This is a genomic window from Streptomyces pilosus (assembly GCF_014649835.1).
Taxonomy (GTDB): Bacteria; Actinomycetota; Actinomycetes; order Streptomycetales; family Streptomycetaceae; genus Streptomyces; species Streptomyces pilosus.
In genome coordinates this window covers 454601-510394 of sequence record NZ_BMTU01000005.1, presented here as the reverse complement: position 1 = coordinate 510394, position 55794 = coordinate 454601, and the positions used below count along the sequence as shown (strand labels likewise).

Sequence of the window (55794 nt, the reverse complement as noted above, 5' to 3'; positions counted from 1 at the left end):
GGCCAGAAGCTGTGGGAGGTCACCGGCTGCCAGACCGACTTCGAGTCCCCGGAGGCCGGGCCGTCCGTCCACGACGGCACCGTCTTCCTCTGGCAGGACGCCCGGCTGCGCGCCCTCGACGCCCGCACCGGCGGCGAGCGCTGGTCCTATCCCATCGGTGACGCGGCCTCCTGCGGCGGCGTCCCGCTCCGCCTCAGCCACGCCCCCGACGGCTACGTCTACGTCTCCGCCGGCACCCGCGTCCTCGCCCTGGAGGTCACCTCGGGGCACGTGCGCTGGCACTTCGAGGCCCCGGCGGTCTTCCTCTCCCCGCCCGCCTTCGTCCCGGGCCCCGCGGTGACCGGCGGCGGCGTGTACCTCGCCGACTACCTCGGCACGGTCTACGCCCTCGACGCCACCGACGGCCGCGACCGCTGGCGCATCGCCACCGAGTCCCGCGCCTCGACCGAACCGGTCCTGGTCGCCGCCGGCCACGTCCACGTGGGCAGCGGCAAGGGCCTCTACACCCTGGACGCGGTCACCGGCACGCCCAAGTGGCGCTTCCAGTCGGGCGGCGAGATCGTGGGCGCCCCCGCGGTCGCCGAGGGCCGCATCCACTTCGGCTCCAGCGACCACCTGCTGTACACCCTGAAGGCCGACGACGGACGCCTGCGGTGGAAGCTCGCGACCGGCGGCGAGATCACCGGCTCCCCGGTGGTCCGGGACGGCGTGGTGTACGCGTGCAGCAAGGACCGCTGCGTGTACGCGCTGGACGCGGAGAAGGGGACGGGCACGGCCCGCACGACGTGAGGTCCCGGGCCCGGGGCGGCCCGGTGCGCCGCTCCCGGGGCCGCCCGCACACCGGGTACACGAAGACCGCCAGGTGGTGACATGGCCGTGACACCCGGGTCGCTAGCCTGGCCCGCATGACTCCACGGGGGAACACACTCAGGCTCACCGCGGTCTCGGCGCTCGTCGTCCTGACCCTCACCGGCTTCTCGACCGGCCGCGGCAGCGGCGGCGGCGACGGGGGAGGGGGCGGCGGCTGCAGCAGCTCCTCCCAGGACCACGACTCCTCGTCGGGCTCCGGGAGCGGCTCGCACCGGGACGACGACGACACGGACGTCGACGCCGGCGCGGACGGCACGGGCGGGGGAGGCGGCGACGGCGGCGGCACGTTCTCGTCCCTGCGGGACGCCACGGTGGAACTGCTGACCTGCGTCTCGCGGAAGGCCCCCTACGCCACCGTCGAGGTCACCAACCCCAACACCGTCGACGGCACCTTCACGGTCGAGGTGACCTTCGACAGCAGCACCGGCGGCTCGGTCACCACCCACACCGCGACGGTCGACGTCCCGGCGGGCGGGACGGCGACGGCCCGTGTGGAGGTGGAGAACACCGAGGACGTCTCCCGCATACACGACTGCGTCCCGAACCCGTACGCGACGGCGGCCCGCTGACCCCGCCGGGCCGGACGCGGACACACGTCGGCCGCGACGGCTCCCCCTCCGCGCCGCCGCGGCCGATCCCCCGTGCGTGAAAGACGACTACCTGCCGCCGCGGTCCAGGTCCAGGGCGGGCGGGGCCGGGGCGTGCTGGTCGAGCGTGGTGACCTCGCCGATGCTCGGCGGCGCGGGCGCGTGCTGGTCGAGCGTCGTGACCTCGGGGTCCTTGCTCGGCGGCGCGGGCGCGTGCTGGTCGAGCGTCGTGATCTCCGGGTTCTTCTCGGCTTCCGTCATGATGTGTACCCCCAAGAGGTGGACAGGGCTGCGCGGTCCGAACCGCCCGCTCGGCGACTCCCCCGTGGGTCACCGAACGGGCGGTTCAGCGGATCCCGTACCAGAAGGACCCTGAGGACCCGCCTGCCCCCCGACGCGGCGGATCCGTTCCACGAAGAGTGGCAGCCCGCCATAAACGTTCGATGAACGCGACGCCTGGGTCAGGCCGCGGAGAGCGGCGCGAGCAGTCGGCGCACCTGGGCCGCTTCGGCGGAGCCCGCCTCGTCGTAGAGGACCAGGGCTTCGCGCCAGCACGCGCGGGCCCGGTCCGGCTGGTCGAGTGTGTCCAGCGCCTTGCCGAGCACGGTCAGGGCGTTGGCCCGCATCCAGTCGCCCCCGATGCAGCCCGCCGCCAGTGCCTGTTCGGCGTGCTGAGCGGCCCGCGCCGCGCGGCCGGCCCGCAGATGGACCTCCGCGATGCGGTAGTGGGTCGTACCCTCCCAGAGGAACTGCCGGTTCTCCGCGAAGATGCGCAGCGCCTCGTCGAGCTGGACGAGCGCCTCGGCCGGCCGGTCCGCCTGGGTGAGCACGATGCCGGAGGCGTACCGGGCGTTCGCCAGCCGTACGGACAGCCCCAGCTCGTCGTAGATGTCGATGCCCCGCTGCGCCAGTTCGACGGCTTCGGGACTGCGGCCCATCGAGGCGAGGGCGCGGGAGAGGTTGCAGACCGCGCTCGCCTCACCCGGCGTGTTGTCGTCGGCGCGGAAGGCGTCGACCGCCCTGAGGAAGTACTCCTCCGCCTCCGCGTAGCGCGCCGTGCACAGGGCGATGATGCCGAGCTGGTTGGGGGCGGCGCTCCTCGCCCACGGGTCGTCCGCGTCGCGCAGCAGCACGTCGGCGCGCCGCGCCTCGTCCTTGGCGGCCTCGAACCGGCCCGCCTGGCTGAGCACTTGGGCCAGGGTGACCCGCGCCCGCGTCTCGGCCCGCGCGTCCCCCAGGGCGGCCGCGGCCTCACAGGCGGCGATCGCCGTCTTCCGGTACTGGCGCGAGTCGGCCCCGGACTCCGCCAGGTCGATGGTGACGACGAGCAGATCGACGGCACGCCGCAGCATGGGAGCCTCGAGAGACTGCTGCACGCACGCCAGGAGCGGCCCGGCCTCGGTGTGCAGCCAGTCCAGCGCCTTCGAGGCGTCCGGGAACTCCTCGCCGGCGGACCCGACCTGCTCCAGGTGCGCGACGGTGCGGTCTCCCGGCCGCTCGACGGCGTACACCCGCGCGGCCGTCGTGAGGTAGAAGTCCAGCATCCGCGACATCGCCGCCCGGCGCTCCCGCGGCGGCTGTTCGTCCCGTTCCGCGCACGCACGCGCGTAGAGCCGCACCAGGTCGTGGAAGCGGTAGCGGCCGGGCGCCGCCGATTCCAGCAGGGACGTGTCGACCAGGGACTCCAGCAGGTCCTCGGTGTCGTCCACCGGGAGGTCGAGCACGGCCGCGGCGGCCGCCAGGGAGATGTCGGGGCCGTCGGCCAGGCCCAGCAGGCGGAACGCGCGGGCCTGGGCGGGTTCGAGCTGGCCGTAGCCCAGCTCGAAGGTCGCCTTCACCGCCAGGTCGCCCGCCTGGAGTTCGTCCAGCCGGCGGCGTTCGTCGGCGAGCTTCGCCGCCAGGACCGAGACGGTCCAGGTGCGCCTGGAGGCGAGCCTGGACGCCGCGATCCTGATCGCCAGCGGCAGGAAGCCGCAGGCCGCCACGACGTCCAGGGCGGCCTCGCGTTCGGAGGCGACGCGCTCCTCGCCCACGATCCTCATGAAGAGCGCCAGCGCCTCGTCCGGTGACATGACGTCCAGGTCGACCAGGTGCGCGCCGGCCAGGTCCACCATCCGCACCCGCGACGTCACCAGCGCCGCGCAGCCCGCCGTCCCGGGCAGCAGCGGCCTGACCTGCGCGGCGTCCCGGGCGTTGTCCAGCAGGATGAGGACCTTGCGGCCGTCCAGGACCGAGCGGTACAGCGCCGCCCGTTCCTCCAGGGTGTCCGGGATCGCCGAGTCCGCCGTGCCGAGCGCGCGGAGGAAGGAGCCGAGGACCGTCTCCGGTTCCGCGGACCGGGCTCCCGCGCCCTGGAGGTCGACGTAGAGCTGACCGTCCGGGAACGCGGAGCGTGCCGCGTGCGCCACATGCACCGCCAGCGTGGTCTTGCCGACGCCGCCGATGCCCGCCAGCGCCGACACCGCCATCACCTGCGCCTCGGGGCCGGACGCCGCGGTCAGGACCTCGCTCAGCTCCCGTACGAAGGACGCGCGGCCCGTGAAGTCCGGGACGGTGGCGGGGAGCTGGGCCGGACGGACGGGGGCCGCCGCCGGCTCGGCGACGGGGGCGGACGGTTCCGCCAGGGCCGGGTCGGCCCGGAGGATGCGCTGCTGGAGGTCCTGGAGGCCGGGGCGGGGGTCGACGCCCAGCTCGTCGGCGAGGAGGCGGCGGGTGTCGGCGTACACGGCGAGCGCCTCGGCCTGGCGGCCGCTGCGGTACAGGGCGAGCATGAGCAGCTCGCGCAGGCGCTCGCGCAGGGGGTGCGCGGCGGTGAGCGCCGTGAGCTCGGAGACCGCCTCCGCGTGGCAGCCCTGCTCCAGGTCCATGTCGAGCCGGGACTCCAGGAGTTGGAGGCGCCACTCCTCCAGGCGGACCCGCTGGGCCTCCGCGTACGGTCCCGGGACCCCGGCCAGCGTCTCGCCGTCCCACAGGGACAGGGCGCGGTCCAGGACCTCCCGCGCGTGGCACAGGTCGCCGCCGCCCCGCGCCTTCTCCGCCTCCGTCGCCAGTTCCTGTGCCGCCGCGAGGTCCAGCGCCCGCTCGCCGAGCCCGCGCACCGCGTAACCGCCGGACTCGCTGACCAGGACCCCGGGGTCCAGCACCTTGCGCAGCCGGGAGGCGTAGGTGCGCACCGCCGCGAGGGCCTGGGAGGGCGGTTCCTCGCCCCACAGCGCGTCGATCAGCTCGGCCGCGGTGGCCGTCCGTCCCTCGCGCAGCAACAGGGCGGCGAGCAGAGCGCGTTGCTGTGGGCTCCCGGTGGCGACCGGCTCGTCGTCGCGCCAGGCGCGCACCGGGCCCAGCACGCCGAAGCGCAGCCCCCGGAGCTCCGTCGAGGAGCCGGGGCGCCGCTGCTCCGGTCCTCGCGGCACACCGTCCATGCAGTCCCCCTCATGCATCCTGAGCAACTACGCCAGTCTGCCTGCTCCCGGCGAATGAGTCAGCCGTGCGAGACGCCCGTCACACGGGGAGCGACGGGCCGTCACGTGGCCCACACATACGCGAACTCAGTCGTCCAGATCCACCCGTACCGTCAACAGCCCCGCGCCGAGGGCCCGTACGGCGACACTGTTGAGGCGGGGCAGGGTGCGCAGCCGGGCCACGGGGTCGTCGTCGGGCAGCAGGACGGCCGTGCCGGTGTGCCAGCGGCCCCGGACGCGCACCCGCACCCGGGGGTCCGCGGTGATGTTGCGGACGTACTGCGACCGTTCGCCGAACTCCGAGACCAGCCAGAAGGACCGGCCGGTCCGCCGGCCGCCCACCGGGGTGCGGCGGGGCAGGCCGGAGACCCGGCCCGTGGTCTCCAGCACCGTCTGCAGCGGCAGCCGGCGCAGCACCGGATTGATCCGGCGCTGGAACGCCGTGGCGGCGCGGTACTTGCGTTCGGCGCGAGAAGTCATGGTGCGCCCGAGCCTACCGGCGGCCCGGGGGAACGGGACGGCCGAGGCGGGCCGCCGGCCCGCATGATGCCGACCGGTCGGTATGGACAGACGGGGCGCGTCCGGGTATGCATGGGTCGTCGTCCGCGTACGAAAGGCCGCTCATGCGCATCGCCGTCACGATCTTCCTCACCGACGAGACGATCACCCCGGTCCGGCTCGCCCGTGAGCTGGAACAGCGCGGGTTCGCCGGGCTGTACCTGCCGGAGCACACGCACATCCCCACCGAGCGGACCAGCCCCTACCCGGCGGGCGGGGACCTGCCCCGCGAGTACGGGCGCACCCTGGACCCGTTCGTCGCGCTCGGGCAGGCCGCGGCCGTCACCGAGCGGCTCGGTCTCGGCACCGGCATCACGCTCGCCGCGCAGCACGACCCGATCGACCTGGCCAAGCAGGTCGCGACCCTGGACCACCTCTCCGGGGGCCGCTTCACGCTGGGCCTCGGCTTCGGCTGGAACGTCGAGGAGGCCGCCGATCACGGCGTGACGTGGCGGACCCGGCGGGAGCTGGTGCGGGACCGGATGGGCCTGATGCGGGCGCTGTGGGCCGAGGAACCGACCGGCTACGAAGGCGAGTTCGCCCGCGTGCGGCCGAGTTTCGCGCACCCCAAGCCGGTGCAGAAGCCGCGCGGCCCGGTGGTGGGTCCGCGCACCCTGGTCGGCGGGGCGGCCGGGCCCAAACTGTTCGCGCACATCTGCGAGTACGCCGACGGCTGGCTGCCGATCGGCGGGCGCGGCCTGACGGAGGCACTGCCCCGGCTGCGCACCGCCTGGGCCGACGCGGGCCGCGACCCGGGCGCGCTCCAGGTCGTCCCGTACGCCGTCCTGCCCAGTGCGGGCAAGCTGGCCCACTTCGCCGAACTGGGCGTCGAGGAGACCGTGGTGCAGCTCCCGGCGGCGGGCGAGGCGGAGGTGCTGCGGGCCCTGGACGCCTGCCGGCAGTTCGTCGAGTGAGCGCGGCGGAGCGGACGGGCCAGGGACCTGACCACCCCGAACGTATGCTCAAAGGATGACGACTTCCGTGACCTCCGGAACGGGCGGCCCGACCGAGAACTCCCTGCGCCGTGCGCTCAGACGCGCCCGGGACGGCGTCTCCCTGGACGTCACCGAGGCCGCCGTCCTGCTCCAGGCGCGCGGTGAGCACCTCGAGGACCTCTCCGCGTCGGCCGCCCGGGTCCGCGACGCGGGCCTGGAGGCGGCGGGACGGCCCGGGGTCATCACGTACTCCAAGAGCGTCTTCGTGCCGCTGACCCGGCTGTGCCGGGACAGGTGCCACTACTGCACGTTCGTCACCGTGCCCGGCAAGCTGCGGCGGGCCGGGCACGGGATGTTCATGTCGCCGGACGAGGTGCTGGACATCGCCCGCAAGGGTGCCGCCGCCGGCTGCAAGGAAGCCCTCATCACCCTCGGCGACAAGCCCGAGGACCGCTGGCCCGAGGCGCGCGAGTGGCTCGACGCGCACGGCTACGACGACACGATCGCCTACGTGCGGGCCGTCTCCATCCGCATCCTGGAGGAGACCGGGCTGCTGCCCCACCTCAACCCGGGCGTCATGAGCTGGACGGACTTCCAGCGCCTGAAGCCGGTCGCCCCGTCCATGGGCATGATGCTGGAGACCACCGCGACCCGCCTGTGGTCCGAGCCCGGCGGTCCCCACCACGGCTCCCCGGACAAGGAGCCGGCCGTGCGGCTGCGGGTCCTGGAGGACGCGGGCCGCTCCTCGGTCCCCTTCACCTCCGGCGTCCTCATCGGCATCGGCGAGACGTACGAGGAGCGCGCGGAGTCCCTGTTCGCGCTGCGCAAGGTCTCCCGGGCGCACCACGGCATCCAGGAACTGATCATCCAGAACTTCCGCGCGAAGCCGGACACCGCGATGCGCGGCATGCCGGACGCGGAACTGGACGAACTGGTCGCCACCGTCGCGGTGGCCCGGCTCGTCCTCGGCCCCTCCGCCTGTCTCCAGGCCCCGCCGAACCTGGTCGACTCCGAGTACGGGCGGCTGATCGCGGCCGGCATCGACGACTGGGGCGGCGTCTCCCCGCTCACCATCGACCACGTCAACCCCGAACGCCCCTGGCCGCAGATCGAGGAACTGGCCGAGAAGTCCCGGGCGGCCGGCTTCGAACTGCGCGAACGGCTCTGCGTCTACCCGGAGTTCGTGCGCCGCGGCGAGCCCTGGCTGGACCCGCGGCTGCGCCCGCACGTGGCCGCCCTCGCCGACCCGGAGACGGGCCTGGCGCGCCCGGACGCGCTCCCCGGGGGGCTGCCCTGGCAGGAGCCGGACGAGGCGTTCACCGCCACCGGCCGCACCGACCTGCACCGCACCATCGACACCGAGGGCCGCAGCGCCGACCGCCGCGACGACTTCGACGAGGTGTACGGCGACTGGGAGGCGCTGCGCGAGGCGGCCGCCCCCGGGATGGTCCCCGAGCGCATCGACACCGACGTCCGCGCGGCGCTGCGCACGGCGGCCGACGACCCGACTCGGCTCACCGACGCGGAGGCGCTGGCGCTGCTGCACGCCGACGGCCCGGCACTGGACGCCCTGTGCCGGGTGGCGGACGACGTGCGGAAGTCCGCGGTGGGCGACGACGTGACGTACATCGTCACCCGCAACATCAACTTCACCAACGTCTGCTACACCGGCTGCCGCTTCTGCGCCTTCGCCCAGCGCCGCACGGACGCCGACGCCTACACGCTCTCCCTGGACCAGGTCGCCGACCGCGCCCAGCAGGCCTGGGACGTCGGCGCGGTGGAGGTCTGCATGCAGGGCGGCATCCACCCCGACCTGCCGGGCACCGCGTACTTCGACATCGCGAAGGCGGTCAAGGCACGCGTCCCCGGCATGCACGTGCACGCCTTCTCCCCGATGGAGGTGGTGAACGGCGCGAGCCGCACCGGCCTGTCGATCCGCGAGTGGCTGACGGCGGCGAAGGAGGCCGGCCTGGACACGATCCCCGGCACGGCCGCCGAGATCCTCGACGACGAGGTCCGCTGGATCCTGACCAAGGGCAAGCTGCCGGCGGCGACCTGGATCGAAGTGGTGACCACGGCCCACGAACTGGGCATCCGCTCCTCCTCGACGATGATGTACGGCCACGTCGACCAGCCCCGGCACTGGCTCGGGCACCTGCGCACCCTGGCGGACATCCAGCGCCGCACCGGGGGCTTCACGGAGTTCGTGACGCTGCCCTTCGTGCACACCAACGCCCCGGTCTACCTGGCCGGCATCGCCCGCCCGGGCCCGACGGTCCGCGACAACCGCGCGGTCACGGCGATGGCGCGGCTGCTGCTGCACCCGCACATCCCGAACATCCAGACGAGCTGGGTGAAGCTGGGCGCGGAGGGCGCGGCGGAGATGCTGCGCTCCGGGGCCAACGATCTCGGCGGCACCCTGATGGAGGAGACCATCTCGCGGATGGCGGGCTCCTCCTACGGCTCCTACAAGTCCGTCAAGGACCTGATCGCGGTCGCGGAGGCGGCGGGCCGTCCGGCGAAGCCGCGCACCACCCTGTACGGCGAGGTCCCCGAGGAGCGCCGTCGCGCCGCGGAGGCCTCGGACGGTCACCTGCCGGAGCTGCTGCCGGTGCTGGACTGAGACGGGCGCAGGCCGGGGAGGGGCGCCGGACGGAGGCGGGCGCCCGCCCCACGGGCAGTAGGATGATCCGACGCGCGTTCGGGACCCGCAGCTGAGGAGATACGTACCGGTGTCTGCCCGTCTTCCTTCGTGGGCCTGGGTGACCGGGCTGACCACGGGGGCGATAGCCGTGGTGGCGGTCCTGGCCGTCCAGGCGGACCGGGGGACGAAACCCACCGCCGCCACCAGCCGGCCGAGCGCGTCGGCGACGGCGGACGCGAAGCCGTCCGCCGAACCGCGGGAGAAGAAGCCGGCGGCGGTCCCGGCCGACTCCGGCACGGGCCGCCGGATCGTGTACTCGCTGGACCAGAAGCGCGTGTGGCTGGTCGACGCCAGCGACGCCGCCCGCCGCTCCTTCACGGTGTGGCCGGGCACGGTCTCCCCGGACCCCGGCTCGTACACCATCGGCACCCGCACGGAGGCCACCACCGGCAGCGACGGCGTGGCGGTCGAGCACATCGTCTACTTCGCCGCGAAGTCCGGCGTCTCCGTCGCGTTCTCCAACGCGGTCGACGGCTCCTCGCCCCCGCCCGCCGCCCCGGACGCCAGGACCGGCGGCATCCGCGTCACCAAGGCCGACGGCCAGGCCCTGTGGACCTTCGGCACGGCGGGCACGCCGGTACGGGTGGTCGAGTAGCGGGTTGCACAGGGCGCATACCCGCCCGCCCCCCTGAACCGGCCGCCCGCGTTCGATTACAGTGCTCCGCGTCGTACGTACGGACGGTCCCCGGGAGGTCTTGGTGGCTGGTACTGCCGGGCCCGTGTGGGGGCGCCGTGAGCAGCAGGACTTCCGCAGCAGGGTGCGCGGAACGCTGCTCGGGGTGGCCGTCGGCGACGCGCTGGGCGCGCCGGTCGCCGGCCTGGGGATCGACGCGATCCGTGAGGCGCACGGCGCGGAGGGCGTCACCGACCTCGCCCCCGCCTTCGGGCGGCGCGGCGCGGTCACCCACCACACGCAGCTCACCCTGTTCTCCGTCGACGGGCTGATCCGTGCCCAGGTGCGGCGCGACACCGGCGCCTGGCACCCGCCGACCGACCTGCACCGGGCGTACCTGCGCTGGGCCACCACCCAGCGGGACTGGGGCCCGGACGAGCGGCGCAAGGACGACGGCTGGCTGGCGCGGCAGGAGTGGCTGTACGCCCGCCGGGACCCCGCCCGTACGCTGCTGCTCGGGCTCGGCGACGAGACCATGGGGACGCCGGAGGCGCCCAAGAACCCCGGTGAGGCCGGCCCGGAGGCCGCCGCGCGCTCCGCGCCCTTCGGGCTGCTCGTCGGCTGGGAACCGCAGCTCGTCGCCCAGCTCGCCGTGGAGTGCGCGGCGCAGACCCACGGCCATCCGGTCGGCTGCCTCGCGGCGGGCGGGTACGCCGTCATCGTGCACGCGCTGGCCCGCGGGGAGAGCCTGGACGCGGCCGTGCAGCGCGCGCTCGCCCTGCTGGCCGCGCGGCCGGGACACCAGCAGGTCACCGACGCGCTCCAGCGGGCGCTGGGCGCCGTACGGCAGGGGTTGCCCGGCCCCGCACGGGTCACCGAGCTGGTGGGGAACGCCACCGCCGAAGGACTGCTGGCCGCCGCCGTGTACTGCGCGCTGGTGGGGGAGGACGTCCGGCACGGGCTGTGCCTCGCCGTCAACCACGACGGGCCCAGCGCCGCCGCCGGCGCGCTGACCGGCGGGCTGCTCGGGGCGCTGCACGGCGAGACGGCCCTGCCGCCGGCCTGGCTGGCCGAGCTGGAGGGCCGCCCCACGATCCTGGAACTCGCCGACGACTTCGCCATGGAGATGACCCAGGGCCCCGCCCTCCACGGCCCCACCGGCTCCTCCCCGGCCTGGCTCACCCGCTACCCCCGGGGCGCCTAGAGAAGGCGCCCAAGGGGCGCGAGGAACTGCGCGAACGGGGGTCCGGGGGCGGAGCCCCCGGGGACGGGACGGGACGGGGCGGCGGGGGCGAGATCCCCGAAGGCCCCCCACGTCCGGCCGCCCCCCGGGACCCCGGCCTCAGTCCCTGGCGGGAGCCGAGACGTGCTCCTCCCCCCGGGACGGCACCGCCGCCCCCACCGCCCCACCGTCGTCATCGGTGTTGACCCGGTCGATGATCGCCAGCCGTTCCGGCGTGTCCTCCGGCTTCGCGAAGCCGATCAGCACGTACAGGATCAGCGAGACCGCCAGCGGGATGGAGACCTGGTACTCCAGCGGCACCCCGCCGTCGACGGCCCAGTGGATCGGGTAGTTGACCAGCCAGAAGGCGAACAGGCCCAGCGCCCAGCTGACGAGCGCCGCCGTGGGGCCGGAGCGGCGGAACGGACGCAGCAGCCCCAGCATCATCGGGATGGCGATGGGGCCCATCAGGCCGGCCACCCACTTGATGACGACCGTGATGATGTCCTTGAACGTCGGCGAGTTGACCTGGGTGGCGACCGCCATGGACAGGCCGAGGAAGACCACCGTGGTCACGCGGGCCGCGACCAGGCCCGACCGCTCGCCCCACGCCCGCGCCCGTGCGGACAGCACCGGCGCCACGTCACGGGTGAAGACCGCCGCGATCGCGTTGGCGTCCGAGGAGCACATGGCCATCGTGTGGGAGAAGAAGCCGACGATGACCAGGCCCAGCAGCCCGTGCGGCAGCAGCTGCTCGGTCATCAGGGCGTAGGAGTCGGAGCCGTCCGTCTTCTGCGACTCCACCAGCAGGGGCGACATCCACATCGGGAAGAACAGGATCACCGGCCAGACCAGCCACAGCACCGCCGACAGCCGTGCCGAGCGCTCCGCCTCGCGGGGGGTGGGGGTGGCCATGTAGCGCTGGGCCTGGTTGAGCATGCCGCCGTTGTACTCGAACAGCTTGATGAAGAGGAACGCCAGCAGGAAGACCGTGCCGTACGGTCCGACCAGCGGCTCCCCGTGGCCTTGGAGTTCGGGTTCGTCCCAGGCGCCGAAGAAGCCGCCGTGGTCACCGAGTTCGAGCAGCACCGCGACGAACATCGTCAGGCCCGCTAGCAACTGGATGACGAACTGCCCCAGTTCGGTCAGCGCGTCCGCCCACAGGCCGCCGATGGTGCAGTAGATCGCGGTGACGACACCGGTGATGAGGATGCCCTGGTTGAGCGAGACGCCGGTGAACACCGACAGCAGGGTGGCGATCGCGGCCCACTTCGCGCCCACGTCCACGATCTTCAGCAGCATGCCGGACCAGGCGAGCGCCTGCTGGGTCTTCAGGTCGTAGCGGTTCTTCAGGTACTCCAGCGGCGAGGCCACGTGGAGCCGGGAGCGCAGCCGGTTGATGCGCGGGGCGAACAGCTTGGAGCCGATGGCGATGCCGAAGGCGATGGGGAAGGACCAGGTGACGAAGGACGTCACCCCGTACGTGTAGGCGATGCCGGCGTACCCGGTGAACATCACCGCGCTGTAGCCCGACATGTGGTGGGAGATGCCGGAGAGCCACCAGGGCATCTTGCCGCCGGCCGTGAAGAAGTCGCTGACGTTGTCCACCCGCTTGTGCGACCAGACACCGATGGCGACCATCACGGCGAAGTAGCCGATGAGAACCGCCCAGTCGAGACCGTTCATGTCCCCCCTTCCAGGGTCCGCCTTGTGAACACCGCTCAGCTGGTTGGCACTTCGCCTGAGCGGGGTAGGGACATGGAGGGCCGCGAAGTGCCCGCTCATCGTGGGGGTGGTGGCGCGGGCACGACAAGAAAGCGTCGGGTCAAGAGAAGGCAAAGTTGTTCTCTCGCCTGAATGTCGTTCATCTACATGAACAGCCGGGAGTCGTGCGGGAACGGTGCCGGGAGGGTCGTCGGATCGTCCGGGCCGGCCCGGTCAGCGCAGCTCGTCGGGGCAGGGCGTGCCCCGGTCCCACTGGTACGGAGCCGCCAGGCGGTACGTCCCCGGCTCCGGCGCGAGCAGCATCGTCCACCGGTCGCCGTGGCTGTCCTCCTCCGTCTCCCTCAGGCAGCCGTGGACGTTCTCGTACGTCTTCGGCTCGCCCTCGGGACGGTCCTCGGACCCCTCCGCCTCCTGCGGCGGGTCCAGCGCCTCGCCGTCGGCGTCGACGAGGCCCAGCCACGGCGAGTACGGCACGCGGATCAGGATCCGGCCCGCCTTCTCCACCCGCAGCGTCCACTCGCCCTGCTCGGCCCGCTCCACCACCGTGTGCGGCTCCGCCAGCGGCGTCGGCTCGTCCACCGCGAACAGCTGCCAGTTCGCGTCGCCCCAGATCTGCTTCAGGTACGGCAGCCCGCGCTGCACCAGTTCCCGTTCCCGCTGGCCGCCGTCACCGTCCGGCTCGTCCTTGGGCAGCACCACGAAGTGCACGCCCCAGCGCTTCAGCCACTCCCGGTAGTTCGCCGAGTTGAGGGTGTCGTCGTAGAAGAGCGGGTTGCGCTCCATGTCGGCCTGCCGGTTCCAGCCGCGCGCCAGGTTGACGTACGGGGCGAGGGCGGACGCCTCGCGGTGCGAGCGGGCCGGGACGACCTCCACCCGGCCCCGCCCGGCGCCGACCTCCTGGAGCTCGTTCACCAGCGGCGCCAGCTCGCGCGCCCATGACGCGCGGGGGGTGGTGTGCACGACGTCGTCGACCGACTTGAAGCCGATCCAGCCGGTGAAGCCGACGATCGCGACGACGATCGCGTACCACTTGCGGGACCTCGGCACCGCGAACGGCAGCGCCGCCACCAGTGCCACCCCGCCGAACAGCATCGCCAGCCGGGTCATGTTCGACCCGATCTGCGAACTGATCAGCCACACCAGCACGATCCCGAGCCCGTACACCGCGGACGTGATCCGCACGGTCTTCCACTCCGCGGGGACCAGGACGCAGACCAGGACCGAGTACAGCAGCGGCAGGATCACCGAGCCGACGCCCATCGGCTGCGTCCCCGAGAACGGGAACAGCCACGCCGACACGGCCACCACCGCGGTGGGCGCCAGGCCCAGCGCCCACGCGCCCGGCCGGCGCTTCTGCAGGAACAGCGCGACCGCGACCAGCCCCACGAACAGGCCCGCGACCGGCGAGGCCATGGTCGCCAGCGCCGCCAGCGGGGCCGCGCACAGGGCCTTCGCCCAGCGCTTGTAGCGCCACCGGTACGGCCAGCAGAAGACGACGGCGACCGCGCCGAGCGCGAACATCGTGCCGAGCCCGTACGTCACCCGCCCGGAGGCGGCGTTGCACAGCAGCGCGAACACCCCGGCCAGCGCCGCCCAGAGGGGGTTGCGCACCGCCCGGCTGCGCATCAGGACCAGCGTCAGCAGCCCCGCCGACACCGTCCCCGCGATCATCATCGTGGTCCGCACGCCGAGGAGCGACATCAGGTACGGGGACACCACGCTGTACGACACCGGGTGCATCCCGCCGTACCAGGCGAGGTTGTACGCGGAGTCCGGGTGCCGGCCGACGAACTCGGCCCACGCGTCCTGCGCGGCGAGGTCGCCGCCGCTGTTGGCGAAGGTGAAGAACCAGACGACGTGCAGCGCGCCGGCGAGCGCGGTGACGGACAGCACGGGGTGCCGCAGCATGCGCGCGCGCACGGCGAGCACGGCCGTCATGAAGGCGCCGCGGGCGGCCTCGGCGCCGTCCCCACCGCCGTCCGGGGGCACCTCAGGGCCGCCCGGGGACGGACGCCGCGTCCCGGCCGCGGGTATTCGCGGGCCGGAGGACCGCCGGTCCGCGGAGTCCTGACGCGTGGATCCCGGACCCGGGTCGGCGTCGTCGGCGCGTGTCGGCTCCGCTGTGGCCACCTGAAGGCACTCCCCGTGTCCCGTTCCCTGCCCGATCCTGCCCGTTTCGTGACGCTAGCACGCACCCCGCCGACCGTCGCCCGGGTGGGCGTGGGCCCGCGGGGTGCGGGTGCGCTGCGCCGGTTCCGCCTCAGGTGAGGCGGGTCAGCCTGTCCGCGAAGGCGGGCTCCACCAGGTCCTCCTGGAGGGCCACCGGGACCTTGACGGCACTGCTCGTCCCGTCGCCCACGGTGAGCGTGCCCACCTTCGTGCCCGCCTCCGCCGTGCGCGGCAGCTCGTCCGCGGCGAACGTCAGCTTCACCGACAGGCCCGCCCAGCCGACGGCCTTCACGTCCTCGGTGACGGCGACGGGCGTACGGCCGCCGAGGCCGTCGTCCACGTAGCCGACGACGGTGCCCTTCTTCAGGATGCTCGCCGACTCCAGCGCGCCCTGCGCGGCCCGGATCAGGTCGTCGCCCGCGGTGAGGGCGGCGGACAGGATGGTGTTGTCCTTGCCGCCCGCGGGCTGGCGGACCACGGCGCCCACGACGGTCCGGGTCTCCCCGTCGACCTCCTTCTTCGCGGCGAACACCAGGTTGCCGAGCGCGGAGGTGGTGGTGCCGGTCTTGATGCCGACGACGTTGTTGTGACCGACCAGCTGGTTCCAGTTGGAGTGGTTCACACCCTTGTAGTCGTCGTACGACATCATCGCGGCCACCTCGCGGAACGCGGGCTGCTTCATGGCCTCCTTGGCCAGCTTCACCTGGTCCACGGCGGTGCTCACGGTGGTGTCGTTCAGACCCGAGGGGTCGGTGTACGTCGTGTTGGTCATGCCGAGGTCCTCGGCGGCCTCGTTCATCTTCTCGACGAACGCCTTCTCGGACCCCGCGTCCCAGCGGGCGAGCAGCCGCGCCACGTTGTTCGCGGACGCGATCAGGACGGACTCGACCGCCTCCCGCTGGGAGATCTCGTCGCCCGCGGTGACCTTGACGGTCGACTCCTGACCGGCGTCGGACTGCTGCTCGGCGAGCTCGTCGATCTTGAGCATCGGACCCTCGGCGCCGCTCTTGAGCGGGTGGTCGCGCAGGATCAGGTACGCGGTCATGACCTTGGCGACACTGGCGATCGGAACGGGCTTCTGCTCGCCGGAGGAGCCGAACGTGCCGATGCCCTGCACGTCGAGCGCGGCCTGTCCGGCCGCCGGCCAGGGGATCTCGGGCTTGCCGCCGTCGAAGGTGTAGCTCTCCTCGGCGGTCAGTTCGAGCGTGGGTGCGGGAAGCGGACGGAAGTTCTGCACGACCGCGAAGACGATCACCAGCAGGAGGACCAGCGGCGTCCAGATCTTCACCCGCCGCACGGCCGTGCGCAGCGGGGTCTGCGGGGGTGGCGGGGTGTTCGTCAGCTCCGCGAGCAGGTCCAGCGGCGGCTTGGGCGGCAGCGGCTGCTGCGTCGTCCGCTCCGGCCCGACCTGCGGCAGCGAGGTGGTGGCCTCGGCGGGCGCCACGGTGCGCAGCGCGGCGGTGGCGTCGGCGGCGGGCGGGGGCTTGCGGACGGCGGGGTCGTCGAAGTCCTTCAGCGCGACGAACTTGCTGGTCCGCTCCGCCTCACGCTCGGCCTCGGGCTTGGCTCCGGGCTCGGGCTCAGTTTCGGGCTCGGTGCCCGCGTCGCCCAGCTTGAGCATGGTGGTGGGCTGGTCGACGGCGGGCTTCCGGGTCCGGAAGACGGCGGTCGGCTGGTCGACGGCACGTTTGCCGCCCTTGCCGCCCTTGCCGCCCTTGCCGACGCCGCCGTCGCCCCCGGCCTCGTCCCGGCCCCCGTCGGCGTCCCCGCGCTCCCGCGACTCCGCCTCGCCGTCCGCGGACGCGCTGCGCGCGGCCGGCACCACCCCACCGGCTCCGCCCGCACGACCGCCCCCGGCCACGGCGTCCGCGCCGTCGTCGGCCCGGTCCCCGGGCCCCTCCGAACCGCCGTCCTCGGCGGCGTCGGCGTTCTCCTCGGCCCGGTCCTCGGACCGCTTCGTACCGCCGTCCCCGGACACGGCGTCCGCCGCCGCACCCGCTCCGGCTTCACCGGAGGCGCGGCCCGCCCCGGCGCTGTCGGCAGCCCGGTCCCCGGACATGGCGTCCGCCGGCGCACCCGCCCCGGCCTCCCGGGAGTCGCTGCCCTCGGGCAGGTCTGCCCCGGTGCCCTCGCGGGAGCCACCTTCAGCAGCCGGCGTTCCGGCGTCCTCGGAGGCACCGCCGTCGGCCTCGTCCGCACGCGGGTCCTCGCCACCGCCGTCGGCGGCCGGGGCCTCGGACGAGCCCCGGGAGGCGCTGCCCCCGGCGGGGCGGGCGTCCTCAGGGGCGCTGCTCGTGTCCGTGGGGGTGTTCCCCGAGGCGCCGACCGAGGCCGGGTCCGTCCCGGCGTCCTCAGGGGTGCTGTCCTCGGCCGGGTCCGTCCCGGCGTCCTCGGGGGTGCTGTCCTCGGCCGGGTCCGTCCCGGCGTCCTCGGAGGGGCCGTCCGCCGCCGTACTCGTACCGGCGCCGGCGTCACTCGCGGCGGTGTCGGCGTCCCCGGAGGCGCTGCCCCCGGCGGTGTCCGCGTCGTCCGAGGCGGCGCCCGTCTCCTCCGGGGCCGCGGCAGCGGTGTCGGCGGTGTCCCGTGCGGCGTCGCCCTTCAGGTCCTCGCTCGGCTCCGCCGAGCGGACCCAGGCGGCCACGGCCTCACGCAGCCGGCCGTCCCCCTCCACGGGGGAGCCGCCCGCAGCCCTCGCCGGCGAACCGCCGTCGCCCTCGGCCGAAGTGCCGCGCCCACCCTCCGCCCGGGAGTCGTCGTCACCCCCGGCCGGGGACCCGCCCTCGCCCTCGGCAGGAGTCCGGCCCTCCGCAGGAGAACCGGCGGGTGCCGACAGCACCCGGGTGGCCGTGTCCGCGGTGCCGCGGGTTGCGGAGGGGGCGGCGTCGCGCGCCACCGAAAGCCGGGGATCCCGCTTCCCGGGAACCGGACCCGCGCTCCCCGACGTCGGTTCTGCCGACGACTCGCGCTGCTTCGACCTGTCGGGGGACTCGCCCGCCACCGATGCCTCCTCCATGCGCCGCACGCCCCGCGTGCGCCATCCGAACCGTGTACCGCCCGCCCGCGACAACGCTCCGCGGCGCTGTCCGAACCATGTACCAGTGTCCTGTGTGCGGGCTTACCCCACGTGGTAGACGAGAACGACATAGCTACCGGTTCCCTTACGAACCGGTCACGCGCCCTCGACAGACCAATGTGAGAGGGGTCACCCTGTCAGACATCCACGCGGGGAGGCATGGATGGGCAGGAGCCGCAGAACACTTCCGGAGGAGCTTCTGCTGCTGGCACTGGACCCGACCACGGGTACCACTGCGCAGCCGCAGTCGCTCGACCTCGGTCTGGCCGGAGCGCAGCTAGTGGAGCTGGCGCTGGCCGGACGGATAGCCCCAGACGGGGATCGTATCGCCGTGGTGGTGCCACGGCCGACTGGAGACCCAACACTGGACTGCGCGCTGGAGTTGCTGCGAAGGCGCGGCGCTCCGGTACGGGCGGTCCACTGGATCGGCGGGCCGCGACTCGGGCTCCGCCAGACCTACCTCTCGCATCTGGAGCGGTGCGGCATGGTGCACGCCGTGGCCGGACAGATGTGCGGGGTGCTGCCGACGACTCGCTACCAGGCGACGGACACCGAGATCAGCCGGGAGATCAGGGCCCGGCTGGACTCCGCGATCCGCACCGGCGTCCCGCCGGACCCGCGGACCGCGGCGCTCGCCGCACTGGCGCACGCGGTCGGCCTCGGCAAGCACCTGTACCCGGGGAACGAGGGACGCTCCTCGCGCTCCCGGTTGCGGGACCTGATCCGGCACGACCCGATGGGCGGACTCGTCGCGCACGCGGTGATGGACGTCCAGAACGGCGCCGCGGCCCAGCCGCGCCGCAGCTCCGCACCGGCGGGCCGGCAGGCCCCCGCCGGCGGCAGGGGCGCACCGGAGCCCGCCCGAGGCGTTCCGGCGCAACCGCACCGAGGATCCATGGCACGCGCCGTGGCCCACTGAGTCGTACGTCCCCAGGGCCGAACGGCACGGCGACCACGGATCCGAGGCACCGCAGACCCGGTCACGGGAGCCGCTGTCCGAGCGGGGCGGAGAACGCACCGGCGTTCTCCGCCCCGCTCGGCGTGCCCCCGGCCGGTCCAACTCCCGCCACCGGGAAGCCCGGTGGCGTGTACTCGTCGTATATCCACCGTTTCCCAGCGGTAGGAAGCGCCTTGGTGGCAGTCTGCTCATCAGCAGACACGCAAAGTGGTAAGTACGAGGCACACAGCCGGAGGTGCACGTCCCGTGGCGTCCAATGTCAATCCCACCGTCAGGCGGCGCCGGCTCGGCCAGGAGCTGCGCAGGCTCCGTGAGCTCAAGGGCATGACGGCCGAGGAGGTGGCCGAGCGGCTGCTGGTCTCGCAGTCGAAGATCAGCCGCCTGGAGAACGGCCGGCGCAGCATCAGCCAGCGCGACGTGCGCGACCTGTGCGGGGTGTACGAGGTCGAGGACAGCCGGATCGTCGAGTCGCTGATGCAGATGGCCAAGGACTCCCGCCAGCAGGGCTGGTGGCACGCCTTCGGCGACATCCCCTACAGCGTCTACATCGGTCTGGAGACCGACGCGGAGTCGCTGCGGGTCTACGAACCGCAGATCATCACCGGTCTGCTGCAGACCCGCGCCTACGCGGAGGCGATCGTCCAGGGCGGCTCGCCCGAGTCGACCGAGCAGGAGAACGACCGGCGGGTCGAGGTACGGCTGCGCTGGCAGAGCCGGATCACCGCCGACACCGACCCGCTGCGGCTGTGGGTGGTGCTCGACGAGGCGTCCCTGCACCGGGTGGTCGGCAGCCGCCAGGTGATGCGGGAACAGCTCGAGCACGTGATGGAGCTGAGCCAGCTGCCGCACATCACCGTGCAGGTGCTGCCGTTCGAGGTCGGCGCGCACGCCGGGATCAACGGCCAGTACTCGATCCTGGAGTTCGCCGACGCGGCCGATTCCAGCGTGGTCTACATCGAGGGCGTCACCAGCGACCTGTACCTGGAGAAGCCGCACGACGTGCAGAAGTACACGGTGATGTACGAGCACCTGCGGGCGCAGTCGCTGAACGTGGAACAGTCCCGTCAACTGGTGGAACGCCTCGCGAAGGACTACGCGCGCTGAGGCGGGGTCAGGTGTGGGGCGGGACCTTACACCGCTGGCATCCCTGACTGGAAGTACCACCTGGAATATGCCATCCAGACGAGTGAACGACCGGTCCGACGCCCGATGCGGGCGAGTAGCGTCGATCACGCCAGCCACCAGTCGGGGTTGGCGCAATCCGTTCTGCGGGTCCTTGCCGGAATGCGCAGGTCGGTGACAGCAACTCAGCATCTGGCTACGGAGCGAACATGGCAATTCGTCTGGGCGCCACGGAAACGTGGACGACGTCCTCCTACACCAACAACAACGGCGCCTGCGTGATGGTCAGGTCGACCACCGACGCGGCGCTGGAGCTCGGGGACACCAAGGTCCCCGAGGGCCCCAAGCTGGCCTTCCCCGCGGACGCGTGGAGCGCCTTCGTGGCCACGGTCAAGGGCTGACGGCACCGGCGCCCGGCGCCGGCACCACCACGGAGCCCTCTCGACCTGTCCGCCGTCCTCGCCGAGAGGGCTCGGCCGGTGCTCCTCGGGCCGGCCCGCACAGGGCCGCCGAGGGGGCCACCGGCCGCACCCCACGACCCGCGGCCGGGCCTACCGGAGAGACACCGGGAACGCCACGTCGCACACCGGGTCCTGCGGCCCCGCGGCCTCCCAGTCCGCGAAGTACACCTCACGGCACGGGCCCGTCGGCGTCAGCCCCCGGCCCTCCATCCACCGCTCCACCGCCTCGAACGCGGCCAGGATCTGCGGATGCGCCACCTGCGCCTTGGTGATCCGGGTGCGGGCCAGCCGCAGCGCCGGCTCCACCCGCACCGTCGTCCCCCGGGCCCGGCCCGCACCGGCGGCCCAGGCACGTGCCGCCGCCTCGTCGGCGACCGGCACGCACGCTTCCGCGGGACCGTCGCTTTCCGTCGACACCTCGGCGTGGTACGCCACGAACGGCACCCCGGCCACGCCCCCGCACTCCCCGGCCGCCGCCTCCAGCCGGCCCAGCGCCGCCCCGATCCACGACGGCAGCTCCTCCGCGAGGAGGTGCCGCGACTCGGTGATCAGCACCTGCGCGGGCACCTCGACCGTCTCGACCGTGAACGTTCCGTACATCTCGGAGCTCCTCCCCGACAACCGTCCACGGAGGTACTCGGCGAGCGTCCGCTGCCGGGCGTGCCGCGCCTCGACGTCCGCCCAGTAGGCGGCGAGCCGTTCGGCCCCGGCCGCGGCGTCGTCCGCGTCGACGACCTCGGCGATCCGCGCCAGCGGCATGTCGAGCTGCCGCAACAGCGCCACCAGCCGGGCCCGTTCGACCTGGTCCGCCCGGTAGAACCGGTAACCGGTGTCACCGTCGACCCGTGCCGGGGCCAGCAGCCCCAGCCGGTCGTACAGCCGCAGGGCCTTGGCCGACAGCCGTGCCCGCGCCGCGAACGCCCCGATGGCGAGCAGTTCCTCGTCCACGCCGACATCCTCCGTCACCGGGCGGCCGATCCGCCCGGTGACGCAGACGCTCCACCCTGCCCTAGGGGCAAGGTCGACGCTCAGCCGAGCGCCGTCGGCCCGGCGCCGTCAGCCGATCGCCTTCTCCACGGCCGCCACCAGTTCCGCCGACTCCGGCTCGGTCTGCGGCGAGAAACGGGCGACGACCTCGCCGTCCCGCCCGATCAGGAACTTCTCGAAGTTCCAGCGGACGTCCCCGCTGTGCCCCTCACCGTCGGCGACACCGACCAGCCGCTCGTACAGCGCGTGCCGCCCCTCCCCGTTGACCTCGACCTTCTCGGTCATCGGGAACGTCACCCCGTACGTCGCCGAGCAGAATTCGGCGATCTCCTCCGCACTGCCCGGCTCCTGCCCGAGGAACTGGTTGCAGGGCACGCCGAGCACGGTGAAACCCCGCTCCGCGTACCGCTCGTGCAGCCGCTCCAGCCCCGCGTACTGCGGGGTCAGGCCGCACTTGGAGGCCACGTTCACCACGAGCACGGCCCGGCCCGCGTACTGGGCGAGGTCCGCGGGACCGCCGTTCAGGGCGCCGATTCCGACATCGAGGGGGGAGGTGCCGTTGTTCTCTGCAGTCGTCATGAGCCGACCCTAGCCCCGGCGGACGGCGCACCCGCGCCCGCCCCGCGCCCCGCCTCGGCGAGGACCTCCCCGGCCGCCGTCCGCACGTACAGCACGGACCGGCCCGTACGGCCCGCCCGCTCCACCAGGCCCGCCTCCCGCAGCACCCGCAGGTGCCGGCCGACCGAGCCCAGCCCCTGCCCGGTCACGGCGACGAGCTGGCTGGTGCTCATCGGGGAACCCAGCAGCATCAGCACCCGGGCCCGCGCACCCCCGAGCAGCGCGCCCAGGGCCGCCGGCACGGGCTCCCGGCCGCGGTCACCGGCCAGCGCCCCCGCGCACGGGTACACCAGCGCGTACCGGCGCGTCCCCTCCCACGACACCCAGCCCGTCCGCTGCGCGGTCACCGGCACGAACAGCAGCTCGGCCCCCGAGATCTCGCGCGGGGGCAGCTCGTGCCCGTTCACCTGGAGCCGGTCGCCGCCCAGCCAGCGCGTCCCCGGCCGCAGCGCGTCCAGCGCCGCCGCCCAGCCGCCCCGCGCGACCTGCGCCGTGCGGGCCACCACGTCGGCCTCCAGGACCCGCCGGCGCCGCCCCCAGTACGGGCGTACGGCGTCCTCCCAGACGTGGGTGAGGACGCCGGCGGCGCGGTCCGCCAGGTCGTCGCGGTCCAGGAGGGCGGGCAGCGGGCCGCCCACCGCCCTCCGCAGCTGCGTGCGGGCGGCGGCGGCCGGGACCGCCCGCACCCGCTCGACCTCCTCCTCGAAGCTCTCGCCGCCCCGCGGGGTGACGGTCAGGAAGTCCGCGATCCACACCGTGCCGAACGCCGACGGCACGAGCAGCGCCGTCACCGGATCGGCGGCCGACAGGGCGCGGTAGGCGGGCAGATGGGTCCCGAGCCAGGCCCGCTCGCCCGGGTGCGCGGCCCGCGCCGTGTGCAGCAGCCGCAGCGCCGCGGCGGTCTCCGCGAGCGGCGAGAGCACGAAGCGGCTCCCGGCGAGCGTGTCCGCACTGATCCGCCACCACCCCACGAACGGTCCCCCTCCCCGCCGACGTTTCGCACCGGCGCGAAACGATAACGGCCGCACCGGCGCCCTCCCCAGACTCCGCGCATGCGCAGCTACCGGGACCTCTTCCGCACACCGGAGTTCACTCCGCTCTTCCTCGCCGCCTCCGCCCAGACCCTGGCTCGTACGGCGAGCGGCCTGGCCCTGGCCACCCTCGTCCACCGGGAGACCGCCTCACCCCTGCTGACCGCCCTCAGCATGTTCGGCCCGTCCCTCGCCCACGTCCTCGGCGCGACGCTCCTGATGTCCGCCGCCGACCGCCTCCCGCCCCGGGCCGCCACCGCGGGCACGGCACTGGCCTTCGCGGCGGCCACGGCCCTCCTGGCCCTGCCCGGCCTCCCCCTCCCCGCGGTCTTCGCCGTCCTCCTCCTCCAAGGACTGGTGGCCTCGGTGGGCGGGGGAGTCGGCTGGGGCCTGCTGAACGAGATCCTCCCCCGGGACGGCTACCTCCTGGGCCGTTCCGTCTTCAGCGTGATGCACGGCCTCACGCAGATCACCGGCTACGCGACGGGCGGGCTCCTGCTCGCCCTCCTCTCCCCGCGCGCCACGCTGCTCCTCGCGGCGTCCCTGTACGGCACGGCGGCGCTCGTCGCCCGCCTCGGCCTGACCCGCCGCCCCCCGCGCGCCACCGGCCGCCCCTCCGTACGGGCCACCCGGCTCGCCAACGCCCGGCTCTGGGCGTCCCCGGCCCGCCGCCACGTCTACCTCGGCCTGTGGATCCCCAACGGCCTGATCGTCGGCTGCGAGTCCCTCTACGTCTCCCACGCCCCCGACTCCGCCGGCGTCCTGTTCGCCTGCGCGGCCGCGGGCATGCTGGCCGGCGACGTGACGGTCGGCCGCCTGGTCCCACCGGTCCGCCGCCGGCGGCTGACCACCCCGCTCCTGCTGCTCCTCGCCACGCCCTACCTCCTCCTCGTCCTGCACCCGCCCCTCGCCGTGACCGCCGTCCTGGTCGCCATGGCCTCCGCCGGCTTCGGGGCGAGCCTGGTCCAGCAGGAGCGGCTGATGGCCCTCACCCCGCCGGACCTCTCGGGCCACGCCCTCGGCCTGCACTCCTCCGGCATGCTCACCATGCAGGGCGTGAGCGCGGTTCTGGCGGGCGGCCTCGCCCAGCTCACCTCACCCGCGACCACGATGACGGCCCTGGCGGCGGCGTCGACCGCCGTGACCCTCCTCCTGGCCGCCACGAGACCCGCCACTGCCGTGCGGGGCACCTCGCACCCGGCCTGACCCCCCACCCCACCGGGGCCCCGCGGCCCGCCCCCCTTCGGCCCGGCCCCTACTCCTCCGGGGCCCCGCCCTCCACCAGCCGCTCCGCGATGTCGTCCGCCCAGTCCTGGGCCCAGCGCCGGAGCGCCTCCACCGACGGGGCGTCCAGGCCGTGGGCGCGGAACTCGGCGTCGTCGAGCCACTCCGTGCCGGACAGCCGGGACTGGAGCTCGGCGAGGTCGAAGGTGTCGGGAGCGTGCCGGCGCCCGAGCTCCTCCAGCTCCGGGTGGCTCCAGCGGTCCGCGGCGGCGTGCACGTCGACGAGGTCACGGGGGAGTCCGCGGTCCGCCAGCGCGCGCACCGTCGTACCGACCAGGTCCTCCAGGGAGAGCGCAGGTCCGGCCGCCGTCTCCGCCGCCGGCCGCCACAGCACCTCCTTGCGGAGGTCCACCCGGTGCTCCGGCCCGGTCGCGGCACCGCCGACCAGCAGCCGCGCGGTCAGCGGATCGAGGTCAGGCCCCGCGACCGCCCACCCGCGCGCCTCCATCCCGGCCCGTACCGCGCCGGCGATCTCCGCCATGGCCGCGGGATGCCCGGTGGCCAGGTCCACGCCGCGGCTGACCCGGCCGTCCACCAGCCCGTGCGCCCGCACCGCGTCACCGCCCGCCAGGAGCAGCCCGTACGGCATTCCGGCGGCGAGCAGATCGCCCACCAGCCGCTCGTGCACGGCGTCCACGCCGACCGGGGGTGAGGTCATGCCCCGATTATCGCGCGGGCGGCGCACGCCCTACGCCCGCCAGTAGCCCCGCCGCAGCAGGACCGCCAGGGGGACGATCTCGATGCGGCCGAGGAGCATCAAGGCGGTGAGGGCCGCCTTCGACAGAGTCCCGAGCGGCGCGTACGAGCCGAACGGGCCGAGCTCGCCGAACGCCGGGCCGACGTTGCCGAGGCAGGCCGCGGCGGCACCGAGCGCCGTGAAGGCGCCGTTCCCGGGCGCGCTCCCCCCGGCGTCGACGGCCAGGCACAGCGTGCCGAGGGCGAGAGCGAGCACGTAGAGGAGGGCGAACACGAGCGCCGAGCGGAGCGCGCGGTTGTCGACCACCCGGCCGCTCACCCGCACCGGGAGCACGGCGTCGGGGTGGACGGCCTGCTCCAGCTCGTGCCGGGTGAAGCGGAAGAGGGTGAGATGGCGGACGACCTTGACCGACCCGCTCGCCGACCCCGCGCACGCCCCGACGAACATCAGCGCCAGCAGGGTGAGCGCGGCGAGCGTCCCCCAGCCGGACCAGTCGAGCGTCGCGAAGCCGGTGGTGGTCATCACCGACACCGTCTGGAAGACGGCGTGCCGGACGCCGCCGAACCCCTCCACCACCCCGTCCGCGAACAGCTCGACCGCCAGCACGGCCGACCCCGCCACCAGCAGCGCCAGGTACAGGCGCAGTTCCTCGTCGCGGACCCCGGCCCGGAACTGGCGCAGCACGGCGAACCGGTACAGCCGCAGCAGGTTCACCCCGGCCACCACCATCAGCGCGCACAGCACCCACTGCGTCACCGGCGCCAGGCCCCGGGCCGAATCGCCGTCCGGGGTGAACCCGCCGAGGGCCACGGCGGACGTCGCGTAGGAGAACGCGGTGAACAGGTCCATGCGCCGGTCCAGTCCGGTCCACCCCAGACCGGCCAGGACCAGGACACCGGCCGCCGTCACCGCGAGGTAGATCTTCCACAGCCGCCGGGCGGTCCCGCGCACCGTCGCCCCGAGGGACTCCATCTCGACCGGCCCCGGCAGCTCCGAGCGCAGCAGCTCGCGGCCCCCGATGCGCAGCCGCGGCAGCACCGCCAGCGCCAGCACGATGATGCCCAGACCGCCCAGCCCGTGGGTGAGCTGCCGCCAGAACAGCATGTCGGTGCCGAGCGCGTCCACGTCCGTCAGCACCGTCGCCCCGGTCGCGGTGAACCCCGACATCGCCTCGAAGTAGGCGTCGGCCGGCCGGTCGAGCTGCGGGACCCGGCCCAGCAGGAACGGCAGCGCGCCGAAGGCGGGCACGAGCAGCCACACCGCGACGACGACGAGGAACCCCTCCCGGACGCCCAACGGCGGCCGCTCGCCGGTCAGCCGCCGGAGCGCCAGACCCACGACCGCCGACCCTGCCCCGGCGACGAGGAAGGGCCACGGGGGCTCCCCGGTCGCCAGCGCGACGGCCGCCGGGGCGAGGAACGCGAGCGCGAACCAGGCGAGCAGCGCGCCCACGACCCCCAGCGCGGTCCGCAGGTCCACGCCGAGCCGACCGCGCGCCGGCCACCGGCGCGCACGGCCCGGCGCCGTGCGCGGGAGCGTCACAGGTCGTGCTCGATCGCGGGCACGCGACCGGGCTCGCTGAGCACGACGGCGCGGTCCCCGGGCCGCAGTTCGTCCTTCCCGCCGGGGAAGAACACCGCACCGTCCCGGACGATCGCCCCCACCCCGGCCGCGGGCACCGCGTCCACCGGCCGGTGCGCGTACCGGCTGTCCGCCCGTACGGTGATGTCGAGCACCTCGAAACGGTCGTCCCCCAGCATCGCCACCTGCCGGGTGCGCTCGCCGAAGCCGAAGCGGGCCATCTTCTCCGCCGTCTCGTCCCCCGGGTCGATCGTCACGTCGACTCCGGCCGCCTCGAACACCGCGGCGGCGGCGGGATCGTCCAGGACCGTCAGCGTCAGCCCCACCCCGTGCAGCCGCGCCAGCACCGCCCCGTGCAGATTGCGCGAGTCGTCCCCGCCCGCGAACACCGCCGCCCCGGCCGTACCGACGCGTTCCCGGCGCAGGAACTCCGCGTCGAGTCCCGAGGCGTGGTAGACCCGCGCCCGGTCCAGCGCGTCCGCGGCCGCGCGCGCCCGTTCCGCGTCCGGCTCGACCACCCGTACGGAGATCCCCGCGTCCAGCAGCACCCGGGCGATGGCCGTCCCCCTCCGTCCGGCACCGAACAGCGCGACCTCGCCGACCGGGTCCGCCCCGCTGACCAGCCGGCCCCACGCGCGCGCCGCCGCCGGCGACGCCATCACGATCACCCAGTCGCCGGGCCGCACCACCTCCCGCCCGGTCGGCCTGATCCACTCCCCGTCCCGCACGACGGCGACCACCCGGGAGTTCCCGGGCAGGCCCGCGTCGGACAGGGGCCGCCCGGCGAACCGCGGCGGTCTCGCCCCGTGCACGTCCATCCCGAGCACGACCACCTCACCGCCCGCGAAGAAGTCCACGTGCCGGGCCCCCGGCACGTGCAGGACACGCGCGACGGCACTGGCGGTCTCGTACGCCGTCGAGACGAGCAGGTCCACGTCGAGATCACCCGCGCGCCAGGCCGCCAGGTAGTCCGTTCCGGTGGCGCGCACCACCGTCCGCGCCGACGACAGCCGGCGGGCCAGCATGGCGATCACCAGGTTCACCTCGTCCCGGGAGGTGCACGCCAGGACCAGCTCCGCGTCGGCCACACCGGCTTCGAGCAGCGTCTCGCGCCGGGTGCCGCTGCCCCGCGTGATCCGCACGTCGTAGGTGTGGGACAGGGCCTGCAGGCGTGCCTCGTCGATGTCGATCACCGTGCACTCGTGCGTCTCGGCGAGCGACTTGACCACGGTGTGCCCGACCTGGCCCGCACCCACCACGATGACCCGCATACCGGCATCGTGACACGCCCGGTCCCCGGCCGCCGCGCCGCCCGCGATCGCCGGGCGTCACCGCGCCTCCGGTGATCCGGTCACCTGTACGGAGGGAAATCTGTCGCCGTCACTGTAGACATTCACGGAAGGGAGGGGTACCTTCTCTCTTGTAGCCGAGAAGTCTTCGAGAAAGAGAGAAGGAGGCGGACGCCATCAGGATCGCCCGGGCCGGCAGGGTCCGCCCGGGTACCGCAGGCCCCGGAACGGAAGGTGGTCCCACGGTCACGCATCCGCGATCCCCGCACATCCCGCCCCGCAGACGGGGCCGGTGCGGAAACAGAAGGCCGACCGTGCAGTAGGTCGGCAGATGGTGTTACAAATCCCTCGGGGCCTTGGTGCCGGTACGGCACCAAGGCCCCTCGACGTATGAACCCGACAGAGGTGCAGATGACCGCAGACACACCGCTCGACCGACTCGACGACGACGACTACCCCGCCTACACCATGGGCCGTGCGGCGGAGATGCTGGGCACCACGCCCGCCTTCCTGCGGGCACTCGGTGAGGCACGGCTGATCACGCCCCTGCGGTCCGAGGGCGGCCACCGCCGCTACTCCCGCTACCAGCTGAGGATCGCCGCCCGGGCCCGCGAGATGGTCGACCAGGGCACCGCCATCGAGGCGGCCTGCCGCATCATCATCCTGGAAGACCAGCTGGAAGAGGCCCGTCGCATCAACGACGAACTGCGCCGGAAGGCGGACGCCTGAGCCGGACCTCCACCGCGAACACCGTCCGCGCCGCCCTCGCCGGCGGCCGCGCGGGACCCGGCCTCACCCTGCCGGACGAGCCGCCCGGTGACCGGGCCGAACGCCGCGGCCGGGCCCGGAGGGGGCACCGCGCATGTCACCCGGACGGGCCGGTGCATAGAATCCGTCGTCATGATGAAGCCCGACGAGCTGATCATCAAGATCGCTACCCTGGTCGAGTCCGGACACAGCAGCCAGATGTCCCTGACCGTGGTCACCGGTGGTGCCGTCATCACCGGCCGCCTGGCCCCCGAAGCCGTGTGGCGGCAGCGGGTGGCGGAGGTGCTGACGGACTCGGCCCAGCTGAGCGGTTTCTCGACCGTGTTCGACGCCCCCGCGGCGGGCGACGGCCCGCCCACGCACCTGCACTTCCACGTCGCCCGCATCCTGCAGGGCGCGGTGGGCATCCCGGAGACGGGCGGGATGTACCGCGTCGCCATCGAGGACGTCAGTGCCTGGACCGTGGGGGATTTCAGCTACTCCGACCACTGAAGGCCCCGTGCCGGGCCGCCGACCCGGCGGCGCCGACATCGCGCAGACGCATCCGGTCCGTGTAGGCGAGACCGTCCCGCACGGCCGTGAGTCCGACCCGGGTGACCACGTCGGTGCACCGGTCGTCCTCGTCACAGACGGCGAGGTGACCGGTCCGGGCGGCGGCCATGACGGACAACGCCACCTCGACGGTCATGCCGTCCCAGACCCGGGGCCAGGCGGCCGTCACGGCGGTGTCCACCGTCCCGGTGGCGCTCGTCGCCGTCGCGGGGAGGGCGGAGGCGTCCGCCGGACCGGAATACGTCTGAACCAGGGACAAGAAGTGTCTCCCGCTGGATGGATCGGTTTCCTGACCGCGTCGGTGCCCGCTCGATCCGAAAGGAAGAGCGGCGCGGAAACGCCGTATCAGGAGACTCGGAGAAAGGGAAAAGGGTCCGACAGGATGCGAAAACGCCGTCGGACCGGAGGGAAATCTGCCGGAATCCGCAGAGCGGAATACGGCAGCAGCTGGGGCCCGCACCCCGAAGGATGCGGGCCCCAGCTACGTGGTGCGCGTCAGGTCAGGCGGGAACGATGTTCTCGGCCGTCGGGCCCTTCTGGCCCTGCGCGATGTCGAAGGACACCTTCTGGCCCTCGAGCAGCTCGCGGAAACCCTGGGCGGCGATGTTCGAGTAGTGGGCGAACACGTCGGGGCCGCCACCGTCCTGCTCGATGAAGCCGAAGCCCTTTTCCGCGTTGAACCACTTCACGGTTCCAGTAGCCATGTCATATCTCCTTCGGGGGCAGTGCGTCGGTATCCGCCGTGTGCGGGCACCGTGTCGCCGCGATGATCACCCCGCCGGAAAACCGGGATTGCACAAGCACCCCTCCGGTACGCATGCCGGACGAGAGCGCTGTAAATTTCGGGAACCACAACTGCAACTGCGATCGACAGTAGCACGCCGAGGCGCTCTGTGTATTTTGCCTGAATTCGCTCCGGTCGGCGCCGTAGCGAATCTGTGGACACCTCCCGCGCAATTCTGATGTCGCGGATACAGATAAGACGTGGCACGGCACACCCCCTGAAGGCGGGGACCCGGACACGCCTTCCGGACGATGTGCTCCCCGCTCCGCGAGTCCCGTCGCGAGAGCGGTCGGCGGCTGGTCGCGTGGACGCAGGTCGGGGCCTCACGCCGGAAACCTGCCCGGAGGTGTCATCCGGGGCGGTGACAGCGGGAGTTGGTAGGGGTGGAGAGGCGCCCTCCACCCACCAGCCCGCGTGGACCTCGAGAAGGTCCGTGTTCCCGCAAGGAGTTGCCCGTCCATGAAGCGGACGCTGAAGTACTACCTGACCGGCGCGGTCGTCACGGCGGCCGTGGCCGGCATGGCCACGATGTCGTACGCCGCACCCGCGGCCCCCTCGCACGGTGCGCCGGCCCAGGCGGAAGCGGCGCAGCTCCAGGCCGCCGCCCCCGCCGGGAAGGACGGGGCCGCCACGGCGATCGGGCGGACGACGGGGAAGAAGGCCCCGACGCCCCGCGTCGTCGCGCCCGGTGAGCGGGTGACGGCCGCCCCGGGCTTCCAGCTCTGGCTCACCGCCGAGGGCAAGCACTGGACCACGCCCTCCCTGCCCGGCCTGGAGCAGTTCCGCAGTGTGGTCGACGGCAACATCGACCTCGGCACACCGGGTGTCTCCGTGCAGTCGGAGATCTCGGACGGCCGCGCCTACCTCTCCGGCCTGTACTACGGCGGCAGGGGCACCGCGTCCACCGTCGAGATCGAGACGGCCTCCGGCACCGTCCGCGGCAAGCTCATCGAGCTGTCCGGCAAGCCCGGATGGGGCGTCTGGTACGCCACCGCCGACGTCACCCCCGACGGCGGTCCCCTCGGCTTCGTCTCCGAAGTGACCGTCCGCACCACCAAGGGCACCCTGTACGCCCAGCTGACGACACGGTGACCCGCGGGCGGGGGCCCCACGGGGCCCCCGCCTCCGGCACCCTCCCCCTCCTCCCCCCGCACCCGACCCAGAGGAACCGCGTCCGTGCCGCAGGACGAGACAGCCGCACCCTCCCCCCTGAGCCCCGACTTCGCCGTCTACGCCGGCGCGGCCTGGAACCGTCTGGTGCGCACCGCCCTGCTGCTCACCGGGGACTTCCACGAGGCCGAGGACCTCGTGCAGACCACCCTGGCCAAGGTGTACGCCCGCTGGGGCCGCATCCCGCCCGACGAGGTCGACTTCTACGTACGGCGCTCCCTCGTCAACAACAACCTCAGCCGGTTGCGCAGAAGACGCGTCACCCACCTGCTGATGCCGTTCCTCCCTGAACGCGTGCACCAGCCCACCGGCGGTCACGCCGAGTCCGTCGAGCACCGCGCCGCGATCATGGACGCCCTGGCCACCCTCTCCACCCGCCAGCGGACGGTCCTGGTCCTGCGCTACTGGGACGACCTCACCGAGCCCGACATCGCCGAGCTGCTCCACTGCTCCCTCGGCACCGTCAAGACCCACGCCCGGCGCGGCCTCGCGGCCCTGCGCGCCCACCCCGCCTTCGCAGCCTCCGGAGCCCGCCGATGACCGACCGCGCACCCGCAGCAGACGCAGGCCCGGAGGGCGCCGGGGCCGGACGGCTCCGCGAGGCACTGGCCGAGGCGGCGCACGACGTCACCCCCTCCCGGGTGCCGCTGGCCGCGGTGCAGCGTCGCGGCCGGCGACTGAGGCACAGGCGGCGAGCGACCGTGCTGGGCGCGGGAGGCGCCCTGCTGCTGCTCCCGCTGGTCCTCGTGGCACGGCCGGGCACGGGCCCCGGCCCGGCTCCCGCCACACCCCCGGCGGCCTCCGCGTCCCCCTCGCCCGCCCCCTCCGTCCGTCCGGCGCCCCGCGTCGTCGCGCCCGGTGAGCGGGTGACGGCCGCCCCGGGCTTCCGGCTCTGGCTCACCGCCGAGGGCAAGCACTGGACCACGCCCTCCCTGCCCGGCCTGGAGCAGTTCCGCAGCGCGGTGGGCGGCAACATCGACCTCGGCACCCCGGGTGTCTCCGTGCAGTCGGAGATCTCGGACGGCCGCGCCTACCTCTCCGGTCTGTACTACGGCGGCAGGGGCACCGCGTCCACTGTCGAGATCGAGACGGCCTCCGGCACCGTCCACGGCAAGCTCATCGAGCTGTCCGGCGACCCGGGGTGGGGCGTCTGGTACGCCACCGCCGACGCCGCACCCGGCGCGGGCCCCCTCGGCTCCACTCCCGACGTCACCGTCCGCACCACCGAAGGCGGGGTCTACGCCCGGCTGGCGGCTCCCTGAGGCGGCCCGACGTCACGGGACCCACCGCGCCTTGCGCCGTACCTCACCCACCCGTAAGTTACTGGCGAGTAGACCATCACGTCGTAGGAGTCGCCATGCCGTCGCTCGACCGCCATGAGAACGTCTTCGTCCTGGATCTGGGTGACGGCGAGAACCGCTTCCACCCCGACTGGATCGACGCGGTCGGCGCCGCACTCGACGAGGTGGAGAAGGCGGAGGGCCCCCGCGCGCTGGTCACCGCCGCCACCGGCAAGTTCTACTCCAACGGACTCGACCTGGAGTGGCTGTTCGCCAACGCCGACCACTACCACGACTACGTCGTCTCGGTGCACGAGCTGTTCGCGCGGCTGCTGTCGCTGCCGCTCGTCACGGTGGCCGCCCTCCAGGGCCACACGTTCGCCGCCGGCGCGATGTTCTCCCTCGCCCACGACTTCCGTGTGATGCGCGCCGACCGCGGCTACTGGTGCCTGCCCGAAGCGGACATCGACATCCCCTTCACCCCCGGCATGTCCGCCCTCATCCAGTCCCGGCTGGCCCCGCAGACCGCGCACGAGTGCATGACGACCGCCCGCCGCTACGGCGGCGCCGACGCCGCCACCGCCGGCATCGTCGACCGGGCGGTCCCCGAGGACGCCGTGCGCTCCACCGCCATCGAGATCGCCCAGTCCCTGGTGGGCAAGGCCGGCGACACCCTCGGCACCATCAAGGCCCGCATGTACGCCCCGGCCCTCGCCACCCTCCGCGACACCGCCAACCCCCTCGGCTGACCCGGCACCGCACCGGGGGCCGACGGCGCGGGCGGGCCCGCTTACCTGTCAGGTCATCGACCCCGGGGCGGCGGGCCTGCCATGCTCACGGCGTACGGAGAAGCCCGTCGACCGGAAGGACGTCATGCCCGCCTACGTCATCGCCCACCTGCAAGAGGCCGCCCCGCACCCGGAGATCGCCGAGTACATGGAGCGCATCCCGGGCACCTTCGAGCCGTACGGTGGACGCTTCCTCGTGCACGCCACGCAGCACGAGGTGAAGGAGGGCACCTGGCCCGGGCACGTCGTGATGATCGGCTTCCCCGGGATCGCCGAGGCCCGGGCCTGGTGGGACTCGCCCGAGTACCAGGAGATCGCACCGCTGCGTTCGCGGCACATCGCGGGCGACATCATCATGGTCGACGGCGTCCCGGAGGGTTACGACCCGTCCACCACCGCCCGGGCGGTACGGGAGGCCGTGCCCGCCGAGTAGCCCACGGCCGAGCGAGGGCCGGGCGACGGCTCAGCCGACCAGGGCGATCAACCCGTACACCCAGATCCCCACCATGCCGAGCAGCACGGTCAGGCAACCGGCTCCCACCAGGAAGCCGCTCAACCCGCCCCCGCCGGCCTCCGGTCCGTCGTCCCGGGCGGACGGTACCGAGTCCCAGTCCACCGGGCGCCCCAGAGCCTCGGAGCAAGCGGCCCGCACCGCCGTCAACTGCTCCACGGCGAACCCGGACGGGGCGAGACCCTCGGCACCACGCCACGCGAGCGCCCGCATTCGCTCCGGGGGCGTCCGGTACCTCGCCTCGAAGGCGGCGGTCTCGCCCTCGTCCCGGTCCTCCTCCAGGTACATCCAGCGCCCGGCCTCCGCGGGCTCGCCGTACAGCCGGTACACCTCCGCCAGGCGACGGCGGAGCGCCAGGTCGGTGGGGTACGAGGAGACCAGTCCGCGCAGACGCTGACGCGCCACGGGCACGCGCCCGGCCGCCAGGTCGGCGTCCACTCGGGCCAGGGTGACTGTCAGGGGCATGCTTGCATGATCAGCGAGAGTCCGGTTGTCTCTCGACCCCTTTTCCACCGTCCACCCCTCACCGGGGCCTCGGCAGGAGGACACGACAGCGGTTGTCCCCGGGCTCGGGAGGCGGTTGGATCGCACGCGGGACGTGTCCGCGGGTGCGGGGGGCGCCCGGTCCGGAGTCTTCCCCGGGGGTGGTCGTGGAGTGGTCGACGGGGTTGCTCGGTGTCGCCGCCGGGTTCCTGATCGCGGTCGCCACGGCACCCGTGGGCGTCTCCGGAGCGGTCTTCCTGCTGCCCGTGCAGGTCAGTGTGCTGGAGGTGCCCAGTCCCTCCGTGACCCCGACGAACCTGCTCTACAACATCGTGGCAGGACCCGGCGCGCTGGTGCGCTTCCGGCGGGCCGGACGACTGGGCGGACCGCTGACCCGCCTGCTCGTCGCCGGCACCGTCCCCGGCGTGGTCGTCGGTGCCGTGATCCGGGTCTTCGCCGTGCCCGGACCGCGCGTCTTCCGGCTCCTCGTCGCCGCGCTGCTGCTGCCGCTCGGGCTGTGGCTGTGGCTGCGCACCGTGCGCCCCGCCCCGGCCCGCGCTCCGCACCCACCCTCACCCCGTACGACGACGACGCTGGCCCTGGCCGTCGGCGTCGCCGGTGGCATCTACGGCATCGGCGGCGGCTCCGTACTCGGCCCGATCCTCGTGGGCCGCGGAACACCGGTCGCCACCGTCGCCCCGGCCGCCCTGGCCTCCACCTTCGTGACCTCCGTCGTCGGAGCCGTGACCTACGCGCTGCTCTCCTTCACCGCCACGGGCGACGTCGCCCCCGAATGGCTGCTGGGCCTCTCCTGCGGGGCCGGCGGCCTCCTGGGCGGCTACCTCGGCGCACGCCTCCAGCCGCGCCTGCCCGAGACCGCGCTCCGCCTCCTGCTCGGCACCCTCGCCACAGGCGTGGGCGCCCTCTACGCGGTGCAGACCCTGCGCTGACCCTCCCTTGTCCCTGGCCCGTGGTTCACTCACCGGCCATGGACGAGAAGGAACTGCTCGAAGCCGTGACCTCCCTGGTCCGCCCGGGCGGGCGGGAATTGGTGTGCGGCCGGCCCGGGCACCCGGCGGGGCACGCATGCCTGGCGGTGTCCGGCGGCATCAGCCTCCCGGCCCTGTCCCGACAGCTCAGCCGTCGGTACGGGCAGCTGCGCAACCTCGCCATGGGCGGTTACGTCGATCCGACGGTGACCGGCCGAAGCGGGCTGCCGCTCCTGGCTCCCTTCACCGGGGAACTGGTCGAGATGCGCGGCTGGGCCTCCGGCACTCGATGGATCGGCTGCGGTGCGGTCCGCGCCGGAGACGGCGAACACCTGGTGGTGCTCGTGGCGGAGCGGCCCGCGCCACCGCCGGAGGAGGCTTCCCGGGAGGACGCGCGCGACGCCGCACGGCCCCGGGCGGCGACCGCGGCGGAAGTGGTGACCGCACTGCCCGAGGATCCCCGTACGTGGGCTCGGCGAGTGATCGACCTGACCGGGTGGGAACCGCTCGGGATCCCCGTCGACTGGGCGGCGGTCGAAGGGGAGCTGGGGGTCACGCTGCCGGCGGACTACAAGGAGCTGTGCGAAGCGTTCGGCGGCGGAGTCTTCAGCGACTCCGTGTACTTCCTGGGACGCGACGAGGGCGTCTCGTTCGACCTCATGGCACAGTGGCGCGCCTGGCTGTCGGCCGACCGGGACAGCACGGGGGGAAACGCCTCCGCCGTCGAGCCCTACACGGTCTACGCACCGGGCGGCACGGGACTGCTCGGGTGGGGATCCACCGAATGGGCCGACGGGTACTTCTGGCTCATCGATGCCGAGCGGCCCGGCGAGCACCCCGTCCTCGTGCGCTCCGACGACGGCGAACAGTGGCACCGGTACGACATGTCCACCTCCGAGTTCCTCTACCGCGTCCTCGCCGACGCCGATTTCCGGCCCTTCGGCATCGCGCGGTACGACCTCGGTGTGACCTTCCTGCCCCCTTCCGGCGGCATCGTCGACGGCCGGCCGCTCTGACGAGAGGCCGGCCGTCCCACCTCCGGGGGCATGCGGTCGGTCAGTCGCCGGTCGTGCGGTCCAACAGCGCGCCGTACGTCAGCTGGAGGGCGTCCGCGCCGGCCAGCGCGGTCAGTGCCCCCATGGCGGTGCGGGTGGCGCGCGGCCAGAGCAGCTGCCCCGCGGTGAGCGTCGAGGCCACCCAGACACTCATGCAGAACGGGCACGTCACCAGTTCGCCGACCGTGTCCTTCGCGCCCTCGGACCGCGCCTCCTCGTGCAGCTCCGCCGGTCCCTGCGGGCCGTGGAACGTGGTGAAGGGGGCCCGCAGGGGGCTGGTCACCGACGCCTTGCTCAGCAGCCGGCTCAGCCGGAAGGTGGCCACCGCGGTCAGCGCCACGTCCCAGGGCACGGGCCGGTCCGGCAGCGGGCGGCCGCGCAGCCCGACCACCGCCGCCCACCCGGCCGTGTACACGCCGAAAGCCGCCATGGCGGTCAGATAACCGCGCAGCGGGCGGTCCTCCCCCGCCGAGTACGTGCGTTCGGTGCGTCGCCACCGCCGCCGCAGACCTTCCGCGAACCGGCCGTCAGACGGTGCGCCCATGTCCTTCGTCCCCTTCCCGGCGCGGCGGCCGTGCCCCGTCCGCCCCCGCCCATGTCGCCGCCGCGTCCGCGCCACGCCCGGCCGGTGTCTCCGGCCCGTCCGCACGGCGCAGCCCGATCTCCACGTGCCCGTCGACGACACGGGTGTCGAAGGCGGGCTGGGGCGCGGTGGCGGGGCCGCGGACGTTCCAGCCGTCCGAGAGCCGGAAGACGCTGCCGTGCCAGGGGCACGTGACGCAGCCGTCGGAGACCGTGCCCTCGGACAGCGGACCCGCCAGATGACTGCACCGCTCGGCCAGCGCGTGGAAGGTCCCGCCGATCTCGCGCACCACGAGGACCGGCACGTCGTCCACGGCACGCCGCACGGGGCGGCCCGCGGGGAACTCGTCCACCGTGCCGATCCGGCGCCAGCCCCCGCCGACGACGTACGGAACCTCCTCGGCGTGGTTGGCGCCGGAAGCCTGCCGGTAGGCCAGGTGGCCGCCCAGCATGCCTGCCGCACCGACCGCCGTCAGCCCGAGGAAGCCGTACGCGCGGCCCGCTCGGGCCCGTCCGGCGAGACGGCAGACGAGGGAGGCGCCGTACAGTCCCACGGCCGTCGCGTTGGCCACGGCGTGCACCAGGCCCACCCGGGTCTGCGGGCGACGCAGCTCGGCCCAGTCGACCGCCCCCGCCAGCGCGGCGGGACCGGCCGCCGCCAGTCCGACGCCCACGAGGAGACCGGCCTCGCGGGACCGGCCGGGCCACAGGTCGAGCACGGCGGCGGACATCCAGCTGCCGATCGGCACCTGCACCATCAGGGGATGCAGGGGATGACCGAGCCACCTGCCGTGCAGGGCGTCCCGGGCGCGGCCCAGCGGGAGGGCCCGCACCCCCCTGATCAGCTTGTCGATCGCCGCGTCCGCCCTGGGATCACGCTCGATGGTGTCGAGCAGCCACAGCATCCGGTTCTGGCCCGTACGGCGGCGAGCCGGCTTCTTGCTCATGCGACGCTGGGTTTCCCCGGCGGCGGGGGACAAACACCGGCCCCGGGCAACCGGGCCCGCGTCCCGGCCCGGCCCGGCCCGGCGGGTGTGCCGCCCGGCCGGGGGGAAAGCGCCGTCAGCCCTTGCCCATGGCCTTGCGGACGGTGTCCTTGGTGCGGTCCATGAGGGCGGCGACCGGTCCCAGGGCCATGTTCTTCGCGCCGGACTCGACGCCCGGGTGCGGCCGGGTGGGGGCCATGGCCTCAGCGGCCTTGATCGCCTTCGCCATCGCGGCCAGCCCGGTGACGTCGGCGCTGCGGCGGATGTGGGTGAACTCGTAGCGTTCCTCGGCGCGCGCGTGCTCCTGGACGTCCCTGCGCAGCTTGAGCAGCTGGGGCATGAACGTCGGGTCGTCGGTGTCCAGTTCGTCGAGGGCGGCGAGTGTCTCCTTGGCCGCCTTCTCCTCGGCGAGCCGGTCCTTCACCACCTGCTCGCCGCCGGGGAAACCCTTCCGGGCGAAGGGGTGGACGACCTCCTCCTCGGCGGTCTCGTGCACGGCCAGCAGCCGCACCAGGCGACGGAACGCGTCACGGCGTTCCTCACCCGTGGCCGCCTCGACCTCGTCGAAGAGGTTGCGGATGTCACCGTGCTGGCGCATCAACAGCGCGACCACGTCGTCGTCCTCGGCCATGTCGTCCCCGGCGTGCGGGGTCCGCAGCTCGGACATGTCGGTCCTCCCCTACTTCTCGCGCTGTGCGGGGTCGGGGTGTTCGCCCTCGGTCTGGACGCGGTACTCGCGGCCGAACATCTCGTCGTGCTCGGTCATCACCCGGTCGCTCGGCGGCGCCTCCCCGCCGTGGATCTGCTCCTGCATCCGCTCGAACCGCTCGTGCGCCTCGCGCACGTAGCCGGCACCCAGCGTGGTCAGGTCCATCTGGGTGTCCAGCAGCTCACGCAGGTAGCCCTTGTTCGGCTCGAAGGTCAGCACGTCGGGCAGCTCGGGGGCCAGCACCGAGGCGGGGTCGCGCCCGTCGTGGCGGCGCATCAGGTCGCAGGCGGCGTGCAGGTGTTCCAGCTCCATGTTCAGGTGCAGCTCCCAGATCGCCTTGACCTTGGGGTCGCTCTCCTGCTCCATGAAGGAGTAGTACAGGTAGCACTCGTTGTACTCGTGGTTGACGAGCTGCTCCCACCACGTCTCACCCGGGTCCACGAGGGACTCGTAGTGCGTGACGTGTTCCTCCTCGATCAGCCCGATCTCCTGGTAGAGCTGACGGGCGATCGGCTCCATGTAGGTGGGGCCGGTGTTCATGTAGAAGTTCATGGTCTGCTGCTCCGCCGACATGATCGTCAGCGCGTGCAGCTTGGACAGCGGGTTCGTCTCGTCCTTGGCGTACGGGTCCCGCACGTTGTCGACCGGGTCGCGGTGGTGGAACCGCGTGGGCCGGCCCGGCATGACCTCGGTCAGGTTGTCGACGATCGACTCCGCCTTGCGGTGCTCGATCATCTCGTACAGGTTCGCGTACCGGTACAGGTGGTCGAAGTCCTCCAGCACACCGAACTGGTACGCCTGCTTCAGGTACGGGTCCGGTTCCATCCGCGCCACCCACGCCGTCAGGTCCACCGCGACCTGCTCGTAGGCGATGGTGGTCTCCAGCACCGAGGAGACGCCCGGGAGCAGCCAGTTGACGACCTTCTGCTGCTGCGCCTCGATGTAGCGCACCCGGGCCAGCTGCCGCTTGATCTCGGGATCGGGCGTGTGCCGGGCGAGCTGGTGGCTGAACAGGATCGCCTCGACCTCGATCCCGTTCATCGTGATGATCCGGCACCGGGTGTACGGGTCGCAGTGGTCCGGGTCGATCGGGTCCACGTTCAGCTCGCGCCAGCTGCGCAGCTGGCGGTCCAGTGGGATGCCCCGTTGTTCGAGGGGATTGAACGTCATGGGGCTGCCTCCTGGGGGTGAGGGGGACTCGCGCGCCGCTGGGGTACCCCGTGTCGGGCGACGAGCACGGACGCGACCCTCAGTCTGTTCACGAGCGGCCTTTTCCGGCCACCGCTCACGGCCCCGGGCCCGCCGGTTCCCCCGGGTGGCTCATCGAAGGGGGCGGACGCCGGGCCGGCCGGCGGGATCGTCCGCGGCCGACCGGGGCGGACGGCGCGGGAAGAGGCCTCTCCCGGCACACGACGAGGGCGGGTCCGCCCACCCCGCCCGGAACGAGCGCGACCCGACGCCGGGACCGCACCAGATAGGGAGGCAGCTCAGGGCCACACCAGGCAGTAGGGCTGGTGCCCCGCCTCGTGCAGCCGGTGCGAGAAGTCCTGCCACTCGTGCAGCAACTGGTAGACGTTGAACGCGTCCCTCGGACCGCCGCGGTCCGGGACCGTGGACCAGATGAACGCCGCCGCGCCGACCGCCTCCTCGCCTATGCCGCGCAGGGGGTCGACGACCGTCATGGGGAGCTTCACGACCGCGTAGTCGGGGTGCAGGACGACCAGTTCCAGGGGCGGAACCTTGTGCAGGGGGACGCCCTCGATGCCCGTGAGGACCATCGCGGCCATGGTCTCGGGCTTGATCTTGGTGAACATGCCGTTCATGCCGAGCTCGTCGCCGCCGAGTTCCTCGGGGCGCATCGAGATCGGGACGCGGGCCGCGGTGGCGCCGTCCGGTGCGCCGAAGTACTTGTACGTCACCCCCACCCGACCACCATTCCTGCTCCCCGCCCCGCTCAGGGGGCCGATCCGCTCCGGCTCGCCGTGGGTGCGACGTGTCTCGTCCGTGTCCTCCGCCTCGCGTCGGTGCCTTCCCCGCCGGGCACGTCGAGGACCCAGGTCGTCAGTCCCCTCGCCCAGTCCGCCACCGCGATGCATATCTCCACCCGACTGCTTTTCTAGGACGCGTGGCCCCCGCCGCGCAACCCGATCATCGTGACAGTGACCTCCCCCACGGCCGCCCGCCGAAACGTACGGTCGGCATTGTGTCCGGGGGATCCCTCGCCGCCTCCCGCCGCCGGCCCGTGTGAGCTGTGTGTATCAGACGACAGTTTCGCAGATCACGGCGGATCGGGGGCCGGATGCCGCGGGCCGCCGCTGGCCTACCCTGAAACACGTCACACGCACCCGCAGCCCGGCGAGAGTCCGGGACGTCGGAGAAGGTCGGAGAAGTCGCAGGTCATGAGCGAACTGCCATATTCGTACGAAGCCCAAGCCTCGCAGGCGCTGTTCGATCGTGCCGCGGCCGTCACTCCCGGTGGCGTGAACTCACCGGTGCGTGCCTTCCGCGCCGTCGGCGGCACCCCCCGGTTCATGGTGTCCGGAACCGGTCCCTATCTCACCGACGCCGACGGGCGCGAGTACGTCGACCTCGTGTGCTCGTGGGGGCCGATGATCCTCGGACACGCGCACCCCGAGGTGATCGCCGCCGTGCAGGAGGCCGTCGCGCGCGGCACCTCCTTCGGCACGCCCGGCGAGGGCGAGGTCGCGCTCGCCGAGGAGATGGTCGCCCGGATCGAGCCGCTGGAGCAGGTGCGGCTGGTCTCCAGCGGCACCGAGGCCACCATGTCGGCGATCCGGCTCGCCCGCGGGTTCACGCGGCGCACCAAGGTGGTCAAGTTCGCCGGCTGCTACCACGGGCACGTCGACTCGCTGCTCGCCTCCGCCGGGTCGGGGGTGGCCACGTTCGCGCTGCCCGACACGCCCGGCGTGACGGGCGCGCAGGCCGGCGACACGATCGTGCTGCCGTACAACGACCTCGACGCGGTGCACGCCGCGTTCGCCGCGCACCCCGGTGAGATCGCCTGCGTGATCACCGAGGCGTCGCCGGGCAACATGGGTGTCGTCCCGCCGCTGCCCGGGTTCAACCAGGGGCTGAAGGACGCGTGCGCGGCGAACGGCGCGCTCTACATCTCCGACGAGGTGATGACGGGCTTCCGCACCAGCCGCGCCGGGTGGTACGGCGTCGACGGGGTGCGGCCCGACCTGATGACCTTCGGCAAGGTGATGGGTGGCGGCTTCCCGGCCGCGGCCTTCGGCGGGCGCGCCGACGTGATGGCGCACCTCGCCCCCGCCGGGCCCGTCTACCAGGCCGGCACCCTCTCCGGGAACCCCGTCGCCACCGCCGCCGGCCTCGCCCAGCTGCGGCTGCTCGACGACGCCGCGTACGAGAAGGTGGACGCCGTCTCCGCGCGGATCCAGTCCCTCGTCACCGAGGCGCTGACCAAGGAGGGCGTCGCGCACACGCTGCAGAACGCCTCCAACATGTTCTCGGTGTTCTTCACCGACCGGCCGGTGCGCGACTACGAGGACGCCAAGGCGCAGGAGTCGTTCCGCTTCACCGCGTTCTTCCACTCGCTGCTGGCGAACGGCGTCTACCTGCCGCCGTCGTCGTTCGAGTCCTGGTTCGTGTCGACGGCCCACGACGAGCGGGCCGTCCAGCGCATCGCCGACGCCCTCCCGGCGGCGGCCCGAGCGGCCGCGGAGGCCACGGCATGAGCGCGCCGGAGAAGGACGACGTCACCGTCGTCCACCTGATGCGGCACGGCGAGGTCGAGAACCCCGACGGTGTCCTCTACGGCCGGCTGGCCGGCTACCACCTCTCCGAACTGGGCCGGCGGATGGCCGACCGGGTGGGGGAGCACCTCGCCCCCCGGGACATCACGCACGTCGTCGCCTCCCCGCTGGAGCGGGCGCAGGAGACGGCCGAGCCCATCGCCAAGGCGCACGGCCTGGACATCGCCACCGACGAGCGGCTGATCGAGGCGGAGAACGTCTTCCAGGGCAAGACCTTCGGCATCGGCGACGGCGCGCTGCGCCGCCCGGCCAACTGGAAGCACGTCGTCAATCCGTTCAAGCCGTCCTGGGGCGAGCCGTACGTCGAGCAGGTCATCCGGATGATGGGCGCGCTGAACGCGGCGAAGGACGCGGCACGCGGTCACGAGGCGGTGCTGGTGAGCCACCAGCTGCCGATCTGGATCGTGCGGTCCTACGTCGAGAAGCGGCGGCTGTGGCACGACCCGCGCAAGCGGCAGTGCACGCTCGCCTCGCTGACCACCTTCACCTACCGGGGTGACCGGATCGTCTCCGTCGGCTACAGCGAGCCGGCCCGCGACCTCGTGCCCGCGCATCTGCTGGCGGGCGCCAAGCCGGTGAAGGGCAAGGGAAAGGCCTTCGGGGCGTAGCCGCGAGACATCCGGTGTGCAACGGACGTACGTCCCGGGAGGCACGGCCTCTCGGGACTTCGTTGCGAAACCTCCGCATCCGGCGGGAACCCCCCGCCGCGTCGTGTCCTCTGAGTGAGTGACCACCCAAGGACGTGACGAAGGGGGACGCCGTGCGCGCTCTCTCCCGCAGGGGAATGCTCGGGCTCGGTGCGGGGGCCGGTGCGGCCGCCGCCGTCTCGCTGGCCGGCTGCGCCGGCCACACGGGCTCGGACGGCGCGACCCCCGGCCGTTCCCGCTCCGGGGACGGCGGCCGGCCCGGGACGGCGAAGCCGGAGCCGACCAGGACGGCCCGTCCGATCGGCGACGGTTCCACCTCCTTCACCGGCGCCCAGCCCCACCAGCCGGACCGGCCCGTGCCGCTGGAGCCGGGTCAGACGCCCCCGCAGTTCGTCGTCTTCTCCTGGGACGGGGCCGGCGAGGTCGGCAACGGGCTCTTCCCGCGCTTCCTGGACCTCGCCAAGGAGCACGGCGCGGCCATGACCTTCTTCCTCTCCGGCGTGTACCTGCTGCCCGAGTCGAAGAAGCGGCTCTACGACCCGCCGAACAACCCGCGCGGCGCTAGCGACATCGGCTACCTCACCGACGCGCACATCAAGGACACGCTGAAGAACCTCCGCCGCGCCTGGCTGGAAGGCCACGAGATCGGCACCCACTTCAACGGCCACTTCTGCGCCGGCTCCGGCAGCGTCGGCAACTGGACCTCGCGGCAGTGGCGCAGCGAGATCGAGCAGGCCAAGTCGTTCGTGCAGCGGTGGCGCACCAACTCCGGCTGGACCGACCTGGAGCCCCTCCCGTTCGACTACGACAAGGAGCTGATCGGCGGCCGCACGCCCTGCCTCCTCGGCCAGGAGAGGCTGCTGCCCACGGCCCGGGAGCTCGGCTGGCGCTACGACGCCTCCTCGCCCGGCGGCCGGCAGGTCTGGCCGGCGAAGAAGCGGGGCATATGGGACCTTCCGCTCCAGCAGATACCTTTTCCCGGACGTTCCTTCGAAGTCCTGTCGATGGACTACAACATGCTCGCCAACCAGTCCCTCAACACGACCAAGGCGCCCGCCCACAACTACCCGGCCTGGCGCGAACAGGCCGCCGGCGCCTACATCTCCGGCTTCGAGCGCGCCTACGGGTCGAACCGGGCGCCCTTCTTCGTCGGCAACCACTTCGAGCAGTGGAACGGCGGCATCTACATGGACGCCGTGGAGCAGGCGCTCCGGCACATCGCACGGAAGAAGGAGAAGGGCGGCGACGTGAGACTCGTCTCCTTCCGGCAGTTCACCGACTGGCTGGACGTGCAGCGGCCCGAGGTGCTGGAGCGGCTGCGCACCCTGGACGTGGGGCAGGAACCGGCAGGCGGCTGGAAGGCGTTCACGAAGAACACCGCGGGCGGCGCCGGGAACACCGGGGGGACCACCGGGACGGGCGCCCCCGACGCCGCCTGACCTGCGGGACTCACCCGCGAGGGGACCGTGCAGGGGGGTGCGCAAGATCCCCAGAACGGGCATGCGAAACTTTTCACATGAGTGCCGCCAGCCGTGCCCCCCAGCGCTCGAACCGAGCCCCGCAGAGCCGCGCCGGCCGCGTCCGCCGCCGCGTCACCCTGGCCGCCGGCGCCGCCGCGGCCGCACTGCTCGTCCCGGCGTGCACGTCGGGCGGCACGTCCGGCGGGGGAGGCAACACCAACTTCGTGGTCGGCAAGGACGGCATCTCCACGGTTCCCGCGGGCAAGCGCGTCGCCGCGCCCGAGCTGTCCGGCGAGACCCTGGAGGGCAAGCCGCTCGACGTCGCCGACCACCAGGGCAAGGTCGTCGTCCTCAACGTGTGGGGCTCCTGGTGCAACCCGTGCCGCGCGGAGGCCAAGTACTTCGCCAAGGTGTCGAAGGACTACGCCGACAAGGGCGTGCAGTTCGTCGGCATCAACACGCGCGACGGCAGCACCACGGCCGCCCTGGCCTTCGAGAAGGACTTCGGCATCCCCTACCCGAGCCTGTACGACCCCACGGGCAAGCTGATGCTGCGCTTCGAGAAGGGCACCCTCAACCCGCAGGCCGTCCCCTCGACCCTGGTCCTGGACCGGGACGGGAGGATCGCGGCCCGCTCGCTGACGGCGCTCGACGAGAAGCGGCTGCTGAAGATGCTCGAGCCGGTCGTCGCGGAGAAGTGACGTGACGGCCCTCCACACCCTCGCCGCCGAAACGGGCTACAACGGCACCGTGCTCAACGGCGCCCTGCTGGTCGCCCTGCCCCTCGCGGTACTCGGCGGGCTCGTCTCCTTCTTCTCGCCCTGCGTGCTGCCGCTCGTCCCCGGCTACCTCTCCTACGTCACCGGCGTCTCCGGGACCGACCTGGCCGAGGCCCGGCGCGGACGGATGGTCGCCGGCGCCGCCCTGTTCGTCGCCGGCTTCACCGTCGTGTTCGTCTCCGGCGGCGCCTTCTTCGGCTACTTCGGGCAGACCCTCCAGGAACAGTCGGGCGTCCTGTCGAAGGTGCTCGGCGTCCTCATGATCCTCATGGGTGTCTTCTTCATGGGCCTGATGCCCTGGCTCACCCAGCGCGAGTTCCGCTTCCACAAGCGGCCCGCGGCCGGGCTGGCCGGCGCGCCCCTCCTCGGCGCCCTGTTCGGCATCGGCTGGACCCCCTGCATCGGCCCGACCCTCGCCTCCGTGCTGACCCTCTCCGCCCAGCAGGAGAGCGCCGGACGCGGCGCGATACTGACCGTCGCGTACTGTCTGGGGCTGGGCGTCCCCTTCGTGCTCGCCGCCGTCGCCTTCCGCAAGGCGCTCGGCGCCTTCGGCTGGGTCAAGCGGCACTACGTCTGGGTGATGCGCATCGGCGGCACGATGATGATCCTGACCGGTGTGCTGCTGCTGACCGGCGCGTGGGACACCCTCGTGGCGGAGATGCAGACCTGGTCCAACGGCTTCACGGTGGGGATCTGACCCGATGAGCGACACCACTACGGACAACACCCCGAAGGCCGGCGACGACCAGGACCTGGGTGCCGCCGGCTCCCAGCTGTCCACCGCGCCCCGGGAGGAGCCGCCGAACCTCCCCGCGCTCGGCGTCGTCGGCTGGGCCCGCTGGTTCTGGCGGCAGCTCACCTCCATGCGGGTCGCGCTGCTGCTGCTCCTGCTGCTGTCGCTCGGCGCGATCCCGGGCTCGCTCATCCCGCAGACCGGCATCGACGAGACCAAGGTCGCCGACTTCCGCGAGCGGCACGACGTCCTCGCGCCGATCTACGACAAACTGGGCCTGTTCAACGTCTACAGCTCGGTGTGGTTCTCCGCGATCTACATCCTGCTGTTCATCTCCCTCATCGGCTGCATCGTGCCCCGCACCTGGCAGTTCGTGGGTCAGCTGCGCGGGCGCCCGCCGGGCGCCCCCCGGCGCCTGACCCGGCTGCCCGCCCACACCACCTGGCGCACCGCGGCCACACCCGAACAGGTCCGCGGGAGCGCCCTCGCCCTGCTGAAGAAGCGCCGCTTCCGCGCCCACGCCGTCGGTGACGCCGTCGCCGCCGAGAAGGGCTACCTGCGCGAGGTCGGCAACCTGCTCTTCCACATCGCGCTGATCGTGATGCTGATCGCCTTCGCCTGGGGCCAGCTCTTCAAGTCCGAGGGCAACAAGCTGATCGTCGAGGGCGACGGCTTCGCCAACACGCTCACGCAGTACGACGACTTCAAGTCCGGCAACCTGTTCAGCAACGAGGACCTGGAGCCGTTCAGCTTCGACGTCGAGGAGTTCACCGGCACCTACGAGCGCACCGGCCCCAACAAGGGCACCCCGCGCACGTACGAGACCGAGCTCACCTACACCGAGGGCGCCGACGGCGAGGAGAAGAAGGCCCTCGTCAAGGTGAACAAGCCCCTGCAGATCGGCGACGCCAAGGTCTACCTCGTCAGCCACGGCTACGCGCCCGTGGTGACCGTCCGCGACGGCAAGGGCGAGGTCGTCTACCAGGACGCCGTGCCGCTGCTGCCGCTCGACGCCAACGTCACCTCCTCCGGGGTGGTCAAGGTCCTCGACGGTTACCGCAACCCGCAGGGCAAGAAGGAACAGCTCGGCTTCAACGCCTTCTTCGTGCCCACCTTCGGCGGCTCCGCCAGCGGCACGATGCTGTCCCAGTTCCCGGCGCTGGACTATCCGGTGCTCGCCCTGTCCGCCTACCACGGCGACCTGAAGGCCGACTCCGGCATTCCGCAGAGCGTGTACCAGATGGACAAGACCAAGATGAAGGAGTTCAAGGACGCCGACGGCGAGCTGTTCAAGCAGCTGCTCATGCCCGGCGAGACCATGACGCTCCCGAACGGCGCCGGTTCGGTCACCTTCGAGAAGGACATCCGGGAGTGGGCGGGCTACCAGATCGTCCAGGAACCGGGCGGCGGCTGGGCGCTCGGCGGTGCCGTCGTCGCGATCGCCGGACTGGCCGGCTCCCTGTTCATCCAGCGCCGGCGCGTGTGGGTGCGCGCGGTGGAGGGCCCCGACGGGGTGACCGTCGTCGAGATGGCGGGCCTCGGCCGCAGCGAGTCCGCGAAGGTGCCGGAGGAACTCGGCGAACTCGCCGGTCTCCTGTACGACGAGGCGCCGGGCGTGCCGGACCCCGACCCGGACGGGACGCCCGCCAAGACATCCGCATCATCCGATTCCGAAGCCGTGCCTGCCGAAGGGGCTGAGCAGCAGTGACTCTCGCCGCCGCGACCAACGAGAGCCTCGCGGAGATCAGCAACGTGCTGATCTACTCCGCGATGGCGGTCTACACCCTCGCCTTCTTCGCGTACATCGCCGAATGGCTGCTCGGCAGCCGCAGCAAGGTCGCCCGCACGGCGGCGGCCCTGACCCCCCGGGCGGCGGCGAGGACGGCCGGGCCGGCCGTCACCGTGAAGCAGTCCGGCGGCACCGCCGTGATGGAGCGGCCGAAGGTCACCGTCCGCGCCGCGTCGGGCTCGCGCGACGTGCCCGACGGGCCCGGCGCGCACGGCGGGGACGTCAAGGGCGACCTCTACGGGCGGATCGCCATCTCGCTCACCGTGCTCGCGTTCGCCCTCGCCTTCGGCGGCGTGCTCACCCGCGCGCTGTCCGTGGAGCGGGCGCCGTGGGGCAACATGTACGAGTTCAACATCACGTTCTCCACGACCGCGGTCGGCGTGTACCTGCTGCTGCTGGCGCTGAAGAAGAACGTGCGCTGGCTCGGCCTGTTCCTCACCACCTCGGTCCTCCTCGACCTCGGTCTCGCCGTCACCGTCCTGTACACCGAGAGCGACCAGCTCGTCCCCGCCCTCCACTCGTACTGGCTGTACATCCACGTCTCCACGGCGATCCTGTGCGGCGCGGTGTTCTACGTCGGCGCCTTCGCCACGGTGATGTACCTGTTCAAGGACTCGTACGAGAACAAGCTGGCGAACGGCGGCAAGCCCGGCAGCTTCGCGACCTCGTTCCTGGAGCGGCTGCCCGCCGCCGCCTCCCTGGACAAGTTCGCCTACCGCGTCAACGCGGCCGTGTTCCCGCTCTGGACGTTCACGATCATCGCCGGGGCGATCTGGGCGGGTGACGCGTGGGGCCGCTACTGGGGATGGGACCCCAAGGAGACCTGGTCCTTCATCACCTGGGTCGCCTACGCGGGCTACCTGCACGCCCGCGCCACCGCCGGCTGGAAGGGCCGCAAGGCCGCCTACCTCGCCCTGGCGGCGTTCGGCTGCTGGCTGTTCAACTACTACGGCGTCAACATCTTCGTCTCCGGCAAGCACTCCTACGCGGACGTCGGCCTGGGCGCGCTGCGCGCGGCCGGTTTCTGAGACCGGTCCGGTCCCGGGACGGGGCGGGCGGGGGCGACGGTCCCGCGCCCGCCCCGTCTCTGTACCCTGGCCCGATCATCGCCGCACGGGCGGCAGTTGGGCCTGGGAGGAACGTCATGGGTGCTCCGGCACTGGAGGAGCTGCGGGAGGTCTGCCAGCCGCAGGCCAAGATGGAGAGCCGCAACGGCGAGCACTGGGCCGGCTGGCTCTACATGCGCAGGCTCTCCCTGCGCACCACCCGCCACCTGGTCCGCACCCCGGTCACCCCCGACCAGCTCACCTGGACGATGGTGGTCTGCGGAGTGGCCTCCGGCGCCGCGCTGATGATCCCCGGCCTGACCGGCGCGATCCTCGCCGTGATCCTCATGCAGCTGTTCCTCCTCTTCGACTGCGTCGACGGCGAGGTCGCCCGCTGGAAGGGCCAGAACAGCGCGACCGGCATCTACGTCGACCGGCTCGGCGCCTACCTCGCCGACGCGGCACTGCTGGCCGGCGCCGGCTACCGTGCCGCCGAGTCGGGCGTCGGCGGCTGGCTGTCGGTCGGCATAGCCACCGCCCTGGGCGTCGTCCTGCTCAAGGCATCCACCGACCTGGTGGACGTCGCCCGCGCCCGGCGCGGCCTGACGGTCGCCGACGACGAGTCGACCCGCCCCCGCTCCCAGGGCGTCGCCACGGTCCGCCGCATCGCCGCCGCCTTCAAGATCCACCGGGTCACCAACGGCATCGAGGCGTCCCTCGTCCTGCTCGCCGCCGCCGTCGCCGACGCGCTGACCGACAGTATCGACCCCACCCGCTGGGCCCTCGCCGCCCTCGCCGTCATCACCTGGGTGATGGTCCCCGCCCACCTCCTCTCCATCCTCTCCTCCTCCCGCCTCCGCTGACCCGACGGCTCACCCGCCCGGGTGAACACCGCCGGTCCGGCTCTCCGCAAGGGCCCGGTTCCGCCGGGCCGTTGTCGTCCCGGAGGCCGGGGAGATCTTCGCCGGGGAGTGACGCGGCCGGGCCGCGCTCAGCTCGCGTTCGCGCCGATCGACCGCCAGATCCGGTCCGGCAGGACCTCCGCCGCCTCGTCGAGGTCGACGTCGCCGAGGGTCAGCCAGCGGCGGCTGACACCGATGACCGGGCCGAGGACGAGGGACTCGAGGAGCGGGACGGGCAGGGGCGCGACCTCGCCCGACGCGACGTGCCGGCTCACCCACGCGGACAGCGGGGTGAGCCGGGCCTCCTGGGCGTCACGGAGCCGCTGCGCCTGCCGCATGCCGATCTCGTCGGCCCGCGAGGAGTGCAGCAGGAGGCCCGCGTCGCGGTGGTCCCGGATGAAGGTCAGGTACGCCCGAACGAGGGCCTCGACACCGGTGCGGGCGGAGTCCGACCGCTCCAGCGCCGTGACCATCTCGCTCAGCAGCCGCTCCAGCCAGCGCGTCAGCAGAGCGGTCAGCAGCCCGTCCATGCTGCCGAAGTGGTGGTAGAGACTGCCGGGACTGACCCCGCTCACCCCGGTCACCGCGCTGACCGTGAGGCCCTGTTCGCCCGACTCCCCGTAGACGCGCAACGCGGCGTCCAGGAGCTGGTCGACGGTGACCTCACCACGGTGCTGCTTGGGGCTCATCGCGGGGTCGCCGTACCCTTCGGGCTTTTCTGGAGTGAATTTCTAGAATTCTCTTCCAATCCTAGCCCGCGCTGGTTCAGACTGACCCCTGCCGACGTGCGGTCCGCCCGTCGCGGGGGAGCGGGGCGGACCGCACCCGGCGGACCGGGCGAGGGAACACGACGACGGGGCGCACGGCATGGACCGCCCGGTCAGCCGGCTCCGCCGCGGTCGCCGTCGCCCGGCTTGTCGTCCTTGTCCTTGTCGTCGTCCAGCGACTTCAGGAACTCGGGGTTGTCGTCCGGTGCCACCCACTGGCGGCGGCCGCCGCCCCACGCGGAACCGCCGGTGCCCGCGGGGTGCCGCTTCTTTCCGGCGATGAGCCAGGAGATCGACCCGACCAGCGGGAAGAGGAGCACGAGGATCGCCCACAACGGCTTGGGCATGTGCCGGATGTCCTCGTCCTTCGTGCTGATGCAGTCGATGAACGCGTACACGCTCAGGGCCAGTGGCACGAGGAACATCAGCACCCGCAGCATGGGGCCTCTCCAGCTAAAGCACGAAAGCGGTGGGCGGTACAGGGCCAGGGTAACCGCTCGGGGATACTTGACCCCATGGCTTACGACGATCTTCGCTCCCTGCTCAGGGCGCTGGAGCGCGAGGGCGACCTCAAGCGCATCAAGGCCGAAGTCGACCCGTATCTGGAGGTCGGTGAGATCGTCGACCGGGTGAACAAGGCCGGCGGTCCCGCCCTGCTCTTCGAGAACGTGCGCGGTTCGAGCATGCCCCTCGCCATGAACGTGTACGGCACCGACCGCCGCCTGCTGAAGGCGCTCGGACTGAAGTCGTACGCGGACATCGGCGAGAAGATCGGCGGGCTGCTCAAGCCCGAGCTGCCGCAGGGCTTCATCGGCGTGCGCGAGGCCTTCGGGAAGCTCGGCGCGATGACGCACGTCCCGCCGAAGAAGGTGAAGTCCGGTGACGCGCCCGTGCAGGAGGTCGTGCTCACCGGCGACGACGTGGACCTGGAGCAGCTGCCGGCGCTGTTCACCTGGCCGAAGGACGGCGGCTCGTTCTTCAACCTGGGGCTGACCCACACCAAGGACCCGGAGACCGGCATCCGGAACCTGGGCCTGTACCGGCTGCAGCGGCACGACAAGCGCACCATCGGCATGCACTGGCAGATCCACAAGGACAGCCGCAACCACTACCAGGTGGCCGCGCGGCGCGGCGAGCGGTTGCCCGTCGCCATCGCGTTCGGCTGCCCGCCGGCGGTGACGTACGCCTCCACCGCCCCCCTGCCCGGGGACATCGACGAGTACCTGTTCGCCGGGTTCGTGCAGGGCAGGCGGATCGAGATGGTCGACTGCAAGACCGTCCCGCTCCAGGTGCCGGCGCAGGCCGAGGTCGTCATCGAGGGCTGGCTGGAGCCCGGTGAGATGCTGCCCGAGGGACCCTACGGCGACCACACCGGCTTCTACACCCCCCAGGAGCCGTTCCCCGCGCTGAGGATCGACTGCGTGACGATGCGGAAGCGCCCGATGCTCCAGTCGATCGTGGTCGGCCGGCCGCCGACCGAGGACGGTCCGCTGGGGCGGGCGACCGAGCGCTTCTTCCTGCCGCTGCTGAAGATCATCGTGCCGGACATCGTGGACTACCACCTGCCCGAGTCGGGCGGCTTCCACAACTGCGCGATCGTCTCGATCGACAAGAAGTACCCCAAACACGCCCAGAAGGTGATGCACGCCATCTGGGGCGCCCACATGATGTCGTTGACCAAGCTGATCGTGGTGGTGGACTCCGACTGCGACGTCCACGACCTGCACGAGGTCTCCTGGCGGGCCCTCGGCAACACCGACTACGCCCGCGACCTCACCGTCGTCGAGGGCCCCGTCGACCATCTCGACCACTCCTCCTACCAGCAGTTCTGGGGCGGCAAGGCCGGCATCGACGCGACGCGGAAGTGGCCCGAGGAGGGGTACACGCGCGACGGGGGCTGGCCCGACATGGTGGAGTCCGACCCCGACACGGCGGCGAAGGTCGACCGCCGCTGGAAGGAGTACGGACTGTGAGTTCCCTCGCCGAGGGCGGACCGGCGCTCTTCATCGGCACCGACACCGACTACGTGGCCCTCGTGCGCCCCGAGCTGGACCCGGCCGACGAGGGGGTCCGCCGGGCCGCCGCGGAGGCGGGCGTCGCGCCCGAGGAACTCGCCGGCTCCGGTGACACCTGGGCGGTCCTCTTCGAGCAGGGCGGCGAGGGCGACGGCTTCGAGCTGCCCGGCGTGCGGGACGCGGAACCCGCCGAGTTCGCGCGGCGGCTCCGCGACGAGCTCGCCGCCGCGGCGGGCGAGCCCTTCACGGTCGACGGCGGCGCGGTGCTGCGGCTGGACGGACACCCCTCCGGCGGCGACGCGTACGTCTTCACCGCGCACCTCACCCCGCCCGACGACACCGGCACGACGCCCGCCGTGCGGACGGGCCCGCAGCCCGTCGACGCGCTGCTGGCCGACCTCGACGCGTTCCTCGGGAGCCTCGCATGATGACCACCGCGGACGGCGTCGTGGGCCGGGGCCCCGCCCCGCAGCCCGGGCGCACCAAGGCGTTCCTGCGCCTCGTCATGATCGAGCACTCGGTGTTCGCGCTGCCCTTCGCCTACATCGCCGCGCTCACCGCGATGTACGAGTGGGACCAGAACATCCACTGGGGCAAGCTGCTCCTGGTCACCGTCGCCATGGTCGGGCTGCGCACCTTCGCGATGGCCGCCAACCGGATCATCGACCGCGAGATCGACGCCCGCAACCCGCGCACCGCGCACCGCGAACTGGTCACCGGCGCGATGTCGGTCAGGCACGCCTGGACCGGCGCGCTGATCGCCCTCGTCGTCTTCCTGGGCGCGGCGGCCCTGCTCAATCCCCTCTGTCTGGTCCTCGCGCCCGTCGCCGTGATCCCGATGGTGGTGTATCCGTACGGCAAGCGGTTCACCGACTTCCCGCAGGCGATCCTCGGGCTGGCCCAGGCGATGGGCCCGGTCGGCGGCTGGCTGGCGGTGACCGGGTCCTGGTCGTGGGACGCGGTGGTGCTCGGTCTGGCGGTCGGCATCTGGATCGGCGGCTTCGACCTGATCTACGCCTGCCAGGACGTCGAGACCGACCGCGAGATCGGCGTGAAGTCCGTGCCGGCCCGCTTCGGCATCCCGGCCGCGGTGTGGGGCGCCCGGATCTGCCACGCCGTGACCACGGCCCTGTTCGCCTGGTACGCCGTCCTCACCGACGCCGGTGCCTTCTTCTGGCTGGGCCTGCTGATCGTCGCCGGTGCGTTCGTCTACGAGCACACCATCGTCCGCCCCACCGACCTGACCCGCCTGAACCGGGCGTTCTTCAGCGTCAACGGCTTCATCGGCATCGCGCTGTTCGTCTGCGCGCTGCTGGACCTGCTGGTGCGCGGGCTGACCGTCTAGGCAGCGCGGGCTGACCGTCCAGGCGGCGCGGGCCGGGAGCGGGGGCAGGGGCGGGGCGTCAGGCCGGCAGGTGCCGGTGCTCGGGTGCGCGGCGGAACAGGAACGCCGCCGTGACACCCGCCACCAGGCCGATCAGGTGCCCCTGCCAGCTGACGCCGGACTGGGTCGGGGCGAGGCCCGCCAGGATCGAGCCGCCCCAGACCGCGGCGATCAGCACCCCCACGACCACCCCCAGGGGGCGGCGCTCGACGAAGCCGCTGACCAGCAGGAAGCCGAAGAGGCCGAAGATCAGACCGGAGGCGCCCGCGGTGTTGCTGTCCGCCGGGGAGACGAGCCACACCCCGAGACCGTCGGCCACCACGATCAGGGCGCAGACGGCCAGGAACCGGCGTATGCCCCCGAGCGCCGCCAGGAAGCCCAGCACCAGCAGCGGCACGCTGTTGGCGGCCACGTGGGCGAAGCCGAAGTGCAGGAAGGCGGCCGGGAGGACGTCGGCCAGCTCGGACGGGACGCGCGGCACGATGCCGTGGTCGTCCAGGGCGTGCCCGGTGACCGTGTCGATCACTTCGAGGAGCCACAGCAGGGCCACCCAGCCCACCATCAGCTTGGCCGCGGTCCCGACCCGGTCGCCCCGCGACCACTGCGGACGCGAACCCGACATCGTCCACCCCCCGCCGTCGGTCCCTTCTCCGGTAAGAACGCCCGGCCCCCCTTGCCCGGTTCCCACCCTCCGACTCCCGATAGGCTCGGTGTCGTGAACCCAGTCAAGCCAGGAGAGACGCGGCGTACGCCTTGGATCGTAGGGGTCTCCGGTGCCTCCGGCACCCCGTATGCCGCCTCCGTGCTGCGGGCGCTGCTCGCCGCCGGTGAGAGCGTCGACCTCGTCGTCAGCCGGGCCTCGCGGCTCACCCTGCTCGACGAGACCGGCCTCTCCTACCGTGACGCCCATTGGCGCGACGACCTGCGGGAATGGCTGTCCCGGGGTGCGGACGGCAAGCCGGACACGTTCACCGTCGACCTCGACGGCGTACGGCACTGGGCCGCCGGTGACCTCGCGGCCGGGCCGTCCTCGGGGTCGTATCCGAGCAAGGGCATGATCGTCGTGCCCGCCTCCACGGCCTGTGTGGCCGGGGTGGCGCTCGGCCTCTCCAAGGACCTGCTGCAACGGGCGGCGAGCGTGACCCTGAAAGAGGGACGCAGGCTGATCGTGGCCGTGCGGGAGACCCCGCTGAACGGCCAGACCCTGCGGCACCTGGTGACCCTGGACGACGCGGGCGCCGCCGTGGTGCCCGCCTCACCGGCCTTCTACGCGGGCGCGACGCACATCCAGGACCTGGTGGACTTCGTCGCCGGCCGCGTACTCGACGCGGCGGGCGTGGAGCACGGGCTCTACCGCCGCTGGAAGGGCGAACTCGGCGGCGGATCCCGCACCGACTGACACCGGCGGTCACGGCAGCACGGCACGCACCACCTTCTCAGCACCACCCTCTTCAGACACGTTCGTACCTCTTCAGTGGAAGGCTCGATTCGAATGGACGCGGTGGACAGGCAGCTCATCCAGGCCCTGAGGGAGAACGGCCGGGCCTCCTACGCGGAGCTGGGGCGCCTCGTCGGCCTGTCGGGACCCAGCGTCACCGACCGCATCAACCGGCTGGAGGCGGCCGGTGTCATCACCGGCTACCGCGCCACCGTGGACTCCGCCTCGCTCGGCCTCGGCGTCACCGCGCTGATCGGCATCTCGCTCTCCGACGCCGCCGACCACGAGGACGTGGCGCAGCGGCTGAAGGACCTCGGGGAGATCGAGGACTGCTGGTTCATCGCCGGCGACGACTCCTTCATGCTCAAGGTGCGGGCGAGCGACGTGGACGGCCTGGAGAAGATCATCCGCCGGCTGTCCGGCACCAAGGGCGTCTCCCGG

General features: G+C 72.9%; 55 protein-coding genes (2 of these 55 only partly in view). 32 read left to right on the top strand and 23 right to left on the bottom strand.

Annotation, left to right across the window (positions count from 1 at the left end):
• Positions 1–789 carry the 3' portion of a protein serine/threonine kinase AfsK gene (afsK, locus tag IE118_RS16195; protein WP_189558575.1) on the top strand. Its footprint begins 1593 nt before the window's first position, so only the last 789 of its 2382 coding nucleotides appear in the window; the start codon falls outside the window, past its left edge; the stop codon is at positions 787–789.
• 116 nt (positions 790–905) lie between these two features.
• Positions 906–1439 (top strand): hypothetical protein, encoded by a 534-nt coding sequence (locus IE118_RS16190; RefSeq protein WP_189558574.1) that lies wholly within the window; start codon positions 906–908, stop codon positions 1437–1439.
• 87 nt (positions 1440–1526) lie between these two features.
• Here the strand turns inward: IE118_RS16190 and afsS are convergent, their stop codons facing one another.
• The 3 genes from afsS to IE118_RS16175 all read right to left on the bottom strand — a co-directional run bounded on the left by afsS (position 1527) and on the right by IE118_RS16175 (position 5395).
• Positions 1527–1718: a regulatory protein AfsS gene (gene afsS / locus IE118_RS16185; protein WP_189558573.1), complete on the bottom strand. Its 192-nt coding sequence runs from the start codon at positions 1716–1718 to the stop codon at positions 1527–1529.
• Positions 1719–1918: 200 nt separating this feature from the next.
• Positions 1919–4876, bottom strand: coding sequence for an SARP-family global regulator AfsR (gene afsR, locus IE118_RS16180; RefSeq protein WP_189558572.1), 2958 nt, complete (start codon positions 4874–4876; stop codon positions 1919–1921).
• Positions 4877–5002: 126 nt separating this feature from the next.
• Positions 5003–5395 carry a nitroreductase/quinone reductase family protein gene (locus IE118_RS16175; RefSeq protein ID WP_189558571.1) on the bottom strand — a complete coding sequence of 131 codons (393 nt, stop codon included), beginning with the start codon at positions 5393–5395 and terminating at the stop codon, positions 5003–5005.
• Between the two features lie 143 nt (positions 5396–5538).
• On the opposite strand from IE118_RS16175, the gene IE118_RS16170 reads away from it, so the two are divergent.
• The 4 genes from IE118_RS16170 (at position 5539) to IE118_RS16155 (ending at position 10929) form a co-directional block, all read left to right on the top strand.
• Complete coding sequence (locus IE118_RS16170) at positions 5539–6387, top strand: LLM class F420-dependent oxidoreductase (protein WP_189558570.1); 849 nt, start codon at positions 5539–5541, stop codon at positions 6385–6387.
• Between the two features lie 55 nt (positions 6388–6442).
• Positions 6443–9031, top strand: a complete 2589-nt coding sequence (locus tag IE118_RS16165; protein WP_189558569.1) for a bifunctional FO biosynthesis protein CofGH — start codon at positions 6443–6445, stop codon at positions 9029–9031.
• A 109-nt stretch (positions 9032–9140) separates the two neighbouring features.
• Positions 9141–9707, top strand: a complete 567-nt coding sequence (locus IE118_RS16160; RefSeq protein ID WP_189558568.1) for a hypothetical protein — start codon at positions 9141–9143, stop codon at positions 9705–9707.
• A gap of 103 nt (positions 9708–9810) precedes the next feature.
• Positions 9811–10929, top strand: coding sequence for an ADP-ribosylglycohydrolase family protein (locus IE118_RS16155; RefSeq protein WP_189558567.1), 1119 nt, complete (start codon positions 9811–9813; stop codon positions 10927–10929).
• Positions 10930–11067: 138 nt separating this feature from the next.
• On the opposite strand, the gene IE118_RS16150 is transcribed toward IE118_RS16155, so the two are convergent.
• From IE118_RS16150 to IE118_RS16140, 3 genes are all read right to left on the bottom strand, one after another.
• Positions 11068–12633, bottom strand: coding sequence for a sodium:solute symporter family protein (locus IE118_RS16150; RefSeq protein ID WP_189558566.1), 1566 nt, complete (start codon positions 12631–12633; stop codon positions 11068–11070).
• Positions 12634–12885: 252 nt separating this feature from the next.
• Entirely contained in the window at positions 12886–14802 is a 1917-nt protein-coding gene (locus IE118_RS16145; RefSeq protein ID WP_189558565.1) for a DUF8823 domain-containing protein, read from the bottom strand.
• Between the two features lie 130 nt (positions 14803–14932).
• Positions 14933–17734 (bottom strand): D-alanyl-D-alanine carboxypeptidase, encoded by a 2802-nt coding sequence (locus IE118_RS16140; RefSeq protein WP_229846827.1) that lies wholly within the window; start codon positions 17732–17734, stop codon positions 14933–14935.
• A gap of 343 nt (positions 17735–18077) precedes the next feature.
• Here IE118_RS16140 and IE118_RS16135 point away from each other — a divergent pair, with 343 nt between their 5' ends.
• The 3 genes from IE118_RS16135 to IE118_RS16125 all read left to right on the top strand — a co-directional run bounded on the left by IE118_RS16135 (position 18078) and on the right by IE118_RS16125 (position 20395).
• On the top strand, positions 18078–18833 hold the full coding sequence (locus IE118_RS16135; RefSeq protein WP_189558563.1) for a GOLPH3/VPS74 family protein: 756 nt from the start codon (positions 18078–18080) through the stop codon (positions 18831–18833).
• A gap of 285 nt (positions 18834–19118) precedes the next feature.
• Positions 19119–19976, top strand: coding sequence for a helix-turn-helix domain-containing protein (locus tag IE118_RS16130; protein ID WP_189558562.1), 858 nt, complete (start codon positions 19119–19121; stop codon positions 19974–19976).
• 227 nt (positions 19977–20203) lie between these two features.
• Positions 20204–20395: a DUF397 domain-containing protein gene (locus IE118_RS16125; RefSeq protein ID WP_189558561.1), complete on the top strand. Its 192-nt coding sequence runs from the start codon at positions 20204–20206 to the stop codon at positions 20393–20395.
• Positions 20396–20545: 150 nt separating this feature from the next.
• Here the strand turns inward: IE118_RS16125 and IE118_RS16120 are convergent, their stop codons facing one another.
• From IE118_RS16120 to IE118_RS16110, 3 genes are all read right to left on the bottom strand, one after another.
• Complete coding sequence (locus IE118_RS16120; RefSeq protein WP_189558560.1) at positions 20546–21421, bottom strand: MerR family transcriptional regulator; 876 nt, start codon at positions 21419–21421, stop codon at positions 20546–20548.
• Between the two features lie 90 nt (positions 21422–21511).
• Complete coding sequence (locus tag IE118_RS16115) at positions 21512–22021, bottom strand: glutathione peroxidase (protein WP_229846826.1); 510 nt, start codon at positions 22019–22021, stop codon at positions 21512–21514.
• Positions 22018–23031 carry a helix-turn-helix domain-containing protein gene (locus IE118_RS16110; RefSeq protein ID WP_189558559.1) on the bottom strand — a complete coding sequence of 338 codons (1014 nt, stop codon included), beginning with the start codon at positions 23029–23031 and terminating at the stop codon, positions 22018–22020. The genes IE118_RS16115 and IE118_RS16110 overlap by 4 nt, the downstream gene beginning before the upstream one ends.
• An 81-nt stretch (positions 23032–23112) precedes the next feature.
• Between IE118_RS16110 and IE118_RS16105 the strand changes: the two genes are divergently transcribed.
• Entirely contained in the window at positions 23113–24297 is a 1185-nt protein-coding gene (locus IE118_RS16105; protein ID WP_189558558.1) for an MFS transporter, read from the top strand.
• A 49-nt stretch (positions 24298–24346) separates the two neighbouring features.
• Here the strand turns inward: IE118_RS16105 and IE118_RS16100 are convergent, their stop codons facing one another.
• The 3 genes from IE118_RS16100 to trkA are packed head-to-tail and all read right to left on the bottom strand — an operon-like array spanning position 24347 to position 27924.
• Positions 24347–25033, bottom strand: coding sequence for a nucleotidyl transferase AbiEii/AbiGii toxin family protein (locus IE118_RS16100; RefSeq protein ID WP_189558557.1), 687 nt, complete (start codon positions 25031–25033; stop codon positions 24347–24349).
• A gap of 30 nt (positions 25034–25063) precedes the next feature.
• The gene (locus IE118_RS16095; RefSeq protein ID WP_229846825.1) at positions 25064–26551 is read right to left on the bottom strand and encodes a TrkH family potassium uptake protein; all 1488 of its coding nucleotides are present in this window, start codon (positions 26549–26551) and stop codon (positions 25064–25066) included.
• 59 nt (positions 26552–26610) lie between these two features.
• Positions 26611–27924, bottom strand: a complete 1314-nt coding sequence (trkA, locus tag IE118_RS16090) for a Trk system potassium transporter TrkA (RefSeq protein ID WP_189558556.1) — start codon at positions 27922–27924, stop codon at positions 26611–26613.
• Positions 27925–28353: 429 nt separating this feature from the next.
• Here trkA and IE118_RS16085 point away from each other — a divergent pair, with 429 nt between their 5' ends.
• Together IE118_RS16085 and IE118_RS16080 are read left to right on the top strand one after the other, a co-directional pair.
• On the top strand, positions 28354–28671 hold the full coding sequence (locus IE118_RS16085; protein ID WP_189558555.1) for a MerR family transcriptional regulator: 318 nt from the start codon (positions 28354–28356) through the stop codon (positions 28669–28671).
• Positions 28672–28842: 171 nt separating this feature from the next.
• Positions 28843–29202 carry a hypothetical protein gene (locus tag IE118_RS16080; protein ID WP_189558554.1) on the top strand — a complete coding sequence of 120 codons (360 nt, stop codon included), beginning with the start codon at positions 28843–28845 and terminating at the stop codon, positions 29200–29202.
• Here the strand turns inward: IE118_RS16080 and IE118_RS16075 are convergent.
• Together IE118_RS16075 and IE118_RS16070 are read right to left on the bottom strand one after the other, a co-directional pair.
• On the bottom strand, positions 29183–29521 hold the full coding sequence (locus tag IE118_RS16075; protein ID WP_373303191.1) for a CBS domain-containing protein: 339 nt from the start codon (positions 29519–29521) through the stop codon (positions 29183–29185). The genes IE118_RS16080 and IE118_RS16075 overlap by 20 nt on opposite strands.
• Positions 29522–29762: 241 nt before the next feature.
• Entirely contained in the window at positions 29763–29966 is a 204-nt protein-coding gene (locus IE118_RS16070; protein WP_030342329.1) for a cold-shock protein, read from the bottom strand.
• A 539-nt stretch (positions 29967–30505) separates the two neighbouring features.
• On the opposite strand from IE118_RS16070, the gene IE118_RS16065 reads away from it, so the two are divergent.
• The 5 genes from IE118_RS16065 to IE118_RS16045 all read left to right on the top strand — a co-directional run bounded on the left by IE118_RS16065 (position 30506) and on the right by IE118_RS16045 (position 33717).
• Entirely contained in the window at positions 30506–31138 is a 633-nt protein-coding gene (locus tag IE118_RS16065) for a hypothetical protein (protein WP_189558553.1), read from the top strand.
• An 84-nt stretch (positions 31139–31222) separates the two neighbouring features.
• Positions 31223–31756 carry a SigE family RNA polymerase sigma factor gene (locus IE118_RS16060; protein WP_189558552.1) on the top strand — a complete coding sequence of 178 codons (534 nt, stop codon included), beginning with the start codon at positions 31223–31225 and terminating at the stop codon, positions 31754–31756.
• Entirely contained in the window at positions 31753–32478 is a 726-nt protein-coding gene (locus IE118_RS16055) for a hypothetical protein (RefSeq protein WP_189558551.1), read from the top strand. The genes IE118_RS16060 and IE118_RS16055 overlap by 4 nt, the downstream gene beginning before the upstream one ends.
• 95 nt (positions 32479–32573) lie before the next feature.
• A complete protein-coding gene (locus IE118_RS16050) occupies positions 32574–33245 on the top strand; it encodes an enoyl-CoA hydratase-related protein (protein ID WP_189558550.1) in 672 nt (223 codons plus the stop codon).
• Positions 33246–33369: 124 nt separating this feature from the next.
• Entirely contained in the window at positions 33370–33717 is a 348-nt protein-coding gene (locus IE118_RS16045) for a DUF1330 domain-containing protein (protein WP_189558549.1), read from the top strand.
• 30 nt (positions 33718–33747) lie between these two features.
• Here IE118_RS16045 and IE118_RS16040 read toward each other — a convergent pair whose 3' ends face one another.
• A complete protein-coding gene (locus tag IE118_RS16040) occupies positions 33748–34260 on the bottom strand; it encodes a DUF6584 family protein (protein ID WP_189558548.1) in 513 nt (170 codons plus the stop codon).
• A 185-nt stretch (positions 34261–34445) separates the two neighbouring features.
• Between IE118_RS16040 and IE118_RS16035 the strand changes: the two genes are divergently transcribed.
• Entirely contained in the window at positions 34446–35228 is a 783-nt protein-coding gene (locus IE118_RS16035; protein WP_189558547.1) for a sulfite exporter TauE/SafE family protein, read from the top strand.
• Between the two features lie 38 nt (positions 35229–35266).
• Positions 35267–36283, top strand: coding sequence for an SMI1/KNR4 family protein (locus IE118_RS16030; RefSeq protein ID WP_189558546.1), 1017 nt, complete (start codon positions 35267–35269; stop codon positions 36281–36283).
• A 40-nt stretch (positions 36284–36323) separates the two neighbouring features.
• Here IE118_RS16030 and IE118_RS16025 read toward each other — a convergent pair whose 3' ends face one another.
• The 5 genes from IE118_RS16025 to IE118_RS16005 all read right to left on the bottom strand — a co-directional run bounded on the left by IE118_RS16025 (position 36324) and on the right by IE118_RS16005 (position 40695).
• The gene (locus IE118_RS16025; protein ID WP_189558545.1) at positions 36324–36866 is read right to left on the bottom strand and encodes a DUF1360 domain-containing protein; all 543 of its coding nucleotides are present in this window, start codon (positions 36864–36866) and stop codon (positions 36324–36326) included.
• Positions 36850–37851 carry a Rieske (2Fe-2S) protein gene (locus tag IE118_RS16020; protein WP_189558544.1) on the bottom strand — a complete coding sequence of 334 codons (1002 nt, stop codon included), beginning with the start codon at positions 37849–37851 and terminating at the stop codon, positions 36850–36852. The genes IE118_RS16025 and IE118_RS16020 overlap by 17 nt, the downstream gene beginning before the upstream one ends.
• Before the next feature lie 115 nt (positions 37852–37966).
• Positions 37967–38557, bottom strand: coding sequence for a hemerythrin domain-containing protein (locus IE118_RS16015; protein ID WP_189558543.1), 591 nt, complete (start codon positions 38555–38557; stop codon positions 37967–37969).
• Between the two features lie 12 nt (positions 38558–38569).
• Entirely contained in the window at positions 38570–39769 is a 1200-nt protein-coding gene (locus IE118_RS16010; RefSeq protein WP_189558542.1) for a hypothetical protein, read from the bottom strand.
• Between the two features lie 317 nt (positions 39770–40086).
• A complete protein-coding gene (locus IE118_RS16005) occupies positions 40087–40695 on the bottom strand; it encodes a hypothetical protein (RefSeq protein ID WP_189558541.1) in 609 nt (202 codons plus the stop codon).
• Positions 40696–40998: 303 nt separating this feature from the next.
• On the opposite strand from IE118_RS16005, the gene hemL reads away from it, so the two are divergent.
• The 8 genes from hemL (at position 40999) to IE118_RS15965 (ending at position 49710) form a co-directional block, all read left to right on the top strand.
• Positions 40999–42315: a glutamate-1-semialdehyde 2,1-aminomutase gene (gene hemL / locus IE118_RS16000; RefSeq protein WP_189558540.1), complete on the top strand. Its 1317-nt coding sequence runs from the start codon at positions 40999–41001 to the stop codon at positions 42313–42315.
• Complete coding sequence (locus IE118_RS15995) at positions 42312–43001, top strand: histidine phosphatase family protein (protein ID WP_189558539.1); 690 nt, start codon at positions 42312–42314, stop codon at positions 42999–43001. The genes hemL and IE118_RS15995 overlap by 4 nt, the downstream gene beginning before the upstream one ends.
• Before the next feature lie 176 nt (positions 43002–43177).
• Positions 43178–44479 (top strand): polysaccharide deacetylase family protein, encoded by a 1302-nt coding sequence (locus IE118_RS15990; protein WP_189558659.1) that lies wholly within the window; start codon positions 43178–43180, stop codon positions 44477–44479.
• 77 nt (positions 44480–44556) lie between these two features.
• Positions 44557–45201: a TlpA family protein disulfide reductase gene (locus tag IE118_RS15985; RefSeq protein WP_189558538.1), complete on the top strand. Its 645-nt coding sequence runs from the start codon at positions 44557–44559 to the stop codon at positions 45199–45201.
• A gap of 1 nt (position 45202) precedes the next feature.
• On the top strand, positions 45203–45976 hold the full coding sequence (locus tag IE118_RS15980) for a cytochrome c biogenesis CcdA family protein (protein WP_189558537.1): 774 nt from the start codon (positions 45203–45205) through the stop codon (positions 45974–45976).
• A 4-nt stretch (positions 45977–45980) separates the two neighbouring features.
• Positions 45981–47720, top strand: coding sequence for a cytochrome c biogenesis protein ResB (gene resB / locus IE118_RS15975; protein WP_189558536.1), 1740 nt, complete (start codon positions 45981–45983; stop codon positions 47718–47720).
• A complete protein-coding gene (gene ccsB, locus IE118_RS15970; RefSeq protein ID WP_189558535.1) occupies positions 47717–48829 on the top strand; it encodes a c-type cytochrome biogenesis protein CcsB in 1113 nt (370 codons plus the stop codon). The genes resB and ccsB overlap by 4 nt, the downstream gene beginning before the upstream one ends.
• Before the next feature lie 116 nt (positions 48830–48945).
• Positions 48946–49710: a CDP-alcohol phosphatidyltransferase family protein gene (locus IE118_RS15965; RefSeq protein ID WP_189558534.1), complete on the top strand. Its 765-nt coding sequence runs from the start codon at positions 48946–48948 to the stop codon at positions 49708–49710.
• A 128-nt stretch (positions 49711–49838) separates the two neighbouring features.
• Here the strand turns inward: IE118_RS15965 and IE118_RS15960 are convergent, their stop codons facing one another.
• Together IE118_RS15960 and IE118_RS15955 are read right to left on the bottom strand one after the other, a co-directional pair.
• Positions 49839–50438 (bottom strand): TetR/AcrR family transcriptional regulator, encoded by a 600-nt coding sequence (locus tag IE118_RS15960; protein WP_189558533.1) that lies wholly within the window; start codon positions 50436–50438, stop codon positions 49839–49841.
• A 191-nt stretch (positions 50439–50629) separates the two neighbouring features.
• Positions 50630–50956: a PLD nuclease N-terminal domain-containing protein gene (locus tag IE118_RS15955; protein WP_189558532.1), complete on the bottom strand. Its 327-nt coding sequence runs from the start codon at positions 50954–50956 to the stop codon at positions 50630–50632.
• Positions 50957–51031: 75 nt separating this feature from the next.
• On the opposite strand from IE118_RS15955, the gene IE118_RS15950 reads away from it, so the two are divergent.
• The 3 genes from IE118_RS15950 to mqnP are packed head-to-tail and all read left to right on the top strand — an operon-like array spanning position 51032 to position 53876.
• Positions 51032–52489, top strand: coding sequence for a menaquinone biosynthesis decarboxylase (locus IE118_RS15950; protein ID WP_189558531.1), 1458 nt, complete (start codon positions 51032–51034; stop codon positions 52487–52489).
• A complete protein-coding gene (locus IE118_RS15945; protein ID WP_189558530.1) occupies positions 52486–52959 on the top strand; it encodes a hypothetical protein in 474 nt (157 codons plus the stop codon). The genes IE118_RS15950 and IE118_RS15945 overlap by 4 nt, the downstream gene beginning before the upstream one ends.
• Positions 52956–53876: a menaquinone biosynthesis prenyltransferase MqnP gene (mqnP, locus tag IE118_RS15940; RefSeq protein ID WP_189558529.1), complete on the top strand. Its 921-nt coding sequence runs from the start codon at positions 52956–52958 to the stop codon at positions 53874–53876. Before IE118_RS15945 ends, mqnP begins: the two co-directional genes overlap by 4 nt.
• 58 nt (positions 53877–53934) lie before the next feature.
• On the opposite strand, the gene IE118_RS15935 is transcribed toward mqnP, so the two are convergent.
• Positions 53935–54537 carry a rhomboid family intramembrane serine protease gene (locus tag IE118_RS15935; RefSeq protein ID WP_189558528.1) on the bottom strand — a complete coding sequence of 201 codons (603 nt, stop codon included), beginning with the start codon at positions 54535–54537 and terminating at the stop codon, positions 53935–53937.
• A 93-nt stretch (positions 54538–54630) separates the two neighbouring features.
• Here IE118_RS15935 and IE118_RS15930 point away from each other — a divergent pair, with 93 nt between their 5' ends.
• Positions 54631–55314, top strand: a complete 684-nt coding sequence (locus tag IE118_RS15930) for a UbiX family flavin prenyltransferase (protein ID WP_189558527.1) — start codon at positions 54631–54633, stop codon at positions 55312–55314.
• A 93-nt stretch (positions 55315–55407) separates the two neighbouring features.
• A protein-coding gene (locus IE118_RS15925; protein WP_189558526.1) for an Lrp/AsnC family transcriptional regulator crosses the window boundary here: on the top strand, positions 55408–55794 show its 5' portion. 72 nt of this gene lie beyond the right edge of the window; the window shows 387 of its 459 coding nt (coding positions 1–387); it begins with the start codon at positions 55408–55410; its stop codon lies beyond the right edge, outside the window.

What these genes read in the sequence shown, in the direction of transcription:
- IE118_RS16190 (WP_189558574.1), top strand. Translation starts at nt 906, where the DNA reads ATGACTCCACGGGGGAACACACTCAGGCTCACCGCGGTCTCGGCGCTC.
- afsS (WP_189558573.1), bottom strand. Translation starts at nt 1,718, where the DNA reads ATGACGGAAGCCGAGAAGAACCCGGAGATCACGACGCTCGACCAGCAC.
- afsR (WP_189558572.1), bottom strand. Translation starts at nt 4,876, where the DNA reads ATGGACGGTGTGCCGCGAGGACCGGAGCAGCGGCGCCCCGGCTCCTCG.
- IE118_RS16175 (WP_189558571.1), bottom strand. Translation starts at nt 5,395, where the DNA reads ATGACTTCTCGCGCCGAACGCAAGTACCGCGCCGCCACGGCGTTCCAG.
- IE118_RS16170 (WP_189558570.1), top strand. Translation starts at nt 5,539, where the DNA reads ATGCGCATCGCCGTCACGATCTTCCTCACCGACGAGACGATCACCCCG.
- IE118_RS16165 (WP_189558569.1), top strand. Translation starts at nt 6,443, where the DNA reads ATGACGACTTCCGTGACCTCCGGAACGGGCGGCCCGACCGAGAACTCC.
- IE118_RS16150 (WP_189558566.1), bottom strand. Translation starts at nt 12,633, where the DNA reads ATGAACGGTCTCGACTGGGCGGTTCTCATCGGCTACTTCGCCGTGATG.
- IE118_RS16135 (WP_189558563.1), top strand. Translation starts at nt 18,078, where the DNA reads ATGGGCAGGAGCCGCAGAACACTTCCGGAGGAGCTTCTGCTGCTGGCA.
- IE118_RS16125 (WP_189558561.1), top strand. Translation starts at nt 20,204, where the DNA reads ATGGCAATTCGTCTGGGCGCCACGGAAACGTGGACGACGTCCTCCTAC.
- IE118_RS16115 (WP_229846826.1), bottom strand. Translation starts at nt 22,021, where the DNA reads ATGACGACTGCAGAGAACAACGGCACCTCCCCCCTCGATGTCGGAATC.
- IE118_RS16105 (WP_189558558.1), top strand. Translation starts at nt 23,113, where the DNA reads ATGCGCAGCTACCGGGACCTCTTCCGCACACCGGAGTTCACTCCGCTC.
- IE118_RS16100 (WP_189558557.1), bottom strand. Translation starts at nt 25,033, where the DNA reads ATGACCTCACCCCCGGTCGGCGTGGACGCCGTGCACGAGCGGCTGGTG.
- trkA (WP_189558556.1), bottom strand. Translation starts at nt 27,924, where the DNA reads ATGCGGGTCATCGTGGTGGGTGCGGGCCAGGTCGGGCACACCGTGGTC.
- IE118_RS16085 (WP_189558555.1), top strand. Translation starts at nt 28,354, where the DNA reads ATGACCGCAGACACACCGCTCGACCGACTCGACGACGACGACTACCCC.
- IE118_RS16080 (WP_189558554.1), top strand. Translation starts at nt 28,843, where the DNA reads ATGATGAAGCCCGACGAGCTGATCATCAAGATCGCTACCCTGGTCGAG.
- IE118_RS16070 (WP_030342329.1), bottom strand. Translation starts at nt 29,966, where the DNA reads ATGGCTACTGGAACCGTGAAGTGGTTCAACGCGGAAAAGGGCTTCGGC.
- IE118_RS16065 (WP_189558553.1), top strand. Translation starts at nt 30,506, where the DNA reads ATGAAGCGGACGCTGAAGTACTACCTGACCGGCGCGGTCGTCACGGCG.
- IE118_RS16055 (WP_189558551.1), top strand. Translation starts at nt 31,753, where the DNA reads ATGACCGACCGCGCACCCGCAGCAGACGCAGGCCCGGAGGGCGCCGGG.
- IE118_RS16050 (WP_189558550.1), top strand. Translation starts at nt 32,574, where the DNA reads ATGCCGTCGCTCGACCGCCATGAGAACGTCTTCGTCCTGGATCTGGGT.
- IE118_RS16045 (WP_189558549.1), top strand. Translation starts at nt 33,370, where the DNA reads ATGCCCGCCTACGTCATCGCCCACCTGCAAGAGGCCGCCCCGCACCCG.
- IE118_RS16040 (WP_189558548.1), bottom strand. Translation starts at nt 34,260, where the DNA reads ATGCCCCTGACAGTCACCCTGGCCCGAGTGGACGCCGACCTGGCGGCC.
- IE118_RS16030 (WP_189558546.1), top strand. Translation starts at nt 35,267, where the DNA reads ATGGACGAGAAGGAACTGCTCGAAGCCGTGACCTCCCTGGTCCGCCCG.
- IE118_RS16025 (WP_189558545.1), bottom strand. Translation starts at nt 36,866, where the DNA reads ATGGGCGCACCGTCTGACGGCCGGTTCGCGGAAGGTCTGCGGCGGCGG.
- IE118_RS16020 (WP_189558544.1), bottom strand. Translation starts at nt 37,851, where the DNA reads ATGAGCAAGAAGCCGGCTCGCCGCCGTACGGGCCAGAACCGGATGCTG.
- IE118_RS16015 (WP_189558543.1), bottom strand. Translation starts at nt 38,557, where the DNA reads ATGTCCGAGCTGCGGACCCCGCACGCCGGGGACGACATGGCCGAGGAC.
- IE118_RS16010 (WP_189558542.1), bottom strand. Translation starts at nt 39,769, where the DNA reads ATGACGTTCAATCCCCTCGAACAACGGGGCATCCCACTGGACCGCCAG.
- IE118_RS16005 (WP_189558541.1), bottom strand. Translation starts at nt 40,695, where the DNA reads ATGCATCGCGGTGGCGGACTGGGCGAGGGGACTGACGACCTGGGTCCT.
- hemL (WP_189558540.1), top strand. Translation starts at nt 40,999, where the DNA reads ATGAGCGAACTGCCATATTCGTACGAAGCCCAAGCCTCGCAGGCGCTG.
- IE118_RS15995 (WP_189558539.1), top strand. Translation starts at nt 42,312, where the DNA reads ATGAGCGCGCCGGAGAAGGACGACGTCACCGTCGTCCACCTGATGCGG.
- IE118_RS15990 (WP_189558659.1), top strand. Translation starts at nt 43,178, where the DNA reads ATGCTCGGGCTCGGTGCGGGGGCCGGTGCGGCCGCCGCCGTCTCGCTG.
- IE118_RS15985 (WP_189558538.1), top strand. Translation starts at nt 44,557, where the DNA reads ATGAGTGCCGCCAGCCGTGCCCCCCAGCGCTCGAACCGAGCCCCGCAG.
- resB (WP_189558536.1), top strand. Translation starts at nt 45,981, where the DNA reads ATGAGCGACACCACTACGGACAACACCCCGAAGGCCGGCGACGACCAG.
- IE118_RS15965 (WP_189558534.1), top strand. Translation starts at nt 48,946, where the DNA reads ATGGGTGCTCCGGCACTGGAGGAGCTGCGGGAGGTCTGCCAGCCGCAG.
- IE118_RS15960 (WP_189558533.1), bottom strand. Translation starts at nt 50,438, where the DNA reads ATGAGCCCCAAGCAGCACCGTGGTGAGGTCACCGTCGACCAGCTCCTG.
- IE118_RS15955 (WP_189558532.1), bottom strand. Translation starts at nt 50,956, where the DNA reads ATGCTGCGGGTGCTGATGTTCCTCGTGCCACTGGCCCTGAGCGTGTAC.
- IE118_RS15950 (WP_189558531.1), top strand. Translation starts at nt 51,032, where the DNA reads ATGGCTTACGACGATCTTCGCTCCCTGCTCAGGGCGCTGGAGCGCGAG.
- mqnP (WP_189558529.1), top strand. Translation starts at nt 52,956, where the DNA reads ATGATGACCACCGCGGACGGCGTCGTGGGCCGGGGCCCCGCCCCGCAG.
- IE118_RS15935 (WP_189558528.1), bottom strand. Translation starts at nt 54,537, where the DNA reads ATGTCGGGTTCGCGTCCGCAGTGGTCGCGGGGCGACCGGGTCGGGACC.